This window comes from Streptantibioticus ferralitis (assembly GCF_029223525.1).
Taxonomy (GTDB): Bacteria; Actinomycetota; Actinomycetes; order Streptomycetales; family Streptomycetaceae; genus Streptantibioticus_A; species Streptantibioticus_A ferralitis.
In genome coordinates this window covers 112,869-166,977 of record NZ_JARHTQ010000003.1, presented here as the reverse complement: position 1 = coordinate 166,977, position 54,109 = coordinate 112,869, and the positions used below count along the sequence as shown (strand labels likewise).

The 54,109-nt window shown below is 68.9% G+C and carries 59 protein-coding genes, 2 tRNA genes and 2 pseudogenes (2 of these 63 only partly in view); 24 read left to right on the top strand and 39 right to left on the bottom strand.

What is annotated here, in order from left to right; all coding sequences use genetic code 11:
- On the bottom strand, positions 1 to 807 hold the 5' portion of the coding sequence (locus tag P2L57_RS06455; RefSeq protein ID WP_275809676.1) for a maleate cis-trans isomerase family protein. 99 nt of this gene lie to the left of the window's left edge; 807 of the gene's 906 nt are visible here — the first part of the coding sequence; the start codon lies at positions 805 to 807; its stop codon lies beyond the left edge, outside the window.
- A gap of 195 nt (positions 808 to 1,002) precedes the next feature.
- Here P2L57_RS06455 and P2L57_RS06450 point away from each other — a divergent pair, with 195 nt between their 5' ends.
- Positions 1,003 to 1,995 (top strand): D-2-hydroxyacid dehydrogenase, encoded by a 993-nt coding sequence (locus P2L57_RS06450; RefSeq protein ID WP_275809673.1) that lies wholly within the window; start codon positions 1,003 to 1,005, stop codon positions 1,993 to 1,995.
- Positions 1,988 to 3,400, top strand: coding sequence for an amidase (locus P2L57_RS06445; protein WP_275809671.1), 1,413 nt, complete (start codon positions 1,988 to 1,990; stop codon positions 3,398 to 3,400). The genes P2L57_RS06450 and P2L57_RS06445 overlap by 8 nt, the downstream gene beginning before the upstream one ends.
- Here P2L57_RS06445 and P2L57_RS06440 read toward each other — a convergent pair.
- Positions 3,381 to 3,881 (bottom strand): DUF3830 family protein, encoded by a 501-nt coding sequence (locus P2L57_RS06440; RefSeq protein WP_275809669.1) that lies wholly within the window; start codon positions 3,879 to 3,881, stop codon positions 3,381 to 3,383. The two genes, P2L57_RS06445 and P2L57_RS06440, sit on opposite strands and share 20 nt — an antisense overlap.
- A 96-nt stretch (positions 3,882 to 3,977) precedes the next feature.
- Complete coding sequence (locus P2L57_RS06435; RefSeq protein ID WP_275810129.1) at positions 3,978 to 5,441, bottom strand: NAD-dependent succinate-semialdehyde dehydrogenase; 1,464 nt, start codon at positions 5,439 to 5,441, stop codon at positions 3,978 to 3,980.
- A gap of 101 nt (positions 5,442 to 5,542) precedes the next feature.
- Between P2L57_RS06435 and P2L57_RS06430 the strand changes: the two genes are divergently transcribed.
- From P2L57_RS06430 to P2L57_RS06400, 7 genes are all read left to right on the top strand, one after another.
- Positions 5,543 to 6,832 carry an aspartate aminotransferase family protein gene (locus P2L57_RS06430; RefSeq protein WP_275809666.1) on the top strand — a complete coding sequence of 430 codons (1,290 nt, stop codon included), beginning with the start codon at positions 5,543 to 5,545 and terminating at the stop codon, positions 6,830 to 6,832.
- 98 nt (positions 6,833 to 6,930) lie between these two features.
- The gene (locus P2L57_RS06425; protein ID WP_275809663.1) at positions 6,931 to 7,764 is read left to right on the top strand and encodes a DsbA family protein; all 834 of its coding nucleotides are present in this window, start codon (positions 6,931 to 6,933) and stop codon (positions 7,762 to 7,764) included.
- A gap of 148 nt (positions 7,765 to 7,912) precedes the next feature.
- Positions 7,913 to 8,839 (top strand): ectoine/hydroxyectoine ABC transporter substrate-binding protein EhuB, encoded by a 927-nt coding sequence (ehuB, locus tag P2L57_RS06420; protein ID WP_275809660.1) that lies wholly within the window; start codon positions 7,913 to 7,915, stop codon positions 8,837 to 8,839.
- A complete protein-coding gene (ehuC, locus tag P2L57_RS06415) occupies positions 8,839 to 9,570 on the top strand; it encodes an ectoine/hydroxyectoine ABC transporter permease subunit EhuC (RefSeq protein ID WP_275809657.1) in 732 nt (243 codons plus the stop codon). Before ehuB ends, ehuC begins: the two co-directional genes overlap by 1 nt.
- The gene (gene ehuD, locus P2L57_RS06410) at positions 9,567 to 10,220 is read left to right on the top strand and encodes an ectoine/hydroxyectoine ABC transporter permease subunit EhuD (protein ID WP_275809654.1); all 654 of its coding nucleotides are present in this window, start codon (positions 9,567 to 9,569) and stop codon (positions 10,218 to 10,220) included. Before ehuC ends, ehuD begins: the two co-directional genes overlap by 4 nt.
- Positions 10,210 to 10,971, top strand: coding sequence for an amino acid ABC transporter ATP-binding protein (locus tag P2L57_RS06405; protein WP_275809652.1), 762 nt, complete (start codon positions 10,210 to 10,212; stop codon positions 10,969 to 10,971). Before ehuD ends, P2L57_RS06405 begins: the two co-directional genes overlap by 11 nt.
- A gap of 337 nt (positions 10,972 to 11,308) precedes the next feature.
- Entirely contained in the window at positions 11,309 to 12,013 is a 705-nt protein-coding gene (locus P2L57_RS06400) for an IclR family transcriptional regulator (protein ID WP_303656034.1), read from the top strand.
- Positions 12,014 to 12,065: 52 nt separating this feature from the next.
- Here the strand turns inward: P2L57_RS06400 and P2L57_RS06395 are convergent, their stop codons facing one another.
- Positions 12,066 to 13,214 (bottom strand): carbohydrate-binding protein, encoded by a 1,149-nt coding sequence (locus P2L57_RS06395; RefSeq protein WP_372515635.1) that lies wholly within the window; start codon positions 13,212 to 13,214, stop codon positions 12,066 to 12,068.
- A 215-nt stretch (positions 13,215 to 13,429) separates the two neighbouring features.
- Here P2L57_RS06395 and P2L57_RS06390 point away from each other — a divergent pair.
- Positions 13,430 to 13,505 (top strand) — tRNA-Lys (locus tag P2L57_RS06390).
- A gap of 466 nt (positions 13,506 to 13,971) precedes the next feature.
- Positions 13,972 to 14,047: transfer RNA gene (locus P2L57_RS06385), tRNA-Lys, on the top strand.
- Positions 14,048 to 14,096: 49 nt separating this feature from the next.
- Here the strand turns inward: P2L57_RS06385 and P2L57_RS06380 are convergent.
- A pseudogene (locus tag P2L57_RS06380) lies at positions 14,097 to 14,342 on the bottom strand (ABC transporter permease); the annotation flags it as partial.
- Positions 14,343 to 14,362: 20 nt separating this feature from the next.
- Here P2L57_RS06380 and P2L57_RS06375 point away from each other — a divergent pair.
- Complete coding sequence (locus tag P2L57_RS06375; protein WP_275809643.1) at positions 14,363 to 15,859, top strand: recombinase family protein; 1,497 nt, start codon at positions 14,363 to 14,365, stop codon at positions 15,857 to 15,859.
- A gap of 162 nt (positions 15,860 to 16,021) precedes the next feature.
- Here P2L57_RS06375 and P2L57_RS06370 read toward each other — a convergent pair whose 3' ends face one another.
- From P2L57_RS06370 to P2L57_RS06350, 5 genes are all read right to left on the bottom strand, one after another.
- Positions 16,022 to 17,392: a replication initiator gene (locus tag P2L57_RS06370; protein WP_275809640.1), complete on the bottom strand. Its 1,371-nt coding sequence runs from the start codon at positions 17,390 to 17,392 to the stop codon at positions 16,022 to 16,024.
- Positions 17,393 to 17,648: 256 nt separating this feature from the next.
- Positions 17,649 to 17,852, bottom strand: a complete 204-nt coding sequence (locus tag P2L57_RS06365) for a hypothetical protein (protein ID WP_275809637.1) — start codon at positions 17,850 to 17,852, stop codon at positions 17,649 to 17,651.
- Complete coding sequence (locus P2L57_RS06360) at positions 17,849 to 19,180, bottom strand: FtsK/SpoIIIE domain-containing protein (protein ID WP_275809634.1); 1,332 nt, start codon at positions 19,178 to 19,180, stop codon at positions 17,849 to 17,851. The genes P2L57_RS06365 and P2L57_RS06360 overlap by 4 nt, the downstream gene beginning before the upstream one ends.
- Before the next feature lies 1 nt (position 19,181).
- The gene (locus P2L57_RS06355) at positions 19,182 to 19,394 is read right to left on the bottom strand and encodes a hypothetical protein (RefSeq protein WP_275809631.1); all 213 of its coding nucleotides are present in this window, start codon (positions 19,392 to 19,394) and stop codon (positions 19,182 to 19,184) included.
- Positions 19,394 to 19,750 (bottom strand): hypothetical protein, encoded by a 357-nt coding sequence (locus tag P2L57_RS06350; RefSeq protein ID WP_275809628.1) that lies wholly within the window; start codon positions 19,748 to 19,750, stop codon positions 19,394 to 19,396. The genes P2L57_RS06355 and P2L57_RS06350 overlap by 1 nt, the downstream gene beginning before the upstream one ends.
- Positions 19,751 to 19,973: 223 nt before the next feature.
- Here P2L57_RS06350 and P2L57_RS06345 point away from each other — a divergent pair, with 223 nt between their 5' ends.
- Positions 19,974 to 20,762 carry a GntR family transcriptional regulator gene (locus P2L57_RS06345; RefSeq protein WP_275809624.1) on the top strand — a complete coding sequence of 263 codons (789 nt, stop codon included), beginning with the start codon at positions 19,974 to 19,976 and terminating at the stop codon, positions 20,760 to 20,762.
- A 700-nt stretch (positions 20,763 to 21,462) separates the two neighbouring features.
- Here P2L57_RS06345 and P2L57_RS06340 read toward each other — a convergent pair.
- From P2L57_RS06340 to P2L57_RS06315, 6 genes are all read right to left on the bottom strand, one after another.
- On the bottom strand, positions 21,463 to 21,738 hold the full coding sequence (locus tag P2L57_RS06340) for a hypothetical protein (RefSeq protein WP_275809621.1): 276 nt from the start codon (positions 21,736 to 21,738) through the stop codon (positions 21,463 to 21,465).
- Positions 21,739 to 21,996: 258 nt separating this feature from the next.
- Entirely contained in the window at positions 21,997 to 22,377 is a 381-nt protein-coding gene (locus P2L57_RS06335) for an SH3 domain-containing protein (protein WP_275809618.1), read from the bottom strand.
- A 117-nt stretch (positions 22,378 to 22,494) separates the two neighbouring features.
- Positions 22,495 to 22,836, bottom strand: coding sequence for an SH3 domain-containing protein (locus P2L57_RS06330; protein WP_275809615.1), 342 nt, complete (start codon positions 22,834 to 22,836; stop codon positions 22,495 to 22,497).
- Positions 22,837 to 23,588: 752 nt separating this feature from the next.
- Entirely contained in the window at positions 23,589 to 23,801 is a 213-nt protein-coding gene (locus tag P2L57_RS06325) for a hypothetical protein (RefSeq protein WP_275809613.1), read from the bottom strand.
- 176 nt (positions 23,802 to 23,977) lie between these two features.
- Complete coding sequence (locus tag P2L57_RS06320; protein WP_275809611.1) at positions 23,978 to 24,127, bottom strand: hypothetical protein; 150 nt, start codon at positions 24,125 to 24,127, stop codon at positions 23,978 to 23,980.
- Positions 24,124 to 24,534 (bottom strand): hypothetical protein, encoded by a 411-nt coding sequence (locus tag P2L57_RS06315; RefSeq protein WP_275809608.1) that lies wholly within the window; start codon positions 24,532 to 24,534, stop codon positions 24,124 to 24,126. Before P2L57_RS06315 ends, P2L57_RS06320 begins: the two co-directional genes overlap by 4 nt.
- A gap of 218 nt (positions 24,535 to 24,752) precedes the next feature.
- Between P2L57_RS06315 and P2L57_RS06310 the strand changes: the two genes are divergently transcribed.
- Entirely contained in the window at positions 24,753 to 25,634 is an 882-nt protein-coding gene (locus P2L57_RS06310; RefSeq protein WP_275809605.1) for a helix-turn-helix domain-containing protein, read from the top strand.
- Positions 25,631 to 25,831: a DUF397 domain-containing protein gene (locus P2L57_RS06305; RefSeq protein ID WP_275809602.1), complete on the top strand. Its 201-nt coding sequence runs from the start codon at positions 25,631 to 25,633 to the stop codon at positions 25,829 to 25,831. The genes P2L57_RS06310 and P2L57_RS06305 overlap by 4 nt, the downstream gene beginning before the upstream one ends.
- 118 nt (positions 25,832 to 25,949) lie before the next feature.
- Here the strand turns inward: P2L57_RS06305 and P2L57_RS06300 are convergent.
- From P2L57_RS06300 to P2L57_RS06285, 4 genes and pseudogenes are all read right to left on the bottom strand, one after another.
- Positions 25,950 to 26,591 (bottom strand): annotated as a pseudogene (locus P2L57_RS06300) (ABC transporter permease); the annotation flags it as partial.
- A complete protein-coding gene (locus tag P2L57_RS06295) occupies positions 26,551 to 27,396 on the bottom strand; it encodes an ATP-binding cassette domain-containing protein (RefSeq protein WP_275809600.1) in 846 nt (281 codons plus the stop codon). The pseudogene P2L57_RS06300 and the gene P2L57_RS06295, both read right to left, overlap by 41 nt.
- Entirely contained in the window at positions 27,393 to 27,848 is a 456-nt protein-coding gene (locus P2L57_RS06290; RefSeq protein WP_275809597.1) for a MarR family winged helix-turn-helix transcriptional regulator, read from the bottom strand. Before P2L57_RS06290 ends, P2L57_RS06295 begins: the two co-directional genes overlap by 4 nt.
- A 55-nt stretch (positions 27,849 to 27,903) precedes the next feature.
- Entirely contained in the window at positions 27,904 to 28,050 is a 147-nt protein-coding gene (locus P2L57_RS06285) for a hypothetical protein (protein WP_275809594.1), read from the bottom strand.
- A gap of 225 nt (positions 28,051 to 28,275) precedes the next feature.
- Here P2L57_RS06285 and P2L57_RS06280 point away from each other — a divergent pair, with 225 nt between their 5' ends.
- The gene (locus P2L57_RS06280; protein WP_275809591.1) at positions 28,276 to 29,172 is read left to right on the top strand and encodes a TIGR03619 family F420-dependent LLM class oxidoreductase; all 897 of its coding nucleotides are present in this window, start codon (positions 28,276 to 28,278) and stop codon (positions 29,170 to 29,172) included.
- Positions 29,173 to 29,180: 8 nt separating this feature from the next.
- Here the strand turns inward: P2L57_RS06280 and P2L57_RS06275 are convergent, their stop codons facing one another.
- Positions 29,181 to 30,377 carry an NAD(P)/FAD-dependent oxidoreductase gene (locus tag P2L57_RS06275; protein ID WP_275809588.1) on the bottom strand — a complete coding sequence of 399 codons (1,197 nt, stop codon included), beginning with the start codon at positions 30,375 to 30,377 and terminating at the stop codon, positions 29,181 to 29,183.
- Between the two features lie 11 nt (positions 30,378 to 30,388).
- Positions 30,389 to 31,717: an MBL fold metallo-hydrolase gene (locus tag P2L57_RS06270; protein WP_275809585.1), complete on the bottom strand. Its 1,329-nt coding sequence runs from the start codon at positions 31,715 to 31,717 to the stop codon at positions 30,389 to 30,391.
- 19 nt (positions 31,718 to 31,736) lie between these two features.
- Between P2L57_RS06270 and P2L57_RS06265 the strand changes: the two genes are divergently transcribed.
- From P2L57_RS06265 to P2L57_RS06255, 3 genes are read left to right on the top strand one after another with little or no spacing between them, the layout of a single operon-like run.
- Positions 31,737 to 32,552, top strand: a complete 816-nt coding sequence (locus P2L57_RS06265) for a GntR family transcriptional regulator (RefSeq protein ID WP_275809582.1) — start codon at positions 31,737 to 31,739, stop codon at positions 32,550 to 32,552.
- Between the two features lie 18 nt (positions 32,553 to 32,570).
- Positions 32,571 to 32,927 (top strand): rhodanese-like domain-containing protein, encoded by a 357-nt coding sequence (locus P2L57_RS06260; RefSeq protein ID WP_275809579.1) that lies wholly within the window; start codon positions 32,571 to 32,573, stop codon positions 32,925 to 32,927.
- Positions 32,924 to 33,676 carry a sulfite exporter TauE/SafE family protein gene (locus P2L57_RS06255; protein WP_275809576.1) on the top strand — a complete coding sequence of 251 codons (753 nt, stop codon included), beginning with the start codon at positions 32,924 to 32,926 and terminating at the stop codon, positions 33,674 to 33,676. Before P2L57_RS06260 ends, P2L57_RS06255 begins: the two co-directional genes overlap by 4 nt.
- Before the next feature lie 23 nt (positions 33,677 to 33,699).
- On the opposite strand, the gene P2L57_RS06250 is transcribed toward P2L57_RS06255, so the two are convergent.
- The 3 genes from P2L57_RS06250 to P2L57_RS06240 form a co-directional block, all read right to left on the bottom strand.
- A complete protein-coding gene (locus tag P2L57_RS06250) occupies positions 33,700 to 34,821 on the bottom strand; it encodes a PLP-dependent cysteine synthase family protein (RefSeq protein ID WP_372515622.1) in 1,122 nt (373 codons plus the stop codon).
- Positions 34,822 to 34,894: 73 nt separating this feature from the next.
- Entirely contained in the window at positions 34,895 to 36,361 is a 1,467-nt protein-coding gene (locus P2L57_RS06245; RefSeq protein ID WP_275810124.1) for a M1 family metallopeptidase, read from the bottom strand.
- A gap of 196 nt (positions 36,362 to 36,557) precedes the next feature.
- A complete protein-coding gene (locus P2L57_RS06240) occupies positions 36,558 to 38,015 on the bottom strand; it encodes a peptidoglycan D,D-transpeptidase FtsI family protein (protein WP_275809573.1) in 1,458 nt (485 codons plus the stop codon).
- A gap of 147 nt (positions 38,016 to 38,162) precedes the next feature.
- On the opposite strand from P2L57_RS06240, the gene P2L57_RS06235 reads away from it, so the two are divergent.
- From P2L57_RS06235 to P2L57_RS06225, 3 genes are all read left to right on the top strand, one after another.
- Positions 38,163 to 39,299, top strand: a complete 1,137-nt coding sequence (locus P2L57_RS06235; RefSeq protein ID WP_275809570.1) for a PP2C family protein-serine/threonine phosphatase — start codon at positions 38,163 to 38,165, stop codon at positions 39,297 to 39,299.
- 102 nt (positions 39,300 to 39,401) lie between these two features.
- Positions 39,402 to 40,154 (top strand): GAF and ANTAR domain-containing protein, encoded by a 753-nt coding sequence (locus P2L57_RS06230; protein ID WP_275809567.1) that lies wholly within the window; start codon positions 39,402 to 39,404, stop codon positions 40,152 to 40,154.
- A 276-nt stretch (positions 40,155 to 40,430) separates the two neighbouring features.
- Positions 40,431 to 40,976, top strand: a complete 546-nt coding sequence (locus P2L57_RS06225) for a hypothetical protein (RefSeq protein ID WP_275809564.1) — start codon at positions 40,431 to 40,433, stop codon at positions 40,974 to 40,976.
- A 60-nt stretch (positions 40,977 to 41,036) separates the two neighbouring features.
- Here the strand turns inward: P2L57_RS06225 and P2L57_RS06220 are convergent, their stop codons facing one another.
- The 13 genes from P2L57_RS06220 to P2L57_RS06160 form a co-directional block, all read right to left on the bottom strand.
- A complete protein-coding gene (locus P2L57_RS06220; RefSeq protein ID WP_275809561.1) occupies positions 41,037 to 41,426 on the bottom strand; it encodes a DUF6247 family protein in 390 nt (129 codons plus the stop codon).
- Positions 41,419 to 41,670 carry a hypothetical protein gene (locus tag P2L57_RS06215; protein WP_275809557.1) on the bottom strand — a complete coding sequence of 84 codons (252 nt, stop codon included), beginning with the start codon at positions 41,668 to 41,670 and terminating at the stop codon, positions 41,419 to 41,421. Before P2L57_RS06215 ends, P2L57_RS06220 begins: the two co-directional genes overlap by 8 nt.
- A complete protein-coding gene (locus tag P2L57_RS06210; RefSeq protein WP_275809554.1) occupies positions 41,663 to 42,022 on the bottom strand; it encodes a hypothetical protein in 360 nt (119 codons plus the stop codon). Before P2L57_RS06210 ends, P2L57_RS06215 begins: the two co-directional genes overlap by 8 nt.
- Before the next feature lie 55 nt (positions 42,023 to 42,077).
- Positions 42,078 to 42,857 (bottom strand): HAD-IIA family hydrolase, encoded by a 780-nt coding sequence (locus P2L57_RS06205; RefSeq protein ID WP_275809551.1) that lies wholly within the window; start codon positions 42,855 to 42,857, stop codon positions 42,078 to 42,080.
- A gap of 75 nt (positions 42,858 to 42,932) precedes the next feature.
- Positions 42,933 to 43,997: a 2-aminoethylphosphonate ABC transporter substrate-binding protein gene (locus P2L57_RS06200; protein ID WP_275809548.1), complete on the bottom strand. Its 1,065-nt coding sequence runs from the start codon at positions 43,995 to 43,997 to the stop codon at positions 42,933 to 42,935.
- Positions 43,998 to 44,035: 38 nt separating this feature from the next.
- Positions 44,036 to 44,833, bottom strand: a complete 798-nt coding sequence (locus P2L57_RS06195) for an ABC transporter permease (RefSeq protein WP_275809545.1) — start codon at positions 44,831 to 44,833, stop codon at positions 44,036 to 44,038.
- On the bottom strand, positions 44,820 to 45,692 hold the full coding sequence (locus P2L57_RS06190) for a 2-aminoethylphosphonate ABC transporter permease subunit (RefSeq protein ID WP_275809542.1): 873 nt from the start codon (positions 45,690 to 45,692) through the stop codon (positions 44,820 to 44,822). Before P2L57_RS06190 ends, P2L57_RS06195 begins: the two co-directional genes overlap by 14 nt.
- Positions 45,685 to 46,731, bottom strand: coding sequence for an ABC transporter ATP-binding protein (locus tag P2L57_RS06185; protein ID WP_275809539.1), 1,047 nt, complete (start codon positions 46,729 to 46,731; stop codon positions 45,685 to 45,687). Before P2L57_RS06185 ends, P2L57_RS06190 begins: the two co-directional genes overlap by 8 nt.
- 1 nt (position 46,732) lies before the next feature.
- A complete protein-coding gene (locus P2L57_RS06180; RefSeq protein ID WP_275809536.1) occupies positions 46,733 to 47,395 on the bottom strand; it encodes a phosphonatase-like hydrolase in 663 nt (220 codons plus the stop codon).
- A 5-nt stretch (positions 47,396 to 47,400) separates the two neighbouring features.
- Positions 47,401 to 48,519: a TIGR03364 family FAD-dependent oxidoreductase gene (locus tag P2L57_RS06175; RefSeq protein ID WP_275809533.1), complete on the bottom strand. Its 1,119-nt coding sequence runs from the start codon at positions 48,517 to 48,519 to the stop codon at positions 47,401 to 47,403.
- Between the two features lie 138 nt (positions 48,520 to 48,657).
- Positions 48,658 to 49,431, bottom strand: a complete 774-nt coding sequence (locus tag P2L57_RS06170; protein WP_275809530.1) for a GntR family transcriptional regulator — start codon at positions 49,429 to 49,431, stop codon at positions 48,658 to 48,660.
- A 55-nt stretch (positions 49,432 to 49,486) separates the two neighbouring features.
- A complete protein-coding gene (locus P2L57_RS06165; RefSeq protein ID WP_275809526.1) occupies positions 49,487 to 50,233 on the bottom strand; it encodes a hypothetical protein in 747 nt (248 codons plus the stop codon).
- Between the two features lie 169 nt (positions 50,234 to 50,402).
- A complete protein-coding gene (locus P2L57_RS06160) occupies positions 50,403 to 51,575 on the bottom strand; it encodes an ROK family transcriptional regulator (protein WP_275809523.1) in 1,173 nt (390 codons plus the stop codon).
- A gap of 56 nt (positions 51,576 to 51,631) precedes the next feature.
- Between P2L57_RS06160 and P2L57_RS06155 the strand changes: the two genes are divergently transcribed.
- Together P2L57_RS06155 and P2L57_RS06150 are read left to right on the top strand one after the other, a co-directional pair.
- Positions 51,632 to 52,720, top strand: coding sequence for a Gfo/Idh/MocA family protein (locus tag P2L57_RS06155; RefSeq protein WP_275809520.1), 1,089 nt, complete (start codon positions 51,632 to 51,634; stop codon positions 52,718 to 52,720).
- Positions 52,717 to 53,193, top strand: coding sequence for a heme-degrading domain-containing protein (locus P2L57_RS06150; protein WP_275809517.1), 477 nt, complete (start codon positions 52,717 to 52,719; stop codon positions 53,191 to 53,193). The genes P2L57_RS06155 and P2L57_RS06150 overlap by 4 nt, the downstream gene beginning before the upstream one ends.
- A gap of 381 nt (positions 53,194 to 53,574) precedes the next feature.
- On the opposite strand, the gene P2L57_RS06145 is transcribed toward P2L57_RS06150, so the two are convergent.
- A protein-coding gene (locus tag P2L57_RS06145) for a fumarylacetoacetate hydrolase family protein (RefSeq protein ID WP_275809514.1) crosses the window boundary here: on the bottom strand, positions 53,575 to 54,109 show its 3' portion. Its footprint extends 323 nt past the window's final position; the window shows 535 of its 858 coding nt (coding positions 324-858); its start codon lies beyond the right edge, outside the window; the stop codon is at positions 53,575 to 53,577.

Sequence of the window (54,109 nt, the reverse complement as noted above, 5' to 3'; positions counted from 1 at the left end):
CACCGATGTGTCGACCACCGGAAACGGCCCGACCGGCAGCCCTGCCACCAGACCGGCCCCGGGCCGCGCCGCCGAATCCAGCAGCGCCTGATACGGGCCGACGGCCGCCGCTCCGATGCACCGCAGCGCCGCCCACATCGTCACCTGGTTCGCGGACAGCACCGGCAGCCGCAACTCCGCCTCCAGCTGCGGAATCACGTCGTACGTCGGCAGATTGGTACAGCTGATGAACAGCGCGTCGGCGGCGCCGACCACCGCGCTGCGGGCCATGTCCACCACGTCGCGGTACGGTACCCGCCAGATCTCCCGGGTCAGCCCGAGATAGGCCCGTCCGGTGACCGCGATCCCGGCCTCGCGCAGATAGGCCTCCAGGGAGTCGGTCACCGACCTGGTGTACGGGGTGACCACGGCGATGCGGCGGGCGCCGATCTCGGCGAGCGCCGCGCGCAGCGCGCCCGAGGTGGTCACCGCGGGCAGGGCCACCTCCGACGCCTGGCTCATCGCCGCGCTCATGGCCCGCTCACCCGCCACTCCCCCGACGAAACTGCCGGAGGTGCACGCGTACGCCAGCGCCTCCGGCTTGACCGCGTGCAGCGCGCGTACCGCTTCCCGCAACGTCTCGTGCTCACTGACGATCCGGGCCATGTCGAGACTGACCTCGACCGGTACGAACGGAGTACGCGTGAGATGCAGCGACACATCATCCGGCACCCAGCGCCACAGCTCGCGGTCGAGTGCGAAGTCGAACGGCGCGACGACGCCGACACCGCGCTGCGGCAACGGCCCGCCGAGGAAGGTGATGTCCAACGAGGTCCCCTTTGCGGACGCAGGACGGGAGAAGTGCAAAGGACAACAAGCAGTGTGGACAGGAGGATTGTTGACAACGGTAGATACGGATTCTTAGCGTGGTCAATCCATCCACTGGACGACGGCGGTACGCGGTCCGTCGCCAGCGGTGTACAGGGCCTAGCGGGGCTCGGGTGGCAGCCCCGGGAAGGGCGGGTGGGCGGCATTTCGACGGTACTTGTCCTCGGCGACCAACCTCCCCGGCAACTGGACCTCCTGGGGCCCGCAGCCAGGATCATGCGGGCCGAGCCGACGCGGCTGCGAGATCAACTCGCCGCCGCCGACGTGGTGCTGGTGTGGGACTTCACCTCCGACGCGGTACGCGACGCCTGGCCGGAGCGGGGCCGGGTACCGGCATGGGTGCACACCGCGAGCGCGGGCGTGGACCGGCTGGTCTTCCCCGCCCTGATCGCGTCCCGCACCGTACTGACCAACGCCCGGGGCGTTTTCGAGCAGCCGATCGCCGAGTACGTCGCCGGGCTCGTCCTGGCGATGGCGAAGGACTTCCAGGGCACCTGGGAGTTGCAGCGGCAGCGGCGATGGCGGCACCGCGAGACGATGCGGGTGGCCGGATCACAGGCGGTGGTGGTGGGCGCCGGACCCATCGGACGGGCGGTGGGCAGCACACTGGCGGCGCTCGGCATCCAGGTGGCGCTGGTGGGGCGCACGGGGCGGGACGGTGACCCGGACTTCGGCCGGGTGCGCTGTCGCGTGGAGCTTCCGGTACTGCTGGCGGAGGCGGACTGGGTGGTGTGCGCGGCGCCGCTCACCGAGGAGACCCGAGGGATGTTCGACGCCGCGGCCTTCGACCGGATGAAGGCGTCGGCGCGCTTCATCAACGTCGGCCGGGGACCACTGGTGGTCGCCGACGACCTGGTCAGGGCGCTGCTGGCGCGCCGGATCACCGGCGCGGTACTGGACGTCTTCGACGACGAGCCGCTCCCGCACGACCACCGGCTCTGGGACGTACCGGGTTTGCTGATCTCGCCGCACATGAGCGGCGACACCTTCGGTTGGCGCGATGAGCTCGCCGAACAGTTCCTGGACAACTTCGCGCGCTGGACGGCGGGGCGGCCGCTGCTCAATGTGGTGGACAAACAGCTGGGTTACGTGCCCGTTGGCCAAGCATCAGGAGGTCCCGATGACTGACCTACATGAACTGACGGCACGCCAACTCATCGCCGGGTACCGCTCCGGCGCGTTCACCCCGGTCGACGCGGTGCGTTCGGTACTGGACCGGGTCGAGACGGTCAACGGCACCGTCAACGCCTTCTGCCGGGTGGACGAGGAGGGCGCGCTGGAGGCCGCGCAGGCGTCCAGGGAGCGGTGGCGGCGCGGTGAGCCGGCCGGGCTGGTGGACGGTGTGCCGGTGTCGGTGAAGGACATCCTGCTGCAGCGTGGCGCACCGACGCTGCGCGGTTCGCGCACGATCGACCCGGCCGCCGGCACCTGGGACGAGGACGCGCCCTCGGTGGCCCGGCTGCGCGAACACGGCGCGGTCTTCATCGGCAAGACGACCACCCCGGAATTCGGCTGGAAAGGCGTCACCGACAGCCCGCTGCACGGCGTGACCCGCAACCCGTACGACCCGCGGCGCACCTGCGGCGGCTCAAGCGGCGGCAGTGCGGCGGCGGTCGCCCTGGGCGCGGGGCCGTTGAGCCTGGGCACGGACGGCGGGGGTTCGGTGCGGATTCCGGCCGCGTTCTGCGGGATCTTCGGGCTGAAACCGACGTACGGCCGGGTGCCGCTGTATCCGGCCAGCGCCTTCGGAACGCTGTCGCACGTGGGACCGATGACCCGGGCCGCGGCCGACGCCGCCCTGCTGATGGACGTCATCAGCGCCCCGGACTGGCGGGACTGGTCGGGCGCCGCACCCCAAGCGGGCGGCTTCAGCGACGCGTTGGCGGGCGGGGTGGCCGGGTTGCGCATCGCGTACAGCCCTGATCTGGGCGGTTCGGTACCGGTGGCTCCGCCGGTCGAGACTGCGGTTCGCCGACTGGCGGACCGGTTGGCGGATCTGGGCGCTCGGGTCGAGGAGGCGCACCCGCCGTTCCCCGGCCCGGTCGAGGCGTTCCATGTGCTGTGGTTCAGCGGTGCGGCAAAGGTGGTGGACCGGCTCACCGATGCCCAACGCGAGCTGCTGGACCCGGGCCTGGCGGAGGTCTGCGAGCAGGGCGCACGCTACAGCGCGCTGGACTACCTGTGCGCCACGCAGGTCCGGATGGCACTCGGGCACGCGATGGGGGGATTCCACCAGAAGTACGACCTGCTGCTGACGCCCACCGTGCCGATCACCGCCTTCGCGGCGGGAGTGGAGACACCAGCGGGCGCACCCGGCCGCCGCTGGACCGGCTGGACCCCGTTCACGTACCCGTTCAACATGACCCAGCAACCGGCCGCCTCGCTGCCGTGCGGCACGGATCCCGACGGACTGCCCATCGGCGCCCAGTTGGTGGCGGCCCGCCATGCGGACGCGCTGGTACTGCGCGCGGCGCACGCGCTCGAACGCGGTACGCCGCCCGCGTCGCCCCGTCTCACGCCCGCCGGAAGGTGAGCGTCTCCCCCAGCGCGCCTGCCCGCCACAGGTAGTGTGCCGCCGCGGCCAGCTGTTCCAGCCCCTCGACGACCGTGCCCCACACCGTGCCCGGCACGAAGCCGGTGTCGGCGTTCAGCAGCAGGTTGTTGCGTTCGTAGAACAGCGCCAGGTCCACGATCTTCGCGTGACCGGCGTGTCCCGTCTCGCTGCCGTAGCCGTAACTCGCCGTCCCCAGCAGGGTGTCGGTGAAGGAGAAGTACATCAGGTCACCGGGGATCGGCGTGATCGTCGGGTTCTCCAACGGCGGCTCCTCCCGAGCGAAGGCGGGCAGCAGGGTGTAGATCTCGTTACGCGCGTACTTGGCGTGGTACACGTCCCCCGCCAACGGCAGCGCGTCCCACACGGCGGCGCAGGTCACCGGCGCCCGATCGGCCAACAACCGCACCCGACAAGCCACCGCCCGCTTGGCGAGGCCAATCTCGACGAAGCGTTCTGCCATCGTTTCCACCTCCAGCGACAGACGGGACACCAGCCCGTCGAGGGCTGGGGCGCTCCGGGGCGCGCAGCCCCCGGAAAGGGCGAACGGGTGGGAGGCTTACGCGTCCAGCGCCACATACTTCGTTTCCAGGAACTCCTCGATGCCGAGGCGGCCCCCCTCCCGCCCAAGCCCCGAATGCTTGATGCCGCCGAACGGCGCCGCGGGCGTGGACACCAGCCCCTTGTTGAGGCCGATCATCCCCGCCTCCAACGACTCCGCATAGCGCAGCGCCCCCCGCAGGCTCTCCGTGAAGACATAACTCACCAACCCGTGCACGGTGTTGTTGGCGAGCGCGATGGCCTCGTCGTCCGACTCGAAGGTGACGACCGGCGCCACCGGCCCGAAGATCTCCTCGCGCAGCAGCCGCCCGTCAGGCGGCACATCCGCCAGCACGGTCGGCGGGTAGAAGTAGCCCGGCAGGTCGTCCACCGGCTCCCCGCCCAGGACGGCGCGGGCGCCGCCGCGCCTGGCGTCGTCCACCAGGTCGGCGACCTTCCGGCGAGCCGCCGCGTCGATCAACGGGCCGACCTGGATCCCCGGCTCGGTCCCCCGGCCGACCGGCAGCGCGGCGAGCCGTTCCGCGAGCCGCCCGGTGAACTCCTCGGCCAGCGAGGCGTGCACATAGAGCCGGTTGGCGGCGGTGCAGGCCTCGCCGATGTTGCGCATCTTCGCGGTGACCGCACCGCTCACCGCCTTGTCCAGATCCGCGTCCGCGCAGACGATGAACGGCGCGTTTCCCCCCAACTCCATCGATGTACGCAGGACTTGGTCGGCACTGCGCGCCAGCAGCCGCCGCCCGACCGCCGTCGATCCGGTGAAGGACAGCTTGCGGATCCGTCCGTCACGGAGCAGCGGTTCGCACACCTCGGCGGGCCGGGTGGTGGTGACCACGTTCAGCACGCCGTCCGGCAACCCCGCCTCCTGGAGGATTCCGGCGAGCGCGAGCATGGACAGCGGCGTTTGGTGGGCCGGCTTGACGACCATGGTGCAGCCCGCGGCGACAGCCGGGCCGATCTTGCGGGTGCCCATCGCCATGGGGAAGTTCCACGGGGTGATCAGCAGGGCCGGGCCCACCGGTTCGCGCATGGTCCAGATGCGGCCGCCGCCGTCGGGGGCAGTCTGCCAACCGCCGTCGATGCGTACCGCCTCCTCGGAGAACCAGCGGAAGAACTCCGCCGCGTAGCCGACCTCGCCGCGCGACTCGGCGACGGGCTTGCCCATCTCCAGAGTCATCAGCAGCGCCAGCTCGTCCTGTCGGCGGATGAGTTCCTCGTAGGCGCGGCGCAGGATGTCCCCGCGTTCCCGCGGTGGCACCGCGGCCCAGCCCGGCTGCGCTTCGCCGGCGGCGGCCAGGGCGGCGAGCCCGTCCTCGGCTCCGGCGTCCGGTACCGCGCACAGCGGTGTGGCCAGCGAGGGGTCCTCCACCTCGAACTCCGCCGCGCTGGCGGCCGGCTGCCACCGACCGCCGATCAACAGCCCCTTGGGCACGTGCTCAACCACGAGGCGTTCGCGTTTGTCCATCGAATTCACGCCAACTCCCTGTTCTTTGCGCACAGTTGTCGGCCATGCTTGCATGCCGGGCAGGTTGTCGACAATCCTACGACCGTGAGGGAGTCGTGCCCATGACCGCCCTGTCCCCCCAGCTGAAGCAGGCCACACCGGTGCTCGCCGAGCGCGGCGAAGGCGTCCACCTCTTCGGCGCCGACGGCCGCCGCTACCTGGACTTCACCGCCGGAATCGGCGTGACCAGCACAGGACACTGCCATCCAGTCGTGGTGCGCGCCGCCCAGCACCAGGTCGGGACGCTGATCCACGGCCAGTACACAACGGTGATGCACCGCCCGCTGCTCGAACTGACCGACCGGCTCGGGGAGGTACTGCCGTCCGGCCTCGACTCACTGTTCTACGTGAACTCCGGAAGCGAGGCGGTGGAGGCGGCGGTACGGCTGGCCCGGCACGCCACCGGACGGCAGAACATCGTCGCGTTCCACGGCGGCTTCCACGGCCGCACGATGGGCGCGGGAGCGCTCACCACCTCGTCCACCAAGTTCCGGGCAGGAATCGGCCCGATGATGCCCGGCGTGGCCATCGCGCCCTTCCCTACCGCCTTCCGGCACGGCTGGCCGCAGGAGCAGGCCGTGGACTTCGCCCTCGACGAACTCGACTATCTGCTCGCCACGGTGTGCGCCCCCGAGGACACGGCGGCGTTCATCGTCGAACCGGTGCTGGGCGAGGGCGGCTACGTACCGGCCGACACCCGCTTCCTGCGGGGGTTGCGGGAACGCGCCGACCGGTACGGCATCCTGCTGGTCCTGGACGAGGTGCAGACCGGCGTCGGGCGCACCGGGCGCTTCTGGGGCCATGAGCACTTCGCGACCGAGACCCGACTGCCCGACATCCTCATCACGGCGAAGGGCCTGGCCTCCGGCTTCCCGCTGTCCGCCATCGCCGCGCCGAGCGCGCTGATGGCGAACGCCCGGCCCGGCTCGCAGGGCGGCACGTACGGCGGGAACGCGGTCGCCTGCGCGGCGGCGCTCGCCACGCTGGACGTCATCCGCGAGGAGAAGCTGGTGGCGAACGCGGCCGAGCAGGGCGCCCGACTGCTGGCCGGACTACGCTCGACCGCCGGGGCGCATCCAGCGATCGGGGACGTCCGGGGTCTCGGGCTGATGTGCGCCAGCGAGTTCACCGACCCGGACGGCCGCCCCGATCCGGCGACCGCGGCACGCGTACAGCAGGAGGCCTCCGCACGTGGCCTGTTGCTGCTCACTTGTGGTGCGCTGGGCAATACGGTGCGGATGATTCCGCCGCTGATCGTCACCGCCGAGCAGGTCGACGAGGCCCTGACGCTGTGGTCGGAAGCGGTGACGGCCGCAACGAGCGGTTCCAACACCCGGTTGGATGACCGATAAGCGATGGTTGTAGTTGAACTATGACCTATATGGCTATCAGGTAGGTTCGGAGGTGGCATTCCCGGCAACACAGCGAACAGCAGGAGCAGCGCCCCTTCATGAGCAGCAGGAACAGTTGGCAGAACAAGCAGTCGGCACGTGAGCGGCTGAAGGCCGATCGAGAGCGCGCGGCGCGGCGGTCAAAGCTGCGGCGGCGTCTCGGTATCGGCGCGGTCGCCGTCGCCGCGGTCGCCGCTGCCGCCGCGGGCGTGGTGTTCGCCGGCTCGGCCTCCGGCTCCGGCGAGGGCGACAACTGGGCCCGGATACCCGCCGACGCCGCGTCCAAGCCGCTGAAGACCCCGAAGAACGTGGCCACCGACGGCATCACGGTCCCGTACGGCGACCCGCACAACGCCAACGTGCTGTCGGTGTACGAGGATCCGCGCTGCTCCATCTGCAAGATGTTCGAGCAGACGGACGGCGACGAGGTGCGCAGGCTGGCCGACCAGGGCAAGTACCGCGTCGAATACCACTCCGCCACCTTCCTCGACCGCTCCGCGGACGAGTCCGGCTCCAGGACCGCGCTGGCCGCGCTCGGCGCCGCACTCGACCAGGGCGGTGTGCCGAAGTACCTCGCGTACAAGAAGGTGCTGTTCGAGAACCAGCCCGAGGAGCAGACCGACCGCTTCGCGGACACCGACTACCCGCTGGAGCTGGCCGGAAAGGTGCCGGGGCTGAAGACCCCGGCATTCGAGCGCGAGGTCCGCGAGGGAATGTTCGTCCCGTGGGCGGTGAAGACCGGAAAGGCGTTCAACGACGCCAAGGCCCGCGACGGCAAGCCGATCGGCGGCACCCCGACCGTGCTGCTCAACGGCGCACGGTTGAACGTACTCACCCAGACCGGGCCGGTCGCCCCCACGGGCTTCGCCGCCGAGGTCGAGCGGGCGCACTGACGGGACGTCCCCGGGCAACCCGTGACCGGCCTACGGTCACGGGTTGGTTTCGGTCCTCATACCCTCCGCCAGGTCGGGTAGCCGCGCGGCCATGACCCGCGCGCCGCCCCCCGGAAAGGCGCGATGGCACAACTGCGCCTGGAGGAGCATGAGTTACCACGACGACCCTGACCATCACGAAACACAGGCGCTCACCAGACGCGGTCTGCTGCGCGGCGGTGCGGCGTTCGCCGCCCTGGGCCTCGGCGCCTTCGCCGCCGCCGGATGCAGCCGGGTCCCCACCGCCGATGCCACCGACGGCGGCAACCTGCTGGACCGGCTGCGCAAGCAGGGCACCGTACGCGTGGGGATCGCGGGTGAGATCCCGTACGCGTACATCGACAAGAACGGCCGGCTGACCGGCGAGGCGCCGACCGTCGCCAAGACCATCTTCAGCCGGCTCGGCGTTCCGCACACCCAACCGGTACCCATCGACTTCGGTTCCCTCATCCCCGGTCTGCGGTCCAACCAGTTCGACGTCATCGCGGCCGGGATGTTCATCAACCCCACCCGGTGTCAGCAGGTCCTGTTCTCCGACCCCGACTACCAGGTGCAAGAAGCACTCATCGTCCCCAAGGGCAATCCGAAGAAACTGCGCAGCTACGCGGACATCGCCAGGTCCGGCGCATCCATGGGCGTGGCCACCGGCGGCATCGAGATCCAGTACGCGAAAAGCTACGGCGTACCCGGCGGCAAGGTCGATATCTACAACGACCAGCTCAGCGGGCTGGAGGGAATCGAGGCCGGCCGTATGGACTGCTTCGCGGGCACCAGCCTCACACTGCGCAATCTGCTCGCCACCGGACATCACCCGAAGGTCGAGCTGACCGAGCCCTTCATTCCGGTGGTCGGCGGCAAGAAGCAGTACGGCGCGGGCGGCTACGGATTCCGGCCCGGTGAGACCCGGCTGCGCGACGCCTTCAATTCCGAGCTGCACAAAATGCGTTCCAGCGGTGAACTCCTCCGTCTGATCCGGCCGTTCGGCTTCACCGAGACCGAATCGACCACGCTCACCGCTAAGGAGTTGTGCGGCTGATGACGACCGGACTCTACGAACTCCTTTTCAAGGGCCTGTGGGTCACCCTCCAACTCACCGTGTTCAGCGCCGTGTTGGCGGCGCTGATCGCCTTCGCGGCCGGTCTGGCGCGGCTGTCCCGGTTCTGGATCGTGCGCTTCGTCTCCGGCGTCTACGTGGAGTTCTTCCGCGGCACCTCGGCGCTGGTCCTGATGTTCTGGCTGTTCTTCGCGCTGCCGCTGCTCGGCTGGCAGCTGGCCGCGCTGTGGGCGGGCACCTTGGCGCTCGGGCTCTCCTACGGCGCCTACGGCTCGGAGGTGGTCCGCGGTGCGATCCGCGCGGTCCCGGCCGCGCAGCGCGAGGCGGCGCTCGCGCTGAGCTTCACCCCGTGGCAGCGGATGTGGCTGGTGATCCTGCCGCAGGCGGTCCCGGAGATGGTGCCGCCGTTCTGCAACCTGCTGATCGAGCTGCTCAAGGGCACCGCCCTCGCCTCGGTCCTGGGCATCGGTGAACTCGCCTTCGGCGCCCAGTTGGTGCGGCTCGCCACCGGGCAGAGCGCCCAGGTCTACGGGATCATCCTGGTGATGTACTTCGTGGTCGCGTTCCTGATCACCCGCGGTATGCGACTGCTGGAGCGGCGTGCCAAGGCCTCGGTCGGCCGGGTACCGCAACGCGACCGGACCACCGCGAAACGGGTGCCGCCCGGCGCCGTTGGCCCGGGCGTCGGCACGATCGGCGGTGGCGCCCGATGAAGACCTGGGACTGGTCGTACACCGGGCATGTGCTGCCCGACCTGCTGCGCGGGCTGCTGGTCACGCTGGAGGCGACCGCGCTGGGCTCCGTGCTGGCCTTCCTGCTTGGCCTGGTGTGGGCGCTGGCGCTGCGCACACCGACCCGCTGGGTGCGCTGGCCGGTGGGCGCGGTGGTGGAGTTCATCCGCAACACCCCGCTGCTGGTGCAGTTGTTCTTCCTGTTCTACGTGCTGCCGACCGCCGGTATCACCTTCTCCCCGCTGACCACGGGGGTGATCGGCCTCGGGCTGCACTACTCGACCTACACCGCCGAGGTGTACCGCGCCGGGATCGACGGGGTGCCGGTCGGGCAGTGGGAGGCGGCGACCGCGTTGAGCCTGCCGCGCCGCCGCACCTGGATCGCGGTGATCCTGCCGCAGGCGATCCGCCGGGTGGTCCCTGCGCTCGGCAACTACGTCATCGCGATGTTCAAGGACACGCCGATGCTCGCTGCCATCACGGTGCTGGACATGCTCAAACAGGCCGAGGAGGCAGGCGCGGAGTCCTTCCGCTACACCGAGCCGATCACGGTGGTCGGCCTGCTGTTCGTGCTGATCGCCTACCCGACGTCCCTTCTGATGCGAGCCCTGGAGCGCCGCCTTGGCAACTGACATCCCTCACCAGACGACTTCCGAGACCACTGCGGGCGGCGAGTTGGTCCGCTTCGAGAAGGTCACCAAGCGCTTCGGCGCGACCACCGTCCTCGACCGGTTGGACTTCACCGTCAGCCAGGGCAAGCACGTCACCCTGATCGGCCCGTCCGGCTCCGGCAAGACCACGATCCTGCGGCTGCTGATGACGCTGCTCACCCCGGACGACGGGCGGATCCTGGTGGACGGTCAGCCCCTTGACGCGGAGGTGCGCAAGAAGATCGGCATGGTCTTCCAGCAGTTCAACCTGTTCCCCAACATGCGGGTGCTGCGCAACGTCACCGAAGCGCCGGTGCATGTCCTGGGACTGAGCAAGGACGAGGCGGTGGAGCGCGCCAAGGGCCTGTTGGAGATGGTCGGACTCGGTGGCAAACTGGACGCGTATCCGACGCAGTTGTCCGGTGGCCAGCAGCAGCGGGTGGCGATCGCGCGTGCGCTGGCGATGCGTCCGCAGGTGCTGCTGCTGGACGAGGTGACCTCGGCGCTCGACCCGGAGTTGGTGGCAGGGGTGCTGGACGTACTACGGGACATCGCCCGCAGCACGGACATCACCATGCTGTGTGTCACACATGAGATGAACTTCGCACGGGACATCTCGGATCGGGTACTGATGTTTGACGAGGGCCGGGTGATTGAGTCCGGTCCGCCGGAGCAGATTTTCGGTGCACCCGAACACGAGCGGACCCGCGAATTTCTCAGCGCGGTGCACTGAACGGCCCGGGTACTGCGGATATCCGCCGGATGCACAAGGGGCATCCGGCGGAATTAGCAGGGCCACACCAACAGGGTTCATGACGTGGGCATATGCCAGAGTGGTACGTCCCTGCATATACGCGCGAGAACCCTCATCGAAGTGCGCAACCACTGCTCTTGGCACCCCGGTTGGGGCTATCGTAGAAGCCGGTCCGCTGCCGGGACCGGTCTGCCGATCTCTTCGACAGGCACCCGGCAGCCGCGACCATGACGCAAGCGGTCATACCTGCGAGGGGGACACCGTGTCGCTGGAGCACCGACAAACCGCGCCGGCCTACGCGGCGGTCCAGTACGCAATGCGCGTACTGGCAACCGTGGACCGCCATGGCCGCGGCGTGACGGCCGACCAGCTTTCCCGTGACATAAGCGTACCCGTCGACTATCTGGCACCACTGCTTTCCATGCTGAAGAACGAGGGCTATCTCGATCTCCAGCCGGGTGGCGCCTATGTGGTCGGCGAATCGGCGGTCCTGCTCGGTAGCGGCACTCGGCAGCGCGCCCTGAGCGACAAGCTCAAGGCGATCCTCACCAGGTTGCGTGACGAGGTCGGCGCCGCGGTGTACTTCAGCCGCTACGACGACGGTGAGGTGCGGATCGTCGACTACGCGGACGGGCCGACGGCGCCCAAGGTCAACGAGTGGGTGGACTTCCGCGACGCCGCGCACGCGAGCGCGGTGGGGAAGTGTCTGCTCACCCAACTCGACCTGGACGGCCGCCGGGACCACGTCTCGCGGCACAAGGTGGCCCGCTTCACGTCCAAGACGATCACCAATGAGCGGGTGCTGTTCACCACGTTGGACAGCCAGCCCTCCACCGTCCCCACGCTGGATCTGCAGGAATACGCGGTGGGTACGGTGTGCGCGGCGGTTCCCATCACCATCGGCGCGGCGGTCGGTTGCCTGGCGGTCTCGATGCCGCTGGACCGTGCGCACTCCCTGCGGAAGGCGGCGGACACGCTCAACAAGCGCGCCGCGCCGGTGCTGTTGTCACTGTCGATCTGAACGCATGATGGGCCGGGCGAGCGCCCGACCCATCATGCGAGGCCCTGCCGTGCTAGCAGGGGCCTTCGTCCTGCCAGACGCCTGAGCCTCCGGTGGAGGGCGCCTCGCCCTGCGTCCACCACTTGGCCTTCCAGGTGTGGCCGTTGTACGAGACCTGGTCGCCGCCGACGTAGACCGCACTGTTGTTGTACGCGGGCGCCGCGCACGGCCCGGTGGGGGTCGGCGTGGGTGTCGTGGTGGGCGGGTTGGATCCCGCGAACCGCACCGAGTACTTGGTGAAGTCGTAGTCGCCCTGCGGAACGCTGCTGCACGTCCCGGACGTCTTGCCGTTGTTGTCCGGTGGGCTGCACTGCCGGTCCCGGTTGACCGACCAGAACGTGTAGCGCGCCATGTGGTGGCTGGTCGCGTAGTCCAGCACCGTCTGGAAGTCGGACTGGTAGAAGTACTCGCCGCTGTCGCTGCGGCCGTTCATCTGCGAGATGCCCTCGTGCGCGTACGCGGTGGCCGCGTCCCAGCCGAAGGTCGACTGCAGGATGGAGTTGAAGTTGGTGAGCGCGCTGGTCTGCGCCGCCGCCCCGTTGAAACCTCCGTCGAACGGCATGATGGAGAAGTTGTTCGGGGTGAACCCCTGCGTCTTGGCCTCGTTGAGCATCTGCTTGCCGAACCAGCCGGTGCCGTCGGTGGTGCCCGCGGTGGTCACCGAGAGGTAGATGCCGGGATTCTGCTGCTGGAGGATCTTGGCCGCGCCGATCTCGTTGTGGATGGCGGCGGAGTTCTCGTACTCGGGTTCCTCAAGGTCGAAGTCGATCGCCTTGAGACCGTACTTGTCGATCGCCTGCTGGTACGCGGCCGCGGTGGCCTCCGGCGTACCGCAGGTCTGGCCGAGCTTGGTGCCGCCGTAGCCGCCGACGGAGGCCGAGACATCGCCGCCCTTGGCGCGGATGGCGGAGATCACATTGGCCACGGCGGTGTCCGAGGAGACCGCGTCCGTGCCGCCCCAGGTGGGCGAACAGCCGCCACCGTTCGGCGCGAGGACGAACGCCAGCTGGAAGGCCTTCAGACCGGTGGCATCCATCACAGCGCCCGGGTCCGGCGGATCGTTGTCGAGCGGCATCAGGTACGGCGCCGCCGCGTACCAGTTGCCGCCGACCCCGCTGGCTGCGGCCGGGGCGGCATGACTGGTGGCCACGACGGTGGTCAGGGCACCGATGGCGAGGGCGGCCGCCGACGCGGCGGCCGCGAGCGATTTGAGTCTGCTGGGCACAGGGCCTCCTGTGGGGGTGGAGGTGGTACAGACCAATGCCCCACAGAGTGTCCCGGTGACGCGATCGCGTCAATAGATTGGACTGGACCAGTACCGCTCGAGCGCATGGTCATGAGCACCCTTCCGGATCCGGTAGAGTTTCCTGTGAGCGAGCGCCGCTAGCTCAACTGGCAGAGCAGCTGACTCTTAATCAGCGGGTTCGGGGTTCAAGTCCCTGGCGGCGCACCACGGCCCCTCACGCTTGCGTGAGGGGCCTTTTTGCGTTCAGTTCTCTCTCCCCCCGTTGCCGGTGCCCGTATCTTGCCGTTACGCGGGGCGGCCTCCGGCCCGGTAACGGTTCCGCTCGCGCTTGGCGGTTCCGGGTACGGAGATTTCCCTCCCACCCCCCGTTGCCGGTGTCCGCATCTTGCCGTTGCGCACGGCTGCCGCCCGGCCCACCCCCTTCCGCCGTCGACTGCGCTCCCGGCTGAGTGGGTGGGGATACGAACCCGAGGGGAAGAGGGCCAAAAGAATCGCACCCCCTGCGGATCGTGATGGCCCCCCACCCCTCCGGCCCCGACCCCGCCCACAAACGACCCAGCGCAACGGCACCCAAACGGTCCCGGCAACGGGCGAGAGGGAGGGTCCCCAAAACCCCGCACCGGAGGCGGTCACCGGAACCCGCTCCCATCAGGTAATATTTCCACGTCGGTGAGCGCCGCTAGCTCAACTGGCAGAGCAGCTGACTCTTAATCAGCGGGTTCGGGGTTCAAGTCCCTGGCGGCGCACCAGTCACGTAGGGCCCCTCGCATAACGCGAGGGGCCCTACGTGCGTCGCGGCTACCGCGCCAGCCGCCCCAGCAGCGACGACGCAGCCGCGATCCCCAGCGCCGCCGCCACGGCCAGCACACCGAAGTCCAAGCCCAGGCGGGACGGAGTCCCGATCAACAGACCGCGCAGAGCATCGACCTCGTAGCTGAGCGGATTGATCCGGCTGACCACCCGGAGCCAGCCCGGCATCACGGACACCGGGTACAGCGCGCTGGAGCCGAAGAACAGCGGCATGGTGATTGCCTGGGCCATGCCTCTTTCGTAGACTATTCCCCATGACGACAAACGAGCAGGCCAGCGGCCCGACCCCCTTACGCAGCCGTCGGATAGCAAAGATCGCAGGCACTCAGCGAGGGAAGCGCCACCGCTCCAGTTGGGCAGGCGAAACGGCAGCGATCTACTGCCGGATCTCGCATGTCAACGACGACGACCAAACCGGGGTGGACCGCCAGCAGCGACTATGCCGAGAGGTAGCTGAACGCCTACAGCTCAACGTGCCCAATGATCTTGTCTTTGTGGACAACAACCGGTCTGCGTGGAGCCGCAAGCGCAAGCGGAAGGGTTGGGACGCCCTACTCAACGCCGCCCGCGAAGGTCAGGTACGTCACATCCTCGTCTACCACCCGGACCGCCTGATGCGGCAGCCCTACGACCTGGAGGAGCTGCTACAGGTCGCGGACGACAACGACCTAACATTGCACGGTCAAGCGAACCAGCGGGATCTGTCAGACCCGGATGACCGCTTTTTCCTCCGCATCGAGGTAGCCCACGCTTGCCGCTCCAGTGATGACACTTCGCGACGTCTCACGGACGCGACAATCGATCGGGCTAAGGATGGCCTACCGCACGGAGGCAAGCGCCGGTACGGGTATGACAAGACCGGACTCAAGGTCATTCCTGAAGAAGCCGAAATCGTTCGCGAGATTTTCGCCGGGTACCTGGACGGGAAGACGCCCCAGAAACTTGCACGGGAGCTTAACGAAAGGAAGGTGCCCACGGCCCTAGGCAAGGAGTGGAACCCGCACAACGTTCGCGCACTACTCGACAATTACCACGTGGCCGGAATCAGGGTTTTCCGAGGCAAAGAAGTAGGTGATGGGGAATGGCCAGCCATCATCGACCGGGGAACATGGAACGAGGCACGAGACCGACGCCAATACCGCTCAGTCCCGAAACCGGCGGACAATGACTCAAACCGCTTCTACCTTCTGCGGGGAATCGTCACCTGCAAGCGATGCGGCACCTATATGTCAGGTTCGGATGGACGGTACTTGTGCAGCCGCAGCCAGCGCACCGACAGCCAAGCATGCGGACGCGCGGCAAGCGCGCCCACGCTCGAAAGATTCATCGTAGATGCGGCAATCAAGCAGCTCGAAAAGTTGGATATCACAGGAGCTACTAGCGCGCCGGAATTGGGGGCGGATGACAAATCAGCCATTGAGGAAGACGAGCGAGAGCTAGAAGAACTAAAGGCGATGTGGGATGCCCGAGAGATCAAAACCCGCGAGTACCGAGAGATGCGAAAGACGATCGAAGATCGCATCTCCAGCCTTCGGCGAAAGCTAGTCGTGCGACCCACCGTTGAGGTCCTTAAAGGGTTGGTGGGACCCCAAGCGCGCGCAAGTTGGGAAGCGCTGGAAGAGGCCGAAGAGTTCGAGCGAATGAACGCCGTTCTCCGTTTCCTGTTCGCCGCCGTAATAATTGACGCATCTAGTACGCGCGGCCGGGCATTCGACTACGGGCGAGTCGATATCGACCCTAATCCGCTGTAACGAATACGGGGGACCCGATTCAGGGTCCCCCGCAATCATTCGCCGTCCTCTTCAGAAGGAAGTCTGAGCAACCGAGCTAAACGACGCGCACTCTCTTGGCTAATGCGAGTCGGCAATTTGGCGCAGATACGTTCCAAGTGCCGGGCGCGTTCCGTCTCTGAATCAGGCTGCTTCGCCAAGCGACCACCTCCCGCGACAGTCGGCCAAAGCTTCCCTGCCGTCCTCACGGGCGTGTGCTTGTTGCTCTGCTATCGCCCGGGCGAACCATGCTTGGCCGAGGCTGTGACCGCTACCGACGTAGCGCCAGGCCGACTCAACGACCGCCACGCCGACGCCGTAGGCCGTCTGATCGCCTGCCGCCTTTTGCCGGTAGGCGGCACGGGCCACGCGTAAGGCTGCGTACGTGGTGGAGTACACCCGGGATTTAGTGAGCACGTGCCCGCGAAATCCAAGTGTGTGAGCCCATGCCCGCAGCCGTAGGCCCTCGAATTCGGGTAGACCACCCAAGCGCCAGCACGTCGCCATCAGTGCTCGCACATGAGGGTTTACTGCCAGCAGCCATATTTCCCCGAGTGAGATCACGCGCTGATCCGTGCCGCCCGCGTCGCCGATGCTTTTCGATGTGTACTTCGCTATGTAAGCCGCTACCGCGTCATCGCTCACGGCCTCCCCGTCCCCGAAGGCGTGGATAGGGTGAACGTCGATTTGCGTGCCCCACCTGATGACCCGTTCGCCCACGGCAGCCGAATACGGAGTCCGCACAACCACCGTTTCGGCAGCAGATCGCACTGCGTCTTGCAGGAGTTCGACCGAACCCCACCCGGGCGGGGACGCATCCGGTCCGTCGGGACCATCGAGCCGGATCACAGCATGGAAGTGCACGGCACCGCGCTTTTGGTACTCCGCGACTTTGGCGAAGGACAGCCGTGCATACTGCGGGAAGGCACTTTGGTTGATGCCCGCCCGGGTCGCCAGGTGTCGCCGCACCGCGTGCGTCCAACGGGTCCACAGCGTGCCCGCCATGGCATGCCAGAGCACGTGCCCGACGAGGTCATAGCAGTCGCGGCACAGCGGTTGCCCTACCGCAGGGTCGGTGTCGGCATGGCGCAGGCCGCAGCCGACCGGCCGCCCGTGCTCGCAGACGCCACCGTCCCGCCTCGGGTGGCACCGGCCGCCCGTACTGTGCACGGCGCCGAAAGACGGAGCTGTCAGGGTCACGAACAACCGGGGATGATCCCGCACCGCCACCGGAGTGCCTTTCCCGCCGACCAGGCCGGAGCGCACCACGTGATACGTGTCGCCAGCGTGCAGGTAGCTACACGGCCCGCACCGTGATTTCCGACGGTTGTTGCAACGCAGTGCCAGCCGTCCACCCGGCTCAGCCTCAGTCGAATAGCGCCGGATGATGCTCCCCGAAACCGGGTCACGCCATGTGGTCTGACCCGACAGGTAAATGGGGTGCGCGCAGCCGCCGATATTGCGTATCTGTTCCAACCACCGGGAAAATCCCGGCTCGTTCGCCACGCGGACCATATCCGCCTGTGTAGGGGAAAGCGCGCGCAAGCGCTCAGCCAGGTCAAGGACTGAGCGCCGCGTGTCAACGTCTGTATGCGGGTTACCGGATATGGACACGGCGGAGACCTTCCAAGGGGAGCGGCCCAACGCAGAGCCGCCACAACGTGGATCGACATAGGAGGTAGGACGGTCATGGTTTCCTTGCAGTCGATGAGAGCGTTTTCTCACCGCTCGCGGACAGGTGGCTTACCCCAGCCACCACAGCGCAGCGCATTCACGGCAAGAACATGTGCAGAATGCCGTTAATGATCCACGCGACACCGTAGCCAACGGGAGTCATACCAATCTCAAAGAAGAAGACCCCAATGACCACCACATGCCACACGCGGATTTCTTTACTGCGCACGGCCATAAACCAGATGACACCCAAGACGATCTCGACTAGGTACAGCTCACTCGGGTTAATCGGTGTGGTCATACCGCTTCCACCCCTTCTGCAGTGGCGGACGCCAGCGCCGGGAAGTCCGGCCGGAGCCAGGCAGTCTCGGCAGCAACCTCGCGCGCGTGGTCGGTTGGCACATGGGTGGAGCGAGCCCGCAGCCACCGGCCGCCAACTGTGGTCACCGCGACCCCCCGTTCCTCCTCCGTGATCATCTGAGCCGCCGCGAGGGCATCCGGAGCCAGGTCGCCCAACGCCATTTCGGCAGTGGTGGGATCGTTGACGCGATGAGCCACGCGCCCGCTCAGTTGTGCCCGCAGCGCCGTGACGCCCGCGCCGAGTTCGGCACCGAACCGTTGGCCTGCGACCACCAGGTGGACCCCGAGCGCCGCCCCGAGCTGCGCCAGTCGGAGCAGCAGCACCGCGCACGCGGTCGTCTCATCGCGTGCTTCGCGCGACCCGTCCGACAGGTACAACTCGGCGATCTCGTCCACGATCACCACCAGCGGCATCGGGCGGTCATCTTCTGGCAGTTCCCACACGTTGCGCACGCCCGCCGCACGGCAGACGGACATACGGCTTTCCAGTTCCGTCACCAGCGCTTCCAGCAGCGCCCGCGCCTGCCGTCGATTGATCGCCAGGGCCGAGAGCCGAGGAGCCCACAGCGACAGCTCAAGACCGCCTTTGCAGTCGATACCGACCAGGCCCACCGGCTGACGAGCCAGCGCCACGAGGAGCGCTCCCAACCAGTTGGATTTGCCGGACGTCGTCGCGCCGACGACCAGCCAATGAGCCACCGTCCGGAAATCGACCAGCCACGCGCCGCCGCTCTCGATCCGGCCGACCCGCGCCATCAACAGCCGTGCAGGCTCCGGCGTTTCCGCGACCTCTGCGTCCGTGAGCGGATCGCGGGCTGTCACCGTGATCACCACGAGGCCGCGCGCCGGGGAGGTGACACGCACCCCGTACACCCCCCACGCGTGCGCAAGCGCGTCCACCGCCTGTACGAACGGCGCGGGTGTCTGTCCGGCATGTAAGCCGACCTTGACGACCAGGCCCCCACGTGTAGGACGCGGCAGGCCCAAGCGCGGCGGGATTTGCCGCAGCGCACTGCCCTGCACCACCAAGCCGCCGAGTAGCCCACGGTTACCCCTAGGCGAGATGGACAGATTGTTCAGCAGGCAGGTCTGCCGCCAGGTCAACCGCATCCGAATCACGGTCGCCGGGAACCCCGCCAGGTACCACCGCCACGGCACCGCCCGCAGGTCGATACCGCGACGAGTCAGCCGAGGCTCCCACCGCCGCCGGGTGAGGTAGGCGATGCCCACCAGGACCAAGGCGGTCAGCCAGATATAGCGCGCGACCACGTCAGTCCCCCTCCTCCTGCGCAGCCTGGAGACGCACCAGCAGCAACCGAGCAATCTGAGATGCGTCTTCTGCCCGACGCCCGACCAGTGCGAGCAGGTATTCGAGGGCGGGTATGTCACCCTCACTCATCAGCAGCGCCTCAGCACCAGCCAAAGACCGAAGGCTGTGCATCAAGTGCGCGAACTGCCCCTCAGAATCGAAGGTGAGCGGCATCACGCGTCACCCCCCGACTTGCCACCCCGCCCAGACGACACCGGACCGCCCGCAGTGATCGCCGCTGCCGACCACGTGACGCCCGTGCGTCCTTCGATCTCCCAGTCGTTATGCCACAGATCAATGATCTTGACCGGCATACCGGTAGTGATGCCCTGCGGCTCACCCGAGAGCACGACCTCAATCACCTCTGAGTCGGTGCGTCGCCCGTTGTTGGCCGTCACCGCGACCGAGACGACCCACTGAATGACGCCGTCGCGATCCTTGCGCGGTTGCCCGTTCTGATCCGTGCGCTGACGCGGCGGAACCAGACAGATCGCCGCTTCAAAACGATCCGCCGCTATCGGTTTGTTCATCGCTTCCTTCCCTTCCAGGGGGCCAGTTGGCGCCCCTACATCCCTTAACGGATCCACTCATCCGCAGGTTCCCTGGTCCACTGGTCCCCTGCCTAAGTGCACCAGGTGCGCCCCCCATGCGCCCCTGGACAGGTCCAGACAAGCACCTATCCTGTCCCCTATGTAAGTCGCGCCCGTATACCACGCTGGTCTGACACTCACCGCCGAAGGAGACCCGCCCGCTATGGAGCTGCAGCCGCCAGCCGCCAGGTTTCAGCAGATCGCCCGCCATCTTGCCGACCGGATCGCCGCTGGTGAATACTCGCCCGGCGCCCGGCTGCCGAGTGAGTCAGAGATGATGGCTCGGTGGGGGGTCAGTAAGAACACGGTTCGATACGCGTTGCAAGAGTTGCGCAATATGGGTCTGGCCGAGAGCCAGCAAGGCAAAGGAACGTTCGTTCTTGCCGCTCCTGCACCGGCCGCCACCATCGCGCGCCAGATCACCCGCAGCGGTCGCCACCACATGGAACAGGGTTACACCGAGGCGGGAGAGCCCACCGTACAGCGGACCGTAATTGAAGGAGCGTCAGCAGGCTTCCTTGGCCGGGACCCAAATGACGAGGACGAGGCCCTACGGGTGGATCGGGTACTTGTCGATCACACGGGACACCGGGCGCTGCACCGGGTGACCCTCCCTATGGATCTGTCGAGTACTGCGCCTGAGGTGATCAACTCCCCGAACCGGCCGATGACCGATCTCTATGACGACCTCAAGGAAGCCGGGCACGATCTTGCGTGGACCGAGTACGTCACCGCGCGCCCCGCTCTGCCCGATGAGCGGCTGGCGCTCATGGTCGGCGACACCAGCCCCACCGTTCTGATCACCTACCGCGTCACGCACTCCGACGAGCGCCCGCTGATGGTCGAGGAGTTGCGCGCCTCAGCCGCTCGCACGCGCCTCGCCTACCCACTCACCGCGACCAGGCCCAAGGCCAAGCGCCCCCGCAAGGTGGCCGACACCGACGCGGAGTAACTTTTCTTTACTTACTCAAGGGCGCGCGCCTTACGGCGCGGGCCCCCCCCCCCCCCCCCCCCCCCCCCCGCCCGCCCGACGCCCGCCCGGCTGCGGCGTTCCGTCGGTCCGGTCGGTCGCCGGGCGGGCGTCGCGCGCGCAAGTCTCCTCCCCGAGCAGTACGAAACCCCCGCCAGCATCAGCCAGCGGGGGCCGCTTTGTGCCCCGTCTCGGTGTCAGACCTAGGGCACGAGCAGCGCTAGGACGCACCTGCCGTACCTCACCGGGCGCACTCGCGTGCGTGCTGCTGGGCGGTGAACCGGCTGGGCTGGACGCCCGTGATGAGCCGCCGCGCCCGGCACCCGGCACAGCGTAAGAACTCGCCCCGCTGCGTCACTTCCACCCACACCTCGTGACCGGATTTGTTCTTCCATCGCATGGTGATGCCCTTCCCGTAGTTCCGCGGATTGCGCGCCCCCGCCGGGGGGTTTTGCTGGGGGCGGCACTGCTAAGCGGTTTACATGGCGGGTAAGTCGCCGGCTGTCCGTACCGCTGTTGTGCGCGATGAAGGCTGGCAGGAAGAGGGGAAAGTCGGGGCGCTGCGACACCGTCGCCATCACCTGTCGCGGAGGCTTAAGGCCGTGAGCCGTACCGCTGCGCGGCACGGGCGGGTTGCTGCCGCGATGTGGCCGAGCGCCGTACAGTCTCCCACCCCGCGCCGTCATTTCGGGCAAGCGTCATGCGACGCCAGGTAGGCCGTAAGGAGCTGCGCCGACCGGGCGGAGAGCTTCACCCACGGCCGCCCTGTCTTGGTCATGTGCGGTCGCACCCGCAGCGTTCGCGCGTCCGCCGTCACGCCTGCCCGTGCTAATTCGTGGCACAGCTCCCGCGCCGCTGTCTCCGCTTCCGCATATCGGTTGGCATAGTCCACCTCCGGCAAGTGCTCGCCGTCGTCGTATTCGTCGTGGTCCTCGTTCCAGGTGGCCGCGCCGTCCACCGTCGCAACACCTTCCCATCTGCCAGGACCCCCCACAGGCGCCCCGGACCGCTGTCGATGCCACGCCGACCACCCACAGCCCACACGAGCCGAATCCCCAAGGTCACACAGACTGGAGGGAGTTGACGCACCCCCACGAAGAGACCAACCGTCACGTCGGCCTCAGGGGAACCTCGAATCGTACGCCTGCACACTCCACTTTTCGAGCCCCTTCCCGGGATTGGGAAGGGGCCCATAACCTTCTCACCAGCCGGTTTGTCAGCCGCAGACCCCTCCCGTGGGGGTAGACGGCTCGCATTGCAGATAGCCACTCCACACCCAGCCAGACGACCCGGCAGGCAGACCGCCCGCGCTGTCACCGTCCAGATAGACCCGCGACCACGACCCCGAAGTAGCCGTCACCTCCACCTGATCGCCGTAATACAGCAGGCCGATCACCGGACCGGAGCCCGAGCCGTCATGCAGCCTCACCCCGTCCGCCTCAATCTCTGTCTGATACACGTCCCGAGGCGTGACCCGCACCGCATGGCGGACCGCAGCAGCCGGAGCGGCGGCATTCGCCGGGGCCGCGACCAGGCCGAGCACAACCACCGTTACAGCCGCCGCCACCGCGCCGAGCCGCATACGCAAGGAACTCACTGCCAAACCTCCTTGTTGCCGGGTGCGTGGCGCCGGGACGCCCCCCGACGCCACCCATCCACTCAGTCAGGGGACTGGTCCCCTATGTAAGTTCGCCCGAAAGAAACTGGGCTTCGATCAGTTGTGGCCCGCCACCGGATTGCCGGGACCGTAGTAGCCATCCCCGGGCACGACCGACGGAGTACCCACGTAGTCCGCGTAGACCCAGCCGACAGACCCAGCATCCAGGCCCCCCGCGCTGGACTCCGGAAGAGAGACCTCGTACCAGGTCCCGCCGTCCAGGTCGGATGACGCGGCAATCACGTTGACCTGATCGCTGGTGTACAGCAGGCCCTGAACGCCGCCGTTGAGGTTGCCCGCAGTCCGCAGCCGCAGCCCATCGACCAGCACCGGAACCGGAGCACTGATCTCCGCCGCAGCCGGACCAGCCACCGACGACCCGCCGCCATCGGAAGGCACCGCCGCCACGGCAGGCACAGCCACAGAAGCCGTAACACCCAACCCGGCAGCCACAACGCCCACCAGCGCCAGCGCCCGCAGATGCTGACGTATTCTCAGATTTTGCACAGCTATCCCCTTGAGTCGTCGCCAACAAGCGCCCCTTACGGCGCCCATCACGCGAGACCCCCAGCATGCAACTTAGGCAGGGAAGTGGTCAACTGGTTCACTGGTCCCCTGCCTAAGCCGAGTGCGGCAAATGGCCCCGACCGTCAACCGAAACGTGGACGATCAGGGCCAATCGTGCGCGGGCTAGCTATCTGACGATTTCCTGCGTGCGAGCGTGCGAGCGCGCCGTTGTGCAGCGGCAGCCTTCACGCCCTCGGCCCGAGTTGTGGAGTACCCGTTCGGCTCCACCAGGTGGAAGCACAGGCCGCAGACATAGCCGCCCTCTGGACCCTCGATGACAGGTTGTTGACAGTTCTCACAGCGCATACCCGGCTCCACTCTGCTGCATCACCCGGACGCCCCGCAGTTGTTACACGACCAGCTTCCGTCCGGGCCCTGGATCACTGAGGCCCCGCAGTTCGTACAGTGCATGTGATCCTCCCTCAGGTCATGGTAAAGAGAACATGCTTGCTGCTCTACCGTGCCGGGCCAACTGAGTAGTAGCTAGCAACTTCCGCAGACATAGCCACCATTCGGCCCCTCGATGACCACCGCGCCGCACCTACCGCAGAGCGCTCCTGAACCTCCGTTTCCAGCGGTAGAGATCACTGGTGTAGTTCGTCGGCGAACGGATCCTTCCTCTGGCGTTCCTTGCATGCCGCCCCATCCGCACAGACAACCGTGGTCCACCACTCGTCATCGTCTTCGTCCAGGTCACGGCTTATCTCGGCGGTTTCAGCGGTAAGTCGGTAGTCACATAGATGACAGACCCAGGACACAGCATCGCCGCCGCCACCTTCACTGGTGAAGATCACCACCACGCCGCACGGTTCACACCGGTACCACCCTGGCGTGTCGTCGCATGGTTCGACTTCGTGCAGCCCCCACGGGCACAACATCGGCCCCTCCCAAGGGTGAACCCACTCCCCGCCAGGGGGGTGCCCGTGCATAGGGAGGCCATAGGGCACCATCGGTCACCGGCAGGGAGCGGGGATCAGGGGGTGTTAGGAGTGCTGACGATGGCTAAGGTGATCGCGGAACCAGCAACCGCCGAAGTGGCGATGATGAAGATCAAGCCCGTCACCCGAGCAATCCGCCCCGCGAAGGCAACGATCCAGGGTGGCCGGCGCTTGTGGCGGCTCACCGGAGACGCCTTAAGTCGTAGCGTGCGCTGATGTCAGCAGCACGCGCGCCCATCTCGCACGTCGGCCCCGCTGGTTCCACGTCAGCTACCAGCGCGCGCCACCGCCAACCACCGGCACCGGCGGGACGTAGCCGCACCAGCGAGCCGTCTACCTCCACGACGACGCCCACGAGGTCACGCGTCGTGTCCTTCACCACGGCACCCACCTCCGGCACGTAATCAGCGCTCACGCCACGCTGTAGGCCAGTAGAGATCTCTTCTGCGTGCTCTATCAGCACCTTCACCAACACCCCAGCGGCTACCTGCATTTGTTCCGCCATCGCCGTCAACAGCCCACCTTCGCCCGTGTGATCGTTCGGGTCGCCATGAGCCTCCGCGCCACCTGCGGGCGCGTCCTCCGATGTCATGCCGAGACCTCCGCCCTTTAGACATGACTCAGCATCAAGATCGCCAACCCGTGACGATACGGTCACGCAAGGCGATCGGAAGCCCAGGATGCACCTGACGACCCGTCGTATGCAAGGTCTGAAGATGCATACCTTGCATATGCGAACCTGCCTTGCAGGTAAGGGCAGTTGCCGGACAGAATCGCGAGGGCTGCTGTGCAGATGAAAGGGTGTGGACCATGGCCGCGAAGCGGCAGGCGCCGACAGTGCGACTCCGACGACTGGCCGCAGAGCTCCGCCGTCTCCGCGCCGCTGCTGAGTTGACCAGGGATGACGTCACCGCGCGCACCGGCATCAATCCCGCAACGCTGTACCGGATCGAGAAGGCGCGCGTCCAACCGCAGAAACGTGCCCTTGTTTCCTTGCTCGACCTGTACAACGTTCAAGAGCAACAACGTGGCGAAATCCTGGCGCTGTTGCAAGGGGCGAGCGACGAGGGATGGCTACGGCCGTATCACAGCGAACTACCCGAGGAATACACTGCGTACATCAGCTTTGAAGCTGAGGCGCGGACGGTACGCAACTATGAAAGCCTGTTCATCCCCGGTCTTTTGCAGACCGAAGACTACGCACGTGCCGTGATTACTGGCGTGTTGCCGATGGCCAACCCCAGGGAAATCGAGCAGCGGGTACAAGCACGCATGGAGCGCCAGGCAGTACTAACCAAGGACGACGCCCTACAACTCTGGGCGATCATCGATGAAGCCGCCGTCCATCGTATGGTTGGTGGCCCGAAGGTCATGCGGGAGCAACTGCAGCACCTGAGGAAGGCCGCAGCTGAGCCGAACCTGACGCTTCAGATCATCCCGTTCAGCGCAGGAGCACACCCAGGGATGCCCGGATCGTTCGTCCTCATGAGCTTCCCGGACGTAGACGATCCCGAACTCATCTACATCGACAGTATGGCGGGTGATCTTTTCCTTGAGGCTGACGTGGACGTACGCCGGTTTGGCGCGATCTTCGACAACCTACGCGCCGAGGCGCTGAGCCCCGGAGCCACGTCGAAATTGCTCACCACACTGGCCCAGGAGATTGAAGTAGGAGAGGAGGTAACGACATGAACAAGGTGAATTTCTCCGAAGCCGTGTGGCGGAAGAGTTCATACAGCAGCGGAAACGGTCAATGCGTAGAGACGGCAAGCCTCGGTGAAGTGGTGGCAGCACGCGACAGCAAAGACCCGCACGGCACAGCGCTGACCTTCTCGGCTGAGGAGTGGGCCGCTTTCATCAACGCAGTCAAGGCGGAGCGCTTCGCCTGATCTGCCCGACGCCCCCGGGCCCAAGCGCCGATACCGGCCGGGGGCGTCTGCATGTCCACGAAGGGGGTCACAGCGACCTCATGAGCGAGTGTCAAATAGCTTGCGAAGGAGGCTTGACCTGCCCGATACCCATCAGCCGATCACGGGTGAGCACGATCCCCGCGATGGTCATCGACAGACAGGAGAAGAACGCCGAGCCGAGCAGCACGATGCCGCCCACGCCGAGCAGCCGCAGCGGATTCCAGGTCAGCGCGACACCGAGCAGCGCGGCGATCACGACCACGACGATCGCCTGGATCAGCGACTTGACTCCCGCCGCGAAGGCCTTCCCCGTTACCAGCGCGGTCCGTGGTGTGGGCGTGACCAGCAGCTTGGTGAGGATGCCGGAGTCCCGCTCCCAGATGATCATGATCCCGTAGAAGATCGCGATGAACATCGCGGACTGGGCGATGAGGCCCGGCGCCAGATAGTCGAGATACGGAATGCCACCGGTGGGGATCGCCCGAATCCGGGTGAAGGTCTCTCCGTAGATCAACAGCCACAGCGCGGGCTGGACGGCGCGGGTGTAGAGCTCGGTGCGGTCGTGCCGGAGCTTCTGCAGCTCCACCACGCACATGGCGAGGACACGGGCGGGCACCACCCGCCAGCCGGTACGGGCCCGCGGCGGGACCAGCAGCAGGTCAAGGCCCCGATCGGCCGCCGGGCCGGGCTCGACCGGATCAGCCGACGCGGGATGCGGTGCGGCGGGTACGGCGGACATCGCGGAACTCTCCTCCCTGGGCGTCCAGCCCGCTGCCGGCGACATCGCGGAAGACGTCCTCCAACGTGGGCTTCGCTCCGTCACCGCGCCGGTCACGGAGATCGGCCTTGAGCGCCTCGGGGGTGCCGAGTGCGCGGATCCGGCCGCGGTGCATCAGCGCGACGCGGCCGCAGTACTGATCGGCCTCGTCCATGTAGTGCGTGGTCACCAGCACCGTCATGCCGGTCGCGGCGCGGACCGCGTTGATGTGGTCCCACACGCTGGTACGGGCGATCGGGTCGAGGCCGATGGTCGGCTCGTCGAGCATCAGCAGCCGGGGCGCGCTGACCAGTGCCTGGGCGAGTTCCAGGCGGCGCACCATGCCGCCGGAGTACGTACTCGCCATCCGGTCGGCGGCCTCGGTGAGATCGACCGCCTCCAGCGCCTGCGCCACCCGGTCCGCCCGCTCGCGGCGGGCGACGTCGAAAACCCGGGCGAACAGCGCCACGTTCTCCCGCCCGGTCAGCGCAGCGTCCGCGGACAGCTGCTGCGGTACGTAGCCGAGGAGGCGGCGCACCGCCATCCGCTCCCTGGCCGCGTCATGGCCGAGGACCCGCACCATGCCCGCGGGCACCGGCAGCAGGGTGGTGATACAGCGGATCGCGGTGGTCTTGCCCGCGCCGTTGGGTCCGAGCAGGCCGAAGACCTCACCGGCGGTCACCGAGAGATCGAGGCCGTCAACCGCTCTCGTCTCCCCGAAGGAGTAGGCGAGCCCGTTGCACACCAGGGCTGCCCCGCCCTCGGCTATCGGCCCGTCGTCGCTCATCGCCCCACCACCTCCTCGTGCAGGCCCTCGGCGAGCCTGCGCAACGCCGGAATGGCGGCGGTCACCGCCGCACGGTCCTCCTCGGAGAGCCGCTCCATCTGCTGCCGTACCAGCGCGGTGCGCTGCTCCGCCCAGTCCCGTAGCCGCGCCTCCGCGTCCGGGGTGGGGAGCAGCCGGGTGGAACGACGATCGACCGGATCGGTCTCACGGTGCAACAACCCGGCTTTGACCAGTTGGTTGACCAGGGTGGAGACCGAATTGCCCGCCAGATAGAGCTCCTTGGCCGCCGCCGAGACCCGGATCCCCGGATTGGCGACCACCAGCCGCAGCAGCTCGATCTGCGCTCCGCGCAGCCGGGGGACGGACATACCGGCACGCAACCTGCGCCGGATCAGCCGTTGGATGCCGGTGAGGACATCAGCGAGTGCGTCGGGAAGTTCCGCTGCCGCCATACCATAGTCTTAGCTCTCCGTACGAACTATCTGCCAGGGCGCGAAGCCGCAGCCACTACGGGCCCGGGCGCACCTCCCGCGCCTCCAGCCGCGCCCCGCGCGCTCTCGGTGTCACCCCGAGCGCCACGGTGAGCGCCGCGGTGAGCTCCCCCACCACTCCGGCGGGCAGCACCAGCACCAGCACGGCCGCGACCGGCAACACCGACTGCGGCCGACTGCCCGCTCATCGTCGCGGCTCCTGCTCGGTTGTCATGACCTCAGTCGTCATGGCCTCAGTCGTCATGGCTGACGCTTTCGGCCAACCGCGCCCGGCGCAGGAGAACGGCACGCCGGGCCGAGGTCCACGCCAGGGCCGACACATGGTCGAATGTCGAACGGGCCGTCAACTACGGCCCGCCGCAAGGGGATACCGAAAGGACATCATCTGATGCACGTCGGAATCGCGCTGCCGCAGAACGGAAGACATGCCCAGGAGGCGTCCGCGATCGCGGGCTTCGCCCGGGAGGCCGAGCGACTCGGGGCGGCGAGCCTGTGGGTCGGGGACCGACTGCTGGCGCCGGTGAGACCCACCGTCGGCTACATGGGCACGGACACCATTCCGGAGGAATTCCGCGCCGTACTCGACCCGTTCGCGCTGTTGACCGCCGCTGCCGCGGTCACCGAGAGCATCCTGGTCGGCAGCAGCGTCATCAACATCACCCAGTACTCCCCCGCCGTGCTGGCCCGCCAGCTCACCACCATCGACCAGCTCAGTGGCGGCCGTCTCATCCCGGGCTTCGGCATCGGCTGGTCCCCGGAGGAGTACGCGGCCGCGGGCATCCCGTTCGCGTCGCGCGGGGCGCGGCTCGATGAGAGCCTGGACGTCCTGGAGCGGTGGTGGAGCGAGAGCCCGGTCGAGTACCAGGGCAAGTTCTGGCAGGTGCCCGCTTCGTACGTGGACGTCAAGCCGGTGCAGCGGCCCCGGCCACCGATCCACCTCGGGGCGATCGGCCCCACGGCGCTACGTCGCGTAGGCCGTCGGGCCGATGGCTGGCTGCCCGCGGTGCTGCTCTCCGACCGAGTGGACCCGGAACCGCTGATCCAGGCCCGAGCCGTCATCGACCAGGCGGCGCGGGACACTGGACGCGACCCGTCCGCCATCGGTTCGGTGCCGCGGCTCATCGCGACCCGGCCGTTGTCGGCGGCCGATCTCGCGACCGCGCTGCGCACGCTGCGCGACCGGGCGGGCATTGAGCACGCCTTCCTGCACTTTCCAGCGGCCGATGGCCCGCAGCAGACGCTGGACACGACGGGCGAGGTCCTGGAGCTGCTGAAGGCGGGCTGACCGGCTCGTCAGGCAAGGCCGCGCAGCATCAACCGCCAGTACAGCAGCGGCAGTCCGTACCGCTTGACGTACCACATGTCCCGCCGTTCGCGTGTGGTGTCGATCAGCGGGATGGACGGCGTATGCCGCATGGTGTAGTCGAACTCGGCGAGCAGCATGCGGTCCCGGGCGGTGGTGATCGGGCAGGACGCGTAACCGTCATAGCGGGCGGCGGGCTCGCGTCCTGCCATGGTCGCCAGGAGGTTCGCCACCACGACCGGGGCCTGCTTGCGGACCGCCGCGCCGGTCTTGGAGTTGGGGGTCGAGCCCGCGTCGCCCAACGCGAAGACGTCCGGATACCTCTCATGGCGCAGGGTGTGCTTGTCGACCTGGACATAGCCGTTGGGGTTGCCGGGGTCGGCGAGCGGACCGCTCGCGATCCAATTCGGCGCGGACTGCGGGGGCACGGTGTGCAGCAGGTCGTAGCCGATCGACTCACTCGACCCGTCGGCGTTGTTGACGATGACGGCCTTGCGGGAGTCGGCGTCGACCTGGGTCAGCTCACTGTTCAGCCGGACCTCGATGCCGTAGCGGGCGGCCACCCGCGCCAACTCGGCGGAGAAGGCGGGCAGTCCGAACATCGCCGGGGTCGGCAGCACCAGCACCACCCGGATGTCCTTCAGCACCCCTTGGCGGCGCCAGTGGTCGGCGGCCAGATACGCGATCTTCTGCGGTGCGCCGGCGCACTTGATCGGCCCGGACGGCATGGTGAACACCGCCGTGCCCTTGCGCAGCCCGCGTATCAACTGCCAGGTCTTCGGTGCCAGTTCGGGCAGGTAGTTGGATGACGCGTGCGGGGAGCGTACGGCGTCGGCCATCCCCGGGACCTTGTGCCAGTCGAGCTGGATGCCGGGGCAGACCACGAGATGGTCGTAGCCGAGCCGCGCGCCGTCCGATGTGGTCACGACGTGCGCGGCCGGATCGATCTCCGCCGCACGGCCCTTGACCCACCGTGTCCCGCGCGGCATGACGGACGCCTCGCTGCGGGCGCTCTCCCCGAGTGGTGCGCAGCCGCCGCCGACGAGCGTCCACAGCGGCTGGTAGTAGTGGGTGTCGCTGGGTTCGAGCACCGTGACTCCGGTGGTGCGGGCGCGGTGCAGGCGGGCGGCGACGGTGATGCCCGCGGTGCCACCGCCGATGATGAGGATCCTGGAGTGCTGCGACATGGCGTCCTCCCTCAGGCCTGCGGGTTCATGGCGGTGGCGGCGTTGCCGAAGTCGTCGTCGATGAGCACGACATCGCGTCCGGCCCGCTCCAGCAGCGCGGCGGCGACGCTGGCCCGGAAGCCGGTGCCGCAGTGGATCCACAGCTTGCGCTCCGGCAGCTCGCCCAGCCGGTCCAGGAGCTGGTGCAGCGGAATGTGCAGCGAGCCGGGTATGGCCCCGGTGGCCCGCTCGTCGTTCCGGCGTACGTCGAGGATCACTCCGTCCGCCATCGTGGGGAGGTCGGCGAAGCCCACCCGGGGGTAGGAGCACTCGCCCGCCACCGGACCGACCGCCGCCCCCGCGGGCCGGTCGATGCCGATGCGCACCAACTGCCGCTGAGCCTGCGCCACTTGCTCCGCCGTCTCGCCGATGAGGGTGACCGGGCTGCCCCAGGGCAGCAGCCACCCCAGATAGGTGGCGAACTGCCTGCCCAGTTCGATGCCGACCGTCCCGGCCAGGTGCCCGGCCGCGTAGGCGGTGCGGTCCCGCAGGTCCACCACCCACTCCCCGGCCGCGATCCGGGACTTCAGCGCGATCGCGTCCACGGGCTCGGGAGGCGTGAGGTCGGCGGCCGACGGCCCCTGGCGGTTGAGCGGCGCCATGTGCGCGTAGTAGGCCGGATAGGCGGTGAGTTGCGCGATCAGTCGTGCGGTGAAGGTGTCCTCGTCGGGCTCGGTGAGCGCGTCGTTGCGTATTCGCTCATCGCCGATGGTGGCTGCCGAACCGCCCGCCGTGGAGTTGGAGGAGCAGAAGCTGCCGAAGCCGTGGGTGGGGAAGACGGCCGCCTCGTCGGGGAGTTCGGCGGCCAGCCGCCGGGCCGAACGGTACTGCGCCCGGGTCAGCTCCTCCGTACGGTCGGGGTGCACCAGGTCGGTCCTTCCCACGGTCCCGTACAGCAGCGATCCACCGGTGAACACCGCGGGCGGCCCGTCCCCGTCGGAGATGACGTACGACAGATGGCTGTCGGTGTGACCGGGGGTCGCGACGACCTCGACGGACAGGCTGCCCACGGCGAGCCGGTCGCCGTCCTCCACCGGGTAGCGGTCGAAGGAGACCGACTCGGCGGCGGAGAGAACGTACGGCACCCCGTTGCGCCGGGCGAGCTCGTATCCACCGGTCACGTAGTCGTTGTGGACGTGCGTCTCCACGACCAGCCCACAGGACAGACCGGCCGCCGCCAGCACCGCCTCGACCCGGTCCAGATCGCGCTGCGGATCGATCACGACCGCGACCTGGCCATCGTGCGCGACATAGCTGCGATTGCCCAGCTCCGACGTGTCGATGACCTCAACCTCAACCATTGACCCACCCCTTTCGCCAATGAACGAATGTACGTACATTAGGTCGGTGCGATCGAGTAGAGCAACCAAACCGGACCGTTCCAGTCCATTTCCACTATGGGCCCAGATCCGCGATGATCTGCGGTCGAGGGTGGAGTCCGGCGAGTTCGGCACCGCCTTCCCGGGGGAGCTCGCCCTCGTCGAGGAGTACGGCGTCAGCCGCCACACGGTCCGCGAGGCTCTGCGCCAGCTACGCGCCGAAGGTCTGGTGATCGCCGAGCGCGGCCGTCCGCCGCGACTCGCCGTTCCCGCCGAGATAGAGCAGCCGCTGGGCGCGCTCTACAGCCTGTTCGCCTCGGTCGAGGCGGCAGGCCGGGTGCAGCGCAGCGTGGTGCGGGTACTGGACATCCGCGCCGACGGGGTCTTCGCCGCCCGCCTCGGCCTGGAGGAGTCTGCTCCGCTACTGCACCTGGAACGCCTTCGGCTGGCCGACGACGAACCACTGGCCGTCGACCGGGTATGGCTGCCCGCCGAGTTGGCCGCCCCGCTGCGGGAGGCGGACTTCACCCACACCTCCCTCTACGACGAGTTGGCGGCGCGCACCGGCGTACGGCTGACCGGCGGCCGGGAGGTGCTGCGGGCGGTGGTGCCCACACCTGCGGAGCGCCGACTGCTGGGCATCGACGAGGGCGTTGCCGCCTTCGCCGTCGACCGCCTCGGCTGCGCGGGCGACCGTCCGGTCGAGTGGCGTTACACGCTGGTGCGCGGCGACCGCTTCACCGCCCGCGCCGAGTTCTCGGCGAAGGGCTACCGGCTGGACCTGGCGGGGGCGGGGACCTTCGCCCTGACGAAGTGACGGGCTTGGGGGGTTGGCGTGTTCGAGACGCTGCGGGAAGTGGATCCGCTGGAGGCGCGGGGGCTGGTCAGCTCCGGCGTGGCGGTGCTGCTGGACGTACGGGAAGCCGACGAATGGGAGGCCGGGCACGCACCGGAGGCGATCCACGTACCGCTGTCCACGGCTGATGAACGCCTCAGGGAACTGACCGCGAAGCTGACCGACGACCAACTGCTGGTCGTCGTCTGCCGATCAGGACGCAGGTCCGCGCTCGCGGTCGGCCGGCTGCGGGCGGCGGGCAGGGCGGCCTACAACCTGCGCGGCGGCATGCAGGCCTGGTCGCTCGCCGGGCTCCCGGTGTGCCGTCCCGGCGGGCGGCCGGGAACCGTCATATGACCCTGCTCGGCATGGCTCTGGGCGGTCTGATCGGCTTGTGCCTGGGCGCACTTGGCGGTGGCGGCTCGATCCTGACGGTCCCGGTACTGGTCTACGCGCTCGGCCAGAGCGCACAGTCGGCCACCACGGGCGGCCTGGTCGTCGTCGGCCTGACCGCGGTGTGCAGCACCTGGAGCCACGCCCGCGCGGGCAACGTCCGCTGGGGGGCCGGTGCCGCCTTCGGTGCGTCGGGCATAGCGGCCTCGTACGGGGGCACGGCGCTGAACAGGTTGGTGAACCCGACCGTGTTGATGCTGTGCTTCGCCGCGTTGATGGTGGTCTCGGCGGTGGCGATGTTCCGACGCGGCCGCACCAGCGCACCGGTCCCGGAGCGCACGCGGAAGACGCCTGTGGCGCGAATCCTCGCCTCCGGCCTGGCCGTTGGCTTCCTCACCGGCTTCCTCGGCGTGGGCGGCGGCTTCGTCATCGTCCCTGCGCTGGTGGGCGCCCTGGGCTACGAGATGCCGGTGGCCGTCGGGACGTCGCTTCTGGTCATCGCGATCAACTCGGCGGTGGCGCTGGCCGCGAGGGCCGGCGAGGAAACGCTCCACTGGGCGGTCATCGCCCCTTTGACCGCCGCCGCCGTCATTGGCTCGCTCCTCGGCCGCCGCGCCTCGGCCCGCGTCCCGTCCGCGACCTTGACCCGCGCGTTCGCCACCTTGACGGTGGCGGTGGCGGGGTATCTGGCGGTCCGCTGCGCAGTGGGCTAGTCGCGGTTGTTCAACACCGCAGACTACAAGCGTCCCTCCGTCAGGAACCTTTCCAGCCGCGCCGCGTACGGCGCGACGTCGATGCGTTGGGAGGCAAGCCATTCCTGCGAGTAGTACTTGTCGAGATAACGCTCACCCGGATCACACAGCAGCGTGACCACGCTGCCCCGCTCGCCGTGGGCGAGCATCTCCGCGATGATCCGGAACGCGGCCCAGGTGCCGGTGCCGGTGGACGCGCCGGTCTTGCGGCCGAGCAGGCGTTCCAGGGTGTGGATGGTGGCGATGGCGGCGGCATCGGGGACCCGCATCATGCGGTCCACGGCGCCGGGGATGAAGCTGGGCTCGACGCGCTGGCGGCCGATGCCTTCGATGCGGGAGCCGTGGTCGGTGGTGACCGAGTCGTCGCCGGTGCGCCAGCCTTCGAAGAACGCGGAGTTCTCCGGGTCGGCCACGCAGACGCCGGTGTCGCGCTGGGTGTAGTGGATGTACCGGGCGATGGTCGCGGATGTGCCGCCGGTGCCCGCCGTGGCGACGATCCAGGACGGTTCGGGGTGCCGTTCCGCGGACATCTGGCGGAAGATCGACTCGGCGATGTTGTTGTTGCCGCGCCAGTCGGTGGCCCGTTCCGCGTAGGTGAACTGGTCCATGTAGTGGCCGCCGGTCTCGTCGGCGAGCCGGGCGGCGGCCTCGTAGACCTCGCAGGGGTTGTCGACCAGGTGGCAGCTGCCGCCCTGGAACTCGATCAGGTCGATCTTGGCGCGACTGGTGGACGCGGCCATGACCGCGATGAACGGCACTCCGATCAGCTTCGCGAAGTACGCCTCGGAGACCGCCGTGGAACCGCTGGACGCCTCGATCACCGGGCGTCCCGGGCGGATCCACCCGTTGCACAGGCCGTAGAGGAAGAGGGACCGGGCCAGTCGGTGCTTCAGGCTGCCGGTGGGGTGGGTGGACTCGTCCTTCAGATAGAGGTCGATGCCCCATTCCACAGGCAGCGGCACCGACAGCAGATGGGTGTCGGCGGAGCGGTTGGCGTCGGCCTGGACCTTGCCGACGGCCTCCCTGAGCCAGCCGCGGTAGGCCGGGTCGTGTCGGTTGACGTCCAGCTCGATGGACTCGGGCGGTGCGGTCATGGCGTCGGTCATGCTGCCTGTATAGCCGCACCGCCCACTCAAACCGTCACTTGGGGTGACTGCCCGGTTCTGCTTTGAGCCGACCTCAGCGGCGGTACGCGGCGTGGATCTGCTGCCACGACTTCGGCTGGTGCCCGACCACGGCCGACGCACGCAGCCCGGCCCTGGCCGCCGCGGCCGCGGCCGGGCGCTCCGGGGTGAACAGCCAGGTCTGGAACAGCCGGGCCAGCGGCTTGCCGGAGATCTTCTCCGCGAGGCCCTGGAAGTCCGCGAAGTCGCCGTTTCCATAGGCGTGTTCCTTGGTCCACGCCTTGAGGAGCTGGAAGAACGCCTTGTCGCCGACGGTCGTGCGCAGCGCCTGGATCGCGGCGGCGCCTCGGTCGTAGACCGCGTCGTCGAACTGGTGGGCCGCACCCGGGTCGCCCGGCTTGACCTTCCAGAACGGGTCGTTCGCCGGGTGCTGGGCGTAGACGTAGTCGGCGAGCTGCTGGGTGGTGCCCTCGCCCTGGTAGTCCGACCAGAGCCACTGGGCGTAGGTGGCGAAGCCCTCGTTCAGCCAGATGTCCCGCCAGCGCTCAAGCGAGACGTCGTCACCGAACCACTGGTGGGCGAGTTCATGGACGACGACCGAGGCGTTGGAGCCGCGGGCGAACTGCGCCGGGCTGTAGAACGGCCGGGTCTGCGTCTCCAGCGCATAGTGGGTCTTGACGTTGGGGACGTAGCCGCCCAGCGCGTTGAACGGGTACTTGCCGAAGTACCCGCTCTCCCAGTCGATGATCTCCGCCGACCGCTCGACGCTGGCCCGGGCCGCCGCCGCGTTGTCGCCGAGGTCCTTGCTGTAGGCGTTGAAGACCGGGATGCCGTCGCCGGTCCTCCCGGTGGTGATGTCGAACCTGCCGACCGCGAGCGTGGCGAGGTAGGTGGCCTGCGGCCGGTCCTGTCGCCAGCTGTAGCGGGTGCCGTCCACGGTGTCCCGCTGGTCGGTCAGTACGCCGTTGCTGACCGCCTGGGTGCCCTTGGGCACCTCCACCGACACGTCGTAGGTGGCCTTGTCGAGCGGGTGGTCGTTGCTGGGGAACCACCACCACGCCGCCTCCGGCTCGTCCGCCGCGACCGCACCGTCCGGGGTGCGCAGCCAGCCGTTGATGCCGCTCACGACGACCTTGGAGGGTACGCCCGAGTAGCGCACGACGACCGTGGCGTCACTGCCCTTGGCCAACGGCGCGCTGGGGGTGATCTGCAGCTTGTGGGCCGCGGGGGTCTCGGTGAAGGCGGCCGGCCGCCCGTTGACCAGCACGCTGCTGACGTCGAGGGAGAAGTCGAGGTCGAAGCGGGACAGGTCCTGCGTGGCGGACGCCAGGATCGTCGCCGTGCCGCGCAGTTCGTCGGTCTTCGGCTGGTACTTCAACCGCAGGTCATAGTGCGAGACGCGGTATCCGCCGTTGCCGTACGTCGGGTAGTACGGGTCGCCGATGCTCGGGGCGCCGGGGGTTGGCGTTCCGGCTGCCGCCGGGATCGCCAGCAACAGCGTAAGGGCGGAAGCGGCGGCCATCGCGGTCGAGGCGACGGTTCTTTTGCGCGCGTTGTTGCGCAGCACTTGCCCTCCAACTGGTCGGGGAGAAGGAACAGTTGGCAGGCTATGCAGAACCTGTGAGCGGCGGCCAGCAATTCGGGCCCCGTCGTCACACAAGGTTCATGCGGCGCAACACATTCACGCCAATCGGCTGACCCCGCCGGGTGCTATGGGCTCAGGAGGTCTTCAGCGCGGCCTGCATCATCGACTTGGCGATGGGTCCGGCCAGCCCGTTGCCGCTGATCTCGGAGCGGACCGCGTCCGGGTCGTCGACCATGACAGCGACCGCGACCTGCTTGCCGGAACCGTCCTTGGCGTAGGAGACGAACCAGGCGTACGGGTTGTCGCCGTTGTCCACGCCGTGCTGGGCGGTGCCGGTCTTGCCGCCGACCTCGACGCCGGGGATCTGCGCGTTGGTGCCGGTGCCCTTCTGGATGACGGAGACCATCGCGTCCTGCAGCTGCTTGGCGGTGCTCTCGCTGATGGGCTGCGACTTGCGCTGCGGTTCGAAGGTCTGCAGCGGGTCGCCGCCGGAGTCGGTGACCTTGGAGACCATGTGCGGGGCCATCAGCTTGCCGCCGTTGGCGATGGCGGACACCACCATGGCCATCTGCAGCGGGGTGGCCCGGACGTCGAACTGGCCGATGCCGGTCTGCGCGAGCGAGGACTTCGGCATCTTCGTCGGGTAGACGCTCTGCGCGGCCCGTACCGGAATGTCCAGATTGCCACTGTCGAAGCCGAAGGCGTCGGCCATCGCCTTGACCTTGTCCTGGCCCAGGTCCACGGCCATCTTGGCGAACACCGTGTTGCAGGAGTATTCGAGGGCGGTGCGTATCGAGGCGTTCTCGCACGGCGCCGCAGGGTTCTCGTTGGTGAGCCGGCTCACCGTACCGGGCAGGGTGTACGGGTTGGGGCTGCTGGTCGACTGGTCGATCGACGAGTACAGGCCGTCCTGCAGGGCGGCGGCCGCGACGACCAGCTTGAAGGTGGAGCCGGGCGGATAGGTCTGGCGCAGTGCGCGGTTGTCCAACGGCCGGCTCTTGTCCTGGCTGTACTGCTGCCACGCCTGGCCGTCGGCCTTGGAGCCACCGGCGATCTTCGACGGGTCGTAGCTGGGGGTGCTGACCATGGCCAGGATGTTGCCGGTCTTCGGGTCGATGGCGACGGCCGCGCCGTTCTTGTTGCCGAGTCCCTTGTACGCGGTCTTCTGCACGGCCGGCTCGATCGTGGTGAGTACATCACCCGGCTTGCCGTGGCTGCCGATGACGACGTCGAGCAGGCTCTTGGTACGGGAGTCGGTGCCGTTGAGCACGCCCTGGTAGATGCCCTCAAGCTGGGTCGCGCCGTAGACCTGCGACATACGTCCGGTGACCGCCGAGTACAGCGGGCCGTCGGTGTAGGTGCGCTTGTACTTGAAGTCGCCGTTGGAGGTCTGGGCCGACCCCGTCACCGGTTGTCCGCCCACGATGATGTCGCCGAACGGGTTCGCGTACTGCGCGATCATGTTCCGCCGGTTGTACTTGTCGTCCGCGAGTGCCTGGCCATCGACCTCCTGCACCCACGTCACCCGCGCCAAGAGGGCGATGACCAGCAGGAAGCAGAAGACCGCTGTGCGCCTGATCGTCTTGTTCATCCCAGTCAACAACGCCCGTGGAGAGGTGGTTGGTTCCAACTCGGTGCGATCTCACAGGTTCGAACCCGATATGTTCTGAATGTGTGGACCAGAGGATTCCGGAAGGCGATCGACGCCCTGGGGGGCGTCATCTCCACCCATCAGGGCATGGCGATCCCTCTGACCGCGATCGCCGCGGTCGCCGCCGCCGATCTGCTCGCCGGACGCAACCACTTCCTGGCCCCGATGATGGTCATGGCGCCCGCGCTGGCCGTGGTCACCACCACCTGGAGGCGCACCCTGCTGATCGGGCTGCTCGGCGCCGCGGTCCAGGCCGCGCTGGTGCCGTACGACGGCGTGCTGAACACCCAGGACCGTCGGATCCTGGCCGGGATGGCCATCAGCTATCTCGCCGTGGTGCTGTTCAGCGCGTACGCGGCGTGGTGGCGTGAGGTCCGCACCGAGCAGTACCGCGCGGTGGTCACCGTCGCGGAGGCAGCCCAGCGAGCACTGCTGCGCCCACCGGGGCCCCGGGTCGGCAACGTCAGCCTGGCGGTGCGGTACGCCTCGGCCGCGGACGCGGCGCAGATCGGCGGCGATCTGTACGCGGTCCTGGACACCCCGCACGGGGTACGGGCGCTGGTCGGCGACGTACGCGGCAAGGGGCTTGAGGCGGTGCAGACCTCGGCCGTGGTGATGGGCGCGTTCCGGGAGGCCGCGTACGACGAGGGCGGCCTGGCCCGGGTGGCACAGCGGGTGGACGCCAGCGTGCGGCGGCACGTCCTGGACGGCGAGTTCACCACGGCACTGTTCCTGGAGTTCCCCACGGAGTTCCCGGCGGCACCGGCGCACCCCGCCCCGACCGTGACCGGGCGGCACGGTTCGGCCCTGCCCCTCGCACCCACCGCCCCCCGGGCGGACCGCTCCGGCGAGATCGCACTGCTGCACTACGGGCACGTACCGCCGCTTCGGGTTTCCCCGGACGGGCGGGTGACCTCGCTCGATCCGCCGGAGCCGTGGGTGCCGCTGGGGCTCACCGGCTTCGTCTCCGGCGCGCCGGAACCGTGGCGGGTGCCGCTCGGTCCGGACGAGGTGCTGGTGCTGTGCACCGACGGGGTCGTCGAGGCCCGCGATCCACGGCACGGCGGCTTCTACCCGCTCGCCGACCGGGTCGGCACGCTGGTGGCGGGTGCGGCGCGCGACCTGGAGGCGGCGGTCGGCCGCCTCTACGCCGATCTGCTCGGGCATGTCGGCGGCACCCTCGGCGATGACTCGGTCCTCCTGCTGCTGGCCCGCCCGCGATAGCTCCCCCGGCGCCGCGGGATCCCGCCGGGCAGGCGCGGCTACTATTCCGGCAGAAATCCGGCGCCCTCCAGGGCCGCGCGGCAAGCGGATGTGAGTGGTGTCATGAGCACGATCCCCAGGGACCCGGCGGAACACCCGAGGGAACAACGGTTAGCCGAAACGTTTGTCGAGCTGGCCGACACCCTGGCGGACGACTTCGAGGAGACCGAGTTCCTGCGCAGGCTCGGCGCCCGGTGCCTGGAACTCCTCGATGTGTCGGGCGCCGGGTTGATACTGGCCGACGCCTACGGCAAGTTGCGCACCGTCGCCGTCCGCGAGGGGCACGAGTGGCCGCGCGGACTGCTGGACCTGCAGCGGGACGGCGGACCGGCGCTGGACTGCTACCGCGCCGCGGCCGTGATCGGGCCGGTGGATCTGACCGCGGGCCCGGCACCGTGGCCGCGGTTCACCGAACAGGCGGTCAGCCACGGTGTCATCGGCACCTACGCCGTACCGCTGCGGTTGCGGGAGACGGCCATCGGCGCGCTGCAACTGTTCCGCACCGAACCGGGCCCGCCGCGCGCCGGTGACGTGGCACTGGCCCAGTCGCTCGCGGACGCCGCGACGATAGGGATACTGCGGCAACGGGCCATCGCCCGCAGTGGGTTGCTCGCCGACCAGCTCCAGTCGGCGCTCGACAGCAGGGTCGTGGTGGAACAGGCGAAAGGCGTACTCGCCGAGCGGTGGGGGGTCGGCGTGGACACCGCGTTCCTCGCACTGCGCCGCTATGCGCGCACCCATCGGCTCCGGTTGTCCGAACTGGCTCGCCGGATAGTGGACAACTCCCTTGATTCTGACGCTCTACGGGACAACTGAGTCAGAGCGCACAACGACCCGCCACTGCACGATTTGCGACGACTCGCGAAACCGGACCATCGGTCGGGACCGCCGGGCAGCCGCCCACCGCCGCACGCCCGCACCAGCGAGGCGTCGCCGTGCGTGGCCGAGTTTTGACTTGGCGTCAACTCGCTCTACCCGTTGGCCGTTGGCCTGTTCTAGGGTTATGTGTGTGGCCCAGGACCCCGGCCACCGTGTCGCCACCGCACCTGAGTACAGCCGCATACCCCCGACGACGCAGGACGTGGTCCAGCCATGGTGAAGGGCACTGCTGCCGCACGCCTTCCGCTGTCCGATCCCAGACGCTCGACGTTGGATGTCTGCTGGACGTTCTCGCTGGCACGTGCCGACGGAAGCGACGCCCTCGCGGAACGGATGACCCACGCCGCGCTCACCACGATCGGCACCCATGACGTGCCCTGTGCGCAGATCGCGGAGGCAACCGCCCTCGCCTGCCGCTATGTTCTGGACTACGGCTACGCCCGGCGATACCGCGTCACCCTCGGCATGGACGACACCCGCTGCACGGTTTCGGTCACCGACTACGGATACGACCAGCCCCCCGACGCACCCGCCACCGCCGCGTTGCACGCGCCTCCCTCGCATGTCACGGCAGAGCTGTGCCATGAGCTGTCCGGGCACGCGGTGGACGGTTCGCGACTGGACGGCGTGCAGGTGCACCACGCACTGGACGGTGCGGTGCTCGTCCGCTTCCGGACACCGCTGCCCAGGTCGACGGACTCCCCTGAACCTCACCCGGCCGCACCGGACACCTCCCGCAGTCCAAGCGCCCGAGGGTGAGGGCCGCCGGTCGGCGGACCTGAGGGGAGCGGGCCGCCGACCGCGCGCCGCATGCCACCGTCATGTGCCGGGCGCCCCCGTGGGGGGCGAGTCGGGTCTGGCGGCCAGCCGGACGGCCTCCTCGGCCTCAGCCAGCAAGGCCCCGATCCCGGCGGCTGCCGCTCGTCGTTCCTTCCGGTCCTCGGACTCACTCACGATCCGCTCGAACTCCCGCAGTCGTGTGGCGCGCTCCGGCTGTCGCTTGATCACGACGAAGACGGACCAACGATGCAGGAAGGTGTGCAGAGCTGCGCTGTTTCCCGCCCGAGCCCCCGCCTTCAACACCTGCCGAAGTTCAGTATCGAACTGGGCGACGCTGACAGGGCTGAGCCGCGCCACTGCCTCCCTGAGGGCGGCTTCGGTTCCGGGCGGCGTTGAGACGCGCGGCCGCGGCGCATAGGGGTCACGCAATGATGTCGACCACGTAGACGCATTCGTCGCGTACGACGGTCAGATATCGAACCGCGACGTTCGGCCGCCACTCGATGCGCACGCCTGGGGACGGTCCGGTGTATTCGGCCCCATCGAGGTAGATCATGGAATTGACTACCGCAAGTTCGGCGGCGATCTTCTCGACCTCAGCGATCACCGCGTCTGGGATCCCCTTCGTGACCCATTCCTTGCTTGGATCCCAGTCCCACCGCCAATCAGCCACCCGCTACCTCTTGGCGCGCGCTGCGGACGATCTCTCCGACCTCTTTGACGGCTGCCCGTCTTACGGCCGGATCCGCATCAGCGATGCGCTGCTCCGCATCATGAAGTCTCCGCGCCCTTTGCGGATCGCGCTCAATGGCGACAATCGAACCCCAGTGGATCAAAAACCGCCGGATGGGCTCCGTACTGCCCTGATCGGCCGCCCAGTCGAACGCCTGCTGCATATCCCCGAACATTTCCGGCAGTCGCGAGGGAACCAGCGTTGCGACGGCTTCTCTCAGACCCTCCCTCGTCAACGGCGGCATGGGAATGATCGGCCCGTCAGACGCTCCGTGCTGCGCTGCTGCGCTCATGCTGTCCTCCCGAAATGATCGGCCCCAGCCTACGGGGCCGTCATCGTCGCGCGGGTCAGATCAGGTCCACCAGATCCGCGATCGAGTTCACCACCCGGGACGGCAGGAACGGGTGGCGTTCCACGTCGTCTGGCTGGGTGAGGCCGGTGAGGACCAGGAACGTTTCCATACCGGCTTCCAGACCGGCCAGGACGTCGGTGTCCATGCGGTCGCCGATCATGGCGGAGGTCTCGGAGTGGGCGCCGATGGCGTTCAGTCCGGCCCGCATCATCAGGGGGTTCGGCTTGCCGACGAAGTACGGGTCCTTGCCCGTCGCCTTGGTGATCAGCGCGGCGACCGAGCCGGTGGCGGGCAGGGCGCCCTCGGCGGAGGGGCCGACCTCGTCGGGGTTGGTGGCGATGAAGCGGGCGCCCGCGTCGATCAGGCGGATGGCCTTGGTCAGCGCCTCGAAGCTGTAGGTGCGGGTCTCTCCGAGGACGACGTAGTCCGGTTCGACGTCGGACAGGATGTAGCCGATGTCGTGCAGCGCCGTGGTCAGGCCCGCCTCGCCGATGACGTAGGCGGTGCCGCCGGGGCGCTGGTCGTCGAGGAACTTCGCGGTGGCCAGTGCGGAGGTCCAGATGTTCTCCTCCGGCACCACAAGACCCATCCGGGACAGTCTGGCGTGCAGGTCGCGCGGGGTGTAGATGGAGTTGTTGGTGAGCACCAGGAAGGGCTTGCCGGACTCGCGCAACCGCTTGAGGAACTCGTCCGCCCCGGGGATCGGGGTGCCCTCGTGGATCAGCACCCCGTCCATGTCGGTGAGCCAGGATTCGATCGGCTTGCGCTCTGCCACGGGGACGACTCCTTCTCGGCTGGGGTGTTCGGGTCCGGGGCGGCCCCGCTCGGGGCGCCCCGGACCCCTCCGAGCCTAGCTGCCGGTCGCGGCCTGCCAGGCACTGACGTAGCTGTTCAGCTGGCCGTTCACCTGGTTCCAGTCCGGCTGGAAGACCTGGACGCCGGACATGATCTGCTTCAGTGCGTCGGCGTTCTTGTCCGTGGCGGAGACGTCGGTACGGGAGGAGAAGCCGCCGCCGACCGAGGAGACCTCCTGCTGGACCTCCTTCGACAGCAGGAAGTCCAGGAACTTCCTGGCGTTCTCGCTGTGCGGGGCGCTCTTCAGCAGGCCCGCTGCGTACGGCAGGGCGAAGGTCGTCGGCTGGCCGCCGTCGTTGGGCGCCGGGAAGAAGATGCCCTGGTCGGGCATGGACTTCATGTCCGCGAAGTTCATCTGCACGTCACCGTTGGCGACCAGCAGCTCGCCCTTGTCGACCTTGGAGGCGAGCGCGCCGGTGGACTTGGACGGGCCGACGTTGTTGGCCTGGAGCTTCTTCAGGAAGTCCATGGCCGGGCCCTGGCCGCGGAAGTCGTGGATCGCCTTGACCAGCACGGCCGTGCCGTCACCGGCGACGCCCGGCGTCGAGTACTGCAGCTTGCCCTTGAACTTGGCGTCCAGCAGGTCGTTCCAGGTCTTCGGCGGCTGCGGGAGCTGCTTCTTGTTGTAGATGAAGCACAGGTAGTTGTTGACGATCGAGGTCCACTCGCCGTTCGGGTCCTTGTCGATGTTGGACACCTGGTCGGACCCCGCCGGGGCGTACTTGGCCAGCAGCCCCTTGCCCTCGGCCTGCTGGATGAACGGCGGCAGCGTGACCACCACGTCCGCCTGGGTGTTGGACCGCTCGCGGATCAGGCGCTGCACCATCTCGCCGGAGCCGCCCTCGACGTAGTTGACCTTGATGCCGGTCTTGGCCTGGAAGTCCTTGAAGACCTTGTCGTAGAAGCCGTCTCCGGTCTCGGACTTGAGGCCGTCGGCGCTGTAGACGGTGATCTCCTGCGCGCCGCTCGCGGAGGAGGAGCCGGCGCAGGCGGTCAGGGAGGCGCCTAGGGCCAGCACGGAAAGGGCGGCGGTGAGCGAGGTGCGGTAGCGAGTGGACATAACAGGTCAATCTCCTTAGGGGGAGGGGAGGCTGGGCCTCATCTGTAGGAGGCCCGGTTCCGGATGCGGGAGACCGCGAAGAGCACCAGCAGCGTCGAGGCCATCAACACCACTGCCAGCGCCGCCCCGGTGAACAGCGCACCACGGTCGGTGGCGCCGAAGATGGTCACCGGAAGCGGCACCCAGTTCGGCGGGTAGAGCATCATCGTGGCGCTCAACTCGCCCATGGACAGGGCGAAGCACAGCCCGGCGGCCGCGGTGAGCGAGGGCAGCAGCAGCGGCAGCTTCACCCGCCACAGCACGTACGACGGACGGGCGCCGAGGCTGGCCGCGCTCTGCTCGTAGGCGGGGTCGAGCCGGGTGAGGGCGGCGGCGACCGACTGGTAGGCGAAGGCCGTCACCAGCACCGTGTGCGCGGTGATCACGATGGTGGAGGTCCCGTTGAGCAGCAGCGGCGGCTTGGAGAAGGCCACCAGCAGGGACAGGCCGACCACCACCGACGGCACCGCGACCGGGAGCATGAACAGGGCGTCCACCACCCGGCGTCCGCGCCGCCGCAGCGCCTCGGCGCCGAGCGCCGCCCAGGTGCCGATGGCCAGTGCGGCAAGGCTTGCGACCAGCGCGGTGACCAGGCTGGTGAGCAGCGCATGCGGGGAGTCGCCCTTGGTGAGCTCCTGGTAGTGGCCGAGCGTCATCCCCGAGGGGAAGGCACCGCTCCAACTGGTGGCGAAGGACGCCACCATGATGACCAGGAACGGCAGCGCGAACACCGGAAGGAAGAGCGCGAAGAAGACGATCCAGACGGCCCACCGGCCGCCTCGGCTATGCACCAGCACGACGGGCACCTCCAGCGCCGCGGGCGAGGACCACCCGGTAGAGGGTGTAAAGCGCCACCGACAGCGCGATGTTGACCACCGCGACCACACACGCACCCGGATAGTCGCCGTCCAGGATCGCCTTGCTGTAGACGAGCATCGGCAGTGTGGTGACGCCCTTGGCGCCGGTGAACAGGATGATCCCGAACTCGTTGAGGCACATCACCAGCACCAGCGAGCCGCCCGCCGCCAGCGAGGGCAGCGCCTCGGGCAGGATGACCTGCCGTACGATGCGCGGCGCCCTGGCGCCCAGCGAGGCCGCCGCCTCGATCTGCGCGGTGTCGATCTGCGAGAAGGCGGCGAGCAGTGGCCGCATCACGAACGGCGTGAAGTAGGTGACCTCGGCGAGCAGCACGCCCCACGGGGTGTGCAGGAAGTCGACCGGCCCGTGCGCGGCGCCGGTGGTGTCGGTCCAGATCCCGTTGACGATCCCGACCGTCCCGTAGACGAACAGCAGCGCCAGCGTGATCAGGAAGGACGGGAAGGCCAGGAAGATGTCGATGAACCGGCTGAGCGCCTTGCCGCCGGGGAACGGGACGAAGGCGATCACCAGGGCGAGGGCGAAGCCCAGCACCAGGCAGCCCACGGTCGAACCGGCCGCGATCCACACGGTGTTGAGCAGCGCCGTTTGGAACCCGGTGGAGGCGAGGACCGTGCCGTACCCCGACAGGTCGTGGCCGCCGCTGTCCGGCGAGACGGACTGCCAGACGACGAGGGCCATCGGATAGAGGAAGACCAGGCCGAGTCCGGCCACCGGCGGCAGCGCCCACAGCCAGCGCGGTACACCGCGCCGGGGGGCGGCGAGGGTGACGCTAGCCATCGGCCACCCCCGCCCCCAGCAGCACCGCGTCCTGCGTCGCGAAGTGCACGGCCACCTGCTGGCCCAGCGCGGGCGGGGTGCGCAACTCCCGTACGTCCGCCTTGATCTGGTGGCCGTCGATGTCCACGAACACCCGGTGGGTGGCGCCCCGCCACTGCACCTCGGCGACGGTGCCGCGCAGTGCGTTGGGCCCCTCGCCGAGGCCGACCAGATGCGGCCGTACGCACAAGGTGGCCGCCGCGCCCGGCGCGATGCCGTCCACCGGAACCTTCAGCTCCGTACCGCCGAAACGCACCGCGTCGCCGATGACCGTCACCGGCAGCAGGTTGGCGTTGCCGACGAAGGAGGCGGTGAACTCGGTGCGCGGCCTGCGGTACAGGTCCTGCGGGGTGCCGCAGTCCTGCAGCCGCGCCTTGTCCATGACCGCGATCCGGTCGGCGAGGGTCAGCGCCTCGATCTGGTCATGGGTGACATAGAGGATCGAGACATCCGGCAACTCACGGTGCAACCTGGCGAGTTCGGCGAGCATCCCGGAGCGCAGCTGCGCGTCGAGGGCGGACAGCGGTTCGTCCAGCAGCAGCACCCCGGGCCGGATGGCCAGCGCACGGGCGATCGCCACGCGCTGCTGCTGGCCGCCGGACAGCTCCCGCGGGTACCGGCGGGCGTACCGCTCCATGCCGGTCATCCGCAGTGCCTCGCTGACCCGTTCGGCGATCCGTGCGCGCGGTACCTTGCGCGCCTTCAGGCCGAAGGCGACGTTCTGCTCCACCCGCAGATGCGGAAAGAGCGCGTACTGCTGCACCACCATGCCGATGCCGCGCCGGTGCGGAGGCAGCGCGGTGACATCGCGGCCACCGATCAGCACCCGCCCGGCGGCCGGGGTGACGAACCCGGCGACGGCCCGCAGCGCGGTGGTCTTGCCCGACCCCGAGGGGCCGAGCAGCGCCATGACTTCGCCGGGTTCCACGGTCAGGTCAAGGGAGTCCAGGACGGTGTTGTCCCCGTACCGGACGGTGACCGAGTCGAACCGGATGCCCATCTCAGAACTCCCGTACCAGCGCCGGAAGTTCGGCGACCGATCCGATGACCCGGGTGGCACCGGCCGCCGTCAGCTGCCGCTCGTCGTGCGCTCCGGTCAGTACGCCCGCCACGATGGCGGCGCCGGAGCGGACGCCGGTGAGCATGTCGTACGAGGTGTCCCCGGCGACCGCGATCCTGCGTACGTCGTCGGTGCCGGTGCGCAGCAGCGCGGTGAGCACCATGTCCGGGTACGGACGGCCGCGGCCCGCGTCGGCCGGGCAGAGGGTGAGGTCGGCGATGTCCTGCCAGCCGAGGGCGTCCAGGATGGCGTCCTGGGTGACCCGGGCGAAGCCGGTGGTCAGTACGACCTTGCGGCCCTCGGCGCGCAGTTCGCCGATGGCCTCGGCGGCGCCGGGCAGCGCGGCGATCCGGCCGCCGTCCACCAGCTCCCCGTAGGCCCGCTCGAACTCGGTGTTGGCCCGCTGGGCGAAGTCCTCGTCCCCGAAGAGGGCGCGGAAGACGGAGATCTTCGACTCGCCCATGGTGGCCCGGACGTACTCCAGGTCAGGCTCGACGCCCAGCCGCTCCGCGGCCCGGGTGAAGGCCTGCTCGACCAGGCCGCCGTCGGCGACGGTGGTGCCCGCCATGTCGAGAACGATCAGATTGATGTCGCGATCCGTCATTTTCCTTACCATCCAAGCTGGTTCGCGGTGTCTTCACCGATGGCCGGGGAGCAGGTCATGCCGCGCCCGCCGGGCCCGGTGACCAGCCACACCCCGTCGGCGACCTGTTCGCGGTGCACGACCCGGCCGGTGTCCACGCACTGCGCGTACACCCCGGCCCAGCGGTGCCGGATGCGCGGCAGCGGGCGGCCGAGCAGCGCCTCGGCGACGCCCCGCAGGTGCTCGTACGGCTCCTCGACCACGTCGAAGCCGAACGGCTCGTCGTACTCGTGGGTGTCCCCGATGGTCAGTCCGCCGCCGAGGCGCTGGACCATCAGCAGTTGCATCCGGTGTTCGGCGGCGGTCTGCGCCTGGGGCTGCCCGTCGTTCAGCGCGTCCAGTGCGCCGCCCGAGTACGCCGGGTAGTAGCGGAAGCTGTCCGCGTCGGCGACCGAGGTGGTCAGCGGCTCGCCCAGCGGGTCGGTCTGCATCATCTGCAACCGCACCTTGCGGACGGGGAGTTCGGGAGCGAGCTCCCGTACCAGACCCGAGAGCCAGGCGCCGGTGCACAGCACGACGGCGTCGGCGCGATGGGTCTGACCGTGGTCGTCGGTGACCTTCCCTGTCCCGGCCTCGCGGACCTCGCGGCCGCCGAGGAAGGTGTAGCGGCCGGAGGCGGTGAGGTGTTCGCGCAGTGCGCGCTGGGTCAGGCGCGGTTCCACCGCGGCGTCGCGCTCGCACCACAGGGCGCCGAGCAGTTCGCCGCGCAGCGCCGGGTTGAGGGCGCGCGTCTCGGCGGCGTCCAGCCACTTCAGGCCGCGGGCGCCCGCGTCCGGGCGGGTGAGCACCTCGTCGGCGACGGCGCGTTCGGCTTCGGTGCGCACCGCGGTCAGCGAGCCATTGGCCCGGAAGCCGACGCCGGGCACCCGCGCGCCGATCTCCTGCCACAGTTCGCGCGCCCGCAGCGCGGTCTCAAGCTCCGCTCCGGAAGCCCGGCCGCCGACCCAGACGAGCCCGAAGTTCCGTACCGAGGCGCCGCGCGCGTCGCGCTCCCGCTCGATGTGGACGACTTCGTGCCCGCGGGCTATCGCCTGCCAGGCGTGCATGGTGCCGAGTGCTCCGGCCCCGACGATGACAACTCTCATGCCCCGGAGCCTGTGCGCCGGGGCTTGAGCGGTTGCGTCGGAGCGATGAATCGAGGGTGAACAGGCCATCACGTTTGGGCTAGACCCGTTATCTTTTCGTGACATGACCGAACGCTACCAAGCGGACGGCGACGGTCGTCAGGCCCCGGACAGATGCGTGGTGAAACTGAATCGATCACCGCGGTAGAGGGACCGGACGCGTTCGACGGGACGGCCGTCGGTGTCCCGCGAGACCCGGTTGAGCAGCAGCATCGGCAGCGCGGGCGGGGTGCCGATCAGCAGCGCCTCACGCGGGGTGGCGAGCACCGTCTCGATCCGCTCCTCCGCGGCGGCGAACCGTACCCCCAGCTGGTCGCGGAGGAACGCGTAGAACGACGAGTCGGGGTTGAAGTCCCGTTCCAGATGCGGGAATCGGTCCACCGAGACATAGGTGCTCTCCAGGCCCACCCGCTCGTCGTCGGCGAGCAGCACACGTTCCAGATGCCATACCGGATCGGTCTGCCCGATCCCCAGCTGCTGTGCGAGCTCCGCCCCCGCGGGCATCCGGTCGAGACCGATCAGGCTTCGGCCCGGCACCTTGCCCTGGCGGCGCACTCCCTCGGTGTACGAGACCAGGGAGAGCGGCTGCTCCAGCTTGGGACCCGCCACCACCGTGCCGCGCCCCTTGCGCCGCACCCGGCCCTGGATCAGCAGCTCCCGCACCGCCTGCCGGACGGTCTCCCTGGCCACTCCGAAGCGCGCGGCGAGATCACGCTCGGTGGGCAGGCTGCCGCCCTCGCCCAGCTCGTCGAGCAGCGTCTCCAACCGGGTCTTGACGGCGTAGTACTTGGGGATGCGGCCATGCTCGGGGATCCCGGACCGGACGGGTGCGCCGGGGGTGCCGCTGTCTTGGGTGTCGCGCGGGTCGTTCACCCCGCGATCCTCGCAGAGCGATGGACGCCCCGCCGGTGGCGGGGTTCACACCCGGCTAACGCCAGGGGGCACCGCGTCGCGCTCCGGCCATCAGGGCAGCGCCGACGAGCAGCATGGCGAAGGCCGCGGAACCGGTGTCGCGCACCCGGGACGGGTTGCGCAGGCCGGTTTCGGCGAGCATCGGACGCGGACGCCCGATGTCGAAGGCGTAGCGGTTGGACTCGCCCACCCACGCACCGTTGCCACCGCGGCGCTGCATGGTCGTGGCGGACACGACCACCCGGTCGGGCGGCGTGCCGGGGGCGAAGCGCAACCGCAGCCGCATGGTGACGGTGCGGCGAGCGGGGACGGTCAGGCCGGGCCCGCTCTGACCGCCCGGCAGGCCGATGTTCTCGGCGTGGTCGGTGGTCTCGAAGGGCACCGCACGCCAGGAACCCGTCCCGGGTGGCGCGTAGCGCAGTCGGATCCGATGGGGCGTCAACTGCCGGTCGCGGTCGACGAGCAGCACCAGCGGGTGGACCTGGCGGCAGTCCCCGGCGGTGGTGTTCCGCAGGGCCAGGAAGAAGGTCCGCGCGGTGCCCCCCGGGGTGTACGTGTCCGGACCGCCGTACAGCCTGGTGCGGATCGGGAACCCGGTGTCGGCCGGGCTTCCGCACGCGGGCGCCCGATCGGTGGGCGGCGCCGGATGCGGGTCCCGCCAGCCCGCCGCCGAGGCCGGGGCGCCGGCGGCCCCGAGCAGCGGAACGATCGCGGCGGCGACGACGGCAAGGGCGCGGCGGCTGGGCGCACTACGCAAGTGCATGGCGGTGACCTTCGCTGTCTGTCTCGCCCGTACGGGCTCTCGCGGGGCACTGGACTCCCCCATGAGACCTGGCACGGCCCGCCCGTCCTTCGTCGGCCCGCCGGGCTACGGCACGCATGCGCCCGGATGCCGGGGCGATCCCATCCGAACGGCGCAGCGGGCCCGCGGGTCAGCCGAGCGCCGTGCGTCCGAAGAGCGGGGCCAGGATCAGGCGGGCGGCGCCGTCGGCGACGGTCTGCCGGTCGGCGGGGGCGACGGTCACCGGAACCCGGTGGGCGGACTGCTCGGCGAGTACCGCGGTGACGCCTTCGGCGAAGGTCCGGCGGTCGGCGAGCACCGCGCGGCCGCCCAGCACGACCCGGTCGATGTCGAGCAGTGCGGCGAGGTTGGCGGCGCCGACGCCCAGCAGGCGCGCGGCCTCCGCGGTGTCGGCGCGGGAGAGGGCCGACAGACAGAGTGCTTCCAGGCAGCCGCGCTTGCCGCAGACGCAGGGTGGGCCGTCCAGCTGCACGATCTGGTGGCCGAATTCACCGGCTCCGGTACGCGGGCCGCGGTAGAGCGCGCCGTCCAGCACCAGACCGGCGCCAAGGCCGGTGCCGAGGTGCAGGTACGCGAACGAGCCGCCGGTGTCGGCGAGTTGGGGCGGTGCGTCGTCGCCGGTCCGGTGGGCCGAGCCCCCGGCGTCCGACGGGCCGGGCGCGCCCTCCCCGCGGGCCAGGCCCAGAACGGCCAGCGCCGCCGCGTTGGTGTCCTTGTCCAGCGATACCGGCATGCCGAGCCGGTCGGCGAGCGCGGCGCGCAGCGGGAATCCGTCCCACCGCGGGAAGCGGGTGACCCGCCGCAGCACGCCCGCCTGGTGGTCGAGGGGGCCGGGGACGGCGGCCCCGGCGCCGAGCACGGTCTGGGCGTCGACACCGGCCAGCAGTTCCCGCACCTGTGCGGCGACCGCGTCGAGCACCGCCTCCGGGCCCGCGCCGAGATCGAACGGTGCGGTGCGGACCTCGACCCGCTCGCCCGCGAGGTCGGCGAGCACCGCCGCCATCTCGTCCCGGTCGAGGTGCAGCCCGACCGCGTAGCGCGCGGTGCGCACCAGGCGCAGCAGGGTGCGCGGCTTGCCGCCGGTCGAGGCACGGCGGCCCGCTTCCGCCGCCATCCCCTCGGCACGGAGCCGGGCCACGATCTTGCTGACCGCCTGCGGGGTGAGGCCGGTGCGTTCGGCCAGCTCCAGTCGGCTGATGCCCTCGCCACCGCCCACGGTGGCGGAACGCAGCAGGTCCAGCACGAGTGCGGCGTTGTGGCCGCGCAGTACGGGCAGGTTGGCCCCGGAGTTACCCCTGTTCACTCCCCCATTGTCGCCGACGCTTGCACTTTCGCAACAGCGTTGCTTTAGTAAACGGCATGCCACTGCCCGTGAATTCCCCGCTCCGCGTCGGCCTCATCGGCTACGGCCTGGCCGGATCCGTCTTCCACGCGCCGCTGATCGCCGCCACCGACGACCTGGTGCTGGACACCGTCGTCACCTCGAACCCCGAGCGGCAGGCGCAGGCCGAAGCAGAGCATCCGCAGGTGCGCACGGTGGCCTCCGCCGACGAACTGTGGAGCCGCGCGGACGAGCTCGACCTGATCGTCGTCGCCTCTCCCAACCGCACCCATGTCCCACTGGCGACGGCCGCCCTGCGGGCCGGGCTGCCGGTCGTCGTCGACAAGCCGCTGGCCGGTACCGCCGCCGAGGGCGCCGCGCTCGCCGACCTCGCCGAGGAACGCGGGCTGCTGCTCTCGGTGTTCCAGAACCGTCGCTGGGACAACGACTTCCGCACCGTGCGCCAGCTCATCGACAACGGTGCGCTGGGCGAGGTACGCCGCTTCGAGTCGCGCTTCGAGCGCTGGCGCCCCAAGCCCAAGGGCGGCTGGCGCGAGTCCGGCGACCCGGCGGAGTTCGGCGGGCTGCTCTACGACCTGGGCAGCCACCTCGTCGACCAGGCGCTCACCCTCTTCGGGCCGGTGCGCACCGTGTTCGCCGAGGCCGATGTGCGCCGCCCGGACGCCGAGGCGGACGACGACACGTTCATCGCCCTGGAGCATGCGAACGGCGTCCGCTCGCATCTGTGGATGAGCGCCGTGGCCCCGCAACTCGGGCCGCGCTTCCGGGTGTTGGGGTCGGAGGCGGGCTACGTGAAGTACGGGCTCGACCCGCAGGAGACGGCGCTGCGCGACGGCCAGCGGCCGGGGCCCGGCTGGGGTACGGAACCGGAGGCGGCATGGGGTCGGCTCGGTGCCGGTGAGTCGCCGCTGACGGGAGGGGGTGACCCGGTACCGACACTGCCGGGGGACTACCCCGCGTACTACGCGGGCATCGCGGCCGCCCTGCGCGACGGCACGGTGCCACCGGTGAGCGCCCGTGAGGCGGTTGCCGCCCTGGAGGTCCTGGAGGCGGCCCGCACCTCGGCGGCGGAGCGCCGCACCGTCGCTCTGCCGGGGCGGTCATGACCGGCCGTCAGGAGGCGTTGGCGCTCGTACCGGTACTTGAGGAGCAGGAACACCGGCTCACGCTGGGGCGGTTCACGCATGAGGACGCCTGGCGACTGGGCGGCCTGCTACGGGAGCTGTCTCTGGAGCGTCAGGCGCCGGTCGCCATCACCATCCTTCGCGGCCCGCAGCGCCTGTTCCACTGCGCGCTCCCCGGTTCGTCCACCGACAACGACGAGTGGCTGGCGCGCAAGTGCCGAGTGGTGGAGCGGTACGCGGAAAGCTCCTACCTGGTGGGCACCCGCTTCCGCGCCAAGGGCACCACCTTCGAGGAGTCCTCTCGGCTGGCCCCTGACCGGTACGCGGCACACGGCGGCGCCTTCCCGCTGCGCGTTGACGGGGTCGGCGTCATCGGCGCGGCCGCCGTCTCGGGCCTGCGGCAGGCGGAGGACCACGCGCTGGTGGTCACCGCCCTCGAACGCCTCATCGCCTGACCGGCGGAAATTTAGGCGGTGGTCGCGGTTCGTGCGGCACCGCCGGGCTCCACCGTGGTGGTTGCTCGCCGTCGCGGCGGGTCCTTCTTGGGGGCAAGCCCCCAGACCCCCGGCAAGGTTGGGGCCAGGCCCCGAACCCGCCGGGGTTGCGGCAAGTCGCCATCGAGACGGGATGTCGGGGCTCGCCCCGACTTGATGACCCGCCACGACGGCGGGCAACCACCACGCCGTGACCTGGCGGAACCGAACCAACCACAACCCCCGCGGCATCAGCGCTTACCCCGGCCCCATAGCCCACCACAACGGCGGGCAACCACCACGGCGGAGCCCGGCGGATGCCGAACGAACCGCAACCCCGCGATGGAATCCGCCGGAGGGGCACTACGCGTTCTTGAACACCTGCCGCTGGCGGCCGAGTCCTGTCACCTCAAGCTCCACCACGTCACCGGCGCGCAGGTACGGCTTGGGCTCCGGCTGCCCGAGGGCCACGCCCGCCGGGGTGCCGGTGTTGATGACGTCACCGGGGTGCAGGGTCATGAACCGGCTGAGGTACCGCACGACCTGAGCGACCGGGAAGATCTGGTTCGCCGTCGAACTGTCCTGCTTCAGCTCGCCGTTGACCCACAACCGCAGTGTCAGCCCCTGCGGGTCCGCGATCTCGTCGGCGGTGACCAGCCAGGGGCCGAGCGGGTTGAACGTCTCGCAGTTCTTGCCCTTGTCCCACTGGCCGCCCCGCTCGATCTGGAACTCGCGCTCGGACACATCGTGCGCGATCGTGTATCCGGCGACGGCCGCCAGGGCCTCCGCGTCAGTCTCCAGATAGCGCGCGGTGCGGCCGATGACGACCGCCAACTCGACTTCCCAGTCGGTCTTCACGCTGGACCTGGGGATGAGCACGGTGTCGTCCGGGCCGACC

Excerpts from the sequence above, each read along its gene's own strand:
- P2L57_RS06165 (WP_275809526.1), bottom strand. The coding sequence starts at position 50,233 with ATGCACTTGCGTAGTGCGCCCAGCCGCCGCGCCCTTGCCGTCGTCGCC.
- P2L57_RS06175 (WP_275809533.1), bottom strand. The coding sequence starts at position 48,519 with ATGAGAGTTGTCATCGTCGGGGCCGGAGCACTCGGCACCATGCACGCC.
- P2L57_RS06250 (WP_372515622.1), bottom strand. The coding sequence starts at position 34,821 with ATGACCGACGCCATGACCGCACCGCCCGAGTCCATCGAGCTGGACGTC.
- P2L57_RS06280 (WP_275809591.1), top strand. The coding sequence starts at position 28,276 with ATGCACGTCGGAATCGCGCTGCCGCAGAACGGAAGACATGCCCAGGAG.
- P2L57_RS06310 (WP_275809605.1), top strand. The coding sequence starts at position 24,753 with ATGGCCGCGAAGCGGCAGGCGCCGACAGTGCGACTCCGACGACTGGCC.
- P2L57_RS06245 (WP_275810124.1), bottom strand. The coding sequence starts at position 36,361 with ATGGCCGCCGCTTCCGCCCTTACGCTGTTGCTGGCGATCCCGGCGGCA.
- P2L57_RS06210 (WP_275809554.1), bottom strand. The coding sequence starts at position 42,022 with ATGAGCGCAGCAGCGCAGCACGGAGCGTCTGACGGGCCGATCATTCCC.
- ehuC (WP_275809657.1), top strand. The coding sequence starts at position 8,839 with ATGACGACCGGACTCTACGAACTCCTTTTCAAGGGCCTGTGGGTCACC.
- P2L57_RS06435 (WP_275810129.1), bottom strand. The coding sequence starts at position 5,441 with ATGGACAAACGCGAACGCCTCGTGGTTGAGCACGTGCCCAAGGGGCTG.
- P2L57_RS06235 (WP_275809570.1), top strand. The coding sequence starts at position 38,163 with ATGGCGATCCCTCTGACCGCGATCGCCGCGGTCGCCGCCGCCGATCTG.
- P2L57_RS06240 (WP_275809573.1), bottom strand. The coding sequence starts at position 38,015 with ATGAACAAGACGATCAGGCGCACAGCGGTCTTCTGCTTCCTGCTGGTC.
- P2L57_RS06180 (WP_275809536.1), bottom strand. The coding sequence starts at position 47,395 with ATGACGGATCGCGACATCAATCTGATCGTTCTCGACATGGCGGGCACC.
- P2L57_RS06200 (WP_275809548.1), bottom strand. The coding sequence starts at position 43,997 with ATGTCCACTCGCTACCGCACCTCGCTCACCGCCGCCCTTTCCGTGCTG.
- P2L57_RS06230 (WP_275809567.1), top strand. The coding sequence starts at position 39,402 with ATGAGCACGATCCCCAGGGACCCGGCGGAACACCCGAGGGAACAACGG.
- P2L57_RS06445 (WP_275809671.1), top strand. The coding sequence starts at position 1,988 with ATGACTGACCTACATGAACTGACGGCACGCCAACTCATCGCCGGGTAC.
- P2L57_RS06185 (WP_275809539.1), bottom strand. The coding sequence starts at position 46,731 with ATGGGCATCCGGTTCGACTCGGTCACCGTCCGGTACGGGGACAACACC.
- P2L57_RS06275 (WP_275809588.1), bottom strand. The coding sequence starts at position 30,377 with ATGTCGCAGCACTCCAGGATCCTCATCATCGGCGGTGGCACCGCGGGC.
- P2L57_RS06350 (WP_275809628.1), bottom strand. The coding sequence starts at position 19,750 with ATGAACAAACCGATAGCGGCGGATCGTTTTGAAGCGGCGATCTGTCTG.
- P2L57_RS06345 (WP_275809624.1), top strand. The coding sequence starts at position 19,974 with ATGGAGCTGCAGCCGCCAGCCGCCAGGTTTCAGCAGATCGCCCGCCAT.
- P2L57_RS06440 (WP_275809669.1), bottom strand. The coding sequence starts at position 3,881 with ATGGCAGAACGCTTCGTCGAGATTGGCCTCGCCAAGCGGGCGGTGGCT.
- P2L57_RS06400 (WP_303656034.1), top strand. The coding sequence starts at position 11,309 with ATGCGCGTACTGGCAACCGTGGACCGCCATGGCCGCGGCGTGACGGCC.
- P2L57_RS06225 (WP_275809564.1), top strand. The coding sequence starts at position 40,431 with ATGGTGAAGGGCACTGCTGCCGCACGCCTTCCGCTGTCCGATCCCAGA.
- P2L57_RS06315 (WP_275809608.1), bottom strand. The coding sequence starts at position 24,534 with ATGACATCGGAGGACGCGCCCGCAGGTGGCGCGGAGGCTCATGGCGAC.
- P2L57_RS06305 (WP_275809602.1), top strand. The coding sequence starts at position 25,631 with ATGAACAAGGTGAATTTCTCCGAAGCCGTGTGGCGGAAGAGTTCATAC.
- P2L57_RS06155 (WP_275809520.1), top strand. The coding sequence starts at position 51,632 with ATGCCACTGCCCGTGAATTCCCCGCTCCGCGTCGGCCTCATCGGCTAC.
- P2L57_RS06255 (WP_275809576.1), top strand. The coding sequence starts at position 32,924 with ATGACCCTGCTCGGCATGGCTCTGGGCGGTCTGATCGGCTTGTGCCTG.
- P2L57_RS06265 (WP_275809582.1), top strand. The coding sequence starts at position 31,737 with ATGAACGAATGTACGTACATTAGGTCGGTGCGATCGAGTAGAGCAACC.
- ehuD (WP_275809654.1), top strand. The coding sequence starts at position 9,567 with ATGAAGACCTGGGACTGGTCGTACACCGGGCATGTGCTGCCCGACCTG.
- P2L57_RS06295 (WP_275809600.1), bottom strand. The coding sequence starts at position 27,396 with ATGAGCGACGACGGGCCGATAGCCGAGGGCGGGGCAGCCCTGGTGTGC.
- P2L57_RS06290 (WP_275809597.1), bottom strand. The coding sequence starts at position 27,848 with ATGGCGGCAGCGGAACTTCCCGACGCACTCGCTGATGTCCTCACCGGC.
- P2L57_RS06355 (WP_275809631.1), bottom strand. The coding sequence starts at position 19,394 with ATGCCGCTCACCTTCGATTCTGAGGGGCAGTTCGCGCACTTGATGCAC.
- P2L57_RS06425 (WP_275809663.1), top strand. The coding sequence starts at position 6,931 with ATGAGCAGCAGGAACAGTTGGCAGAACAAGCAGTCGGCACGTGAGCGG.
- P2L57_RS06150 (WP_275809517.1), top strand. The coding sequence starts at position 52,717 with ATGACCGGCCGTCAGGAGGCGTTGGCGCTCGTACCGGTACTTGAGGAG.
- P2L57_RS06375 (WP_275809643.1), top strand. The coding sequence starts at position 14,363 with ATGACGACAAACGAGCAGGCCAGCGGCCCGACCCCCTTACGCAGCCGT.
- P2L57_RS06365 (WP_275809637.1), bottom strand. The coding sequence starts at position 17,852 with ATGACCACACCGATTAACCCGAGTGAGCTGTACCTAGTCGAGATCGTC.
- P2L57_RS06430 (WP_275809666.1), top strand. The coding sequence starts at position 5,543 with ATGACCGCCCTGTCCCCCCAGCTGAAGCAGGCCACACCGGTGCTCGCC.
- P2L57_RS06270 (WP_275809585.1), bottom strand. The coding sequence starts at position 31,717 with ATGGTTGAGGTTGAGGTCATCGACACGTCGGAGCTGGGCAATCGCAGC.
- ehuB (WP_275809660.1), top strand. The coding sequence starts at position 7,913 with ATGAGTTACCACGACGACCCTGACCATCACGAAACACAGGCGCTCACC.
- P2L57_RS06370 (WP_275809640.1), bottom strand. The coding sequence starts at position 17,392 with ATGGTCCGCGTGGCGAACGAGCCGGGATTTTCCCGGTGGTTGGAACAG.
- P2L57_RS06190 (WP_275809542.1), bottom strand. The coding sequence starts at position 45,692 with ATGGCTAGCGTCACCCTCGCCGCCCCCCGGCGCGGTGTACCGCGCTGG.